We start from the raw sequence: 57671 nt of genomic DNA, 5'->3' as shown, positions 1-57671 counted from the left end.
AGCCGTACTAGCTGAATATGACCGTGCAGCAGTTGAAGAAGAGGTAATAGAAGAAGGCGCATAATCTAACTTAATGAGAGAGCCCTTGAGGCTCTCTTTTCTTTGGGGTAGGTTTGATGCTATATTTGGTGATGAACTGATCAATTAACCATATATTCGTGGGATCATTTAGAATAAGGGGGTTGGATGGTAGTTGAAGCTCATGGCGATTGTATTAGCGGCAGGACAAGGGAAACGCATGAAATCCAAGCTTTACAAGGTGCTTCATCCGGTCGTTGGCAAACCGATGGTAGGGCACGTTGTTGATACGCTGCAGCATATAGAAGTAACGAAGACGTTGGTTATTGTTGGATTTGGTGCGGAGGCTGTCAAAGGCTATCTGGGAGATCGCGCCGAATATGCGCTGCAGGAGCAGCAGTTAGGGACGGGGCATGCCGTTCTTCAAGCGAAGGAAGCACTCGGGCAAGAAGACGGGCTGACCATTGTGATATGCGGGGACACCCCTCTAATCTCAGAAGCGACGCTGCGGAGCACAATTGAGCTGCATCAGGCGTCGAGTGCGGCTGCGACCATTCTGACTGCGAAGCTCGATGAGCCGCAAGGCTATGGACGAATTATTCGCGGCGAAGACGGGCGAGTGGCGCGGATCGTGGAACAGAAGGATTGCAGCAGCGAAGAAGCGGCTGTTCAAGAGATCAACACGGGCACATATGTTTTTGATAATCAGAAGCTGTTTAAAGCGTTGGCCTCAGTAACGAACAATAATGTGCAAAATGAATATTACCTGACGGATGTTATTGGCATTTTGACGGGTGCAGGAGAAGTTGTTCAAGGCTATTGTATGGCAGAGGCGGCTGAATCTATCGGTGTGAATGACCGTGTTGCGCTTGCGGAAGCAGAGCGTTTGTTCAAAGCTCGCATTAACCGTGAGCATATGCTGAATGGGGTTACCATTATCGATCCCGCAAACACTTATATCGAAAAGGATGTTACCATCGGGGCGGATACGGTGCTGCTGCCAGGTACGATTTTGCGCGGAAGCACCGTTATCGGCGAGCAGTGTACGATTGGACCGCAAACGGAAATTATCGATTCCATCATTAAAGATGACGTGACCATTAAACAGTCTGTTCTTCAGGATGCTTTTGTAGATAACGAAGCGAGTGTAGGCCCGTTTGCTTATCTAAGACCTGGCGCGAACATCGGGAAACAAGTGAAAATCGGTGATTTCGTAGAAATTAAGAACGCGACGGTTGGCGACGGAAGCAAAGTGTCCCATTTAAGTTATGTGGGGGATGCTGTTGTCGGGACGAATGTGAACATCGGCTGTGGCGCTATTACGGTGAATTATGATGGATTCAATAAGAGTCTGACAGAGATCGGCGATGATGCTTTCGTGGGCAGCAATGTGAATCTGATTGCTCCTGTGAAGATTGGCAATGGCGCTTATGTCGTTGCCGGCTCTACAATTACGCATGCCGTACCTGACGGCGATCTGGCGATTGCCCGTGAGCGGCAAGTCAACAAGCCAGGCTACGCGGATAAAATTAAAGTGCGAATGAAAGCGAAGAAAGCTAATAAAGCAAGCAAAGAGTAAGCATGTAAGCATTATGAAGCGAATCGCTATAAATCGGTAAATCTCCCTTCATGAGGGGGAATTTGGATGGAACTTCTTAAGGTTGGGTACGCTATGCATTAGCTATGACCCACTCGGTGTTGCTTGTAACATGAGCATGCCGGGCAAAACGCTTAGGAGGTTCTTTTTCTTATGGTATTGTCGTTAAAAGCGGAAGCCCGCAAAGAAGCAACAAAATCTGATATTAAACAACTGCGTGCGAAAGGAAGAATTCCTGCTGTTGTTTACGGCAAGAAGGTAGCTGCTACGGTCATTACGGTTGATCAGAAGGAATTAATGGCACTGCTGCGTCACAACCCGCATGCGATTATTGATCTGGATCTGCCGGATGGCGGTGGCAAACAGCCTGTTATGATCAATGAAATACAGCGCAATCCGCTCAGCCGCGTTTTGCTGCATGTTGATTTTCACCAGATTAATATGGATGAGCCGGTGAAAACGGTTGTGGCCCTGGAATTCATCGGCGAGGCCGAGGGCACCAAAGAAGGCGGCATTGTGCAGATTCAAATGCACGAGTTGGAGATTCGCTGTCTGCCGAGTCAAATACCAGGTTCGATTCAAGTGGATATTTCGAATGTGGGACTTGGCGAGAACATCCTTGTGAACCAAATTACGGTACCTGCAGGAATTGAAGTGAAATCGGACTCCAACGATTTGATTCTAACCGTGCTTGCGCCGCAGAAAGAAACGGATGTGCCGCAGCCTGCGAACAACGAGGAGAGAGTTGGGGAAGCGGAATCATCGAACGAGGCTGCGACAGCCGAACAACCGGTGTAGCCTGCAAAGCAGCTATTCGATCGGATCATGAGCTGCAAGATAAGATGCCTTCTCCTAGGAGGAGGTCGCTGAAAAACGTTTATTTTTGATGGTGTGAGATGACTAAAGTAGATACAGGCGGATTTTCATTCAATTTGAATGGGAATTCGCCTGTGTTTTATGGTTATTCTTATGTTTTCTACTTTGAAAACGTCAATATTAGTGAATATGGTTGAGACGGCTTTTTAAGTTGTAAGCGTTTAATACCCGGGCCGCGAAAGAAAAACGTGAGTTTTTCGATTGTAAAATGTATGATTGATTTTAACGAATTGCGGGCTGTAAATTTCAATGAAGCCTATATCCTTGTGGAGATTTTGATAGTATACTTGGACGGGAATGCTGGCATCCAGATGATCTTGGTAATGCAGATTGCTTGTAAGCTGTTGACCGTTAAGATACATATTTGCTGATTCACCCGCAGCTTTGAATTTGATTTTTTTACATAGAGATCTAGGAGGACTTAGAAGAAAATGAAATGTTTTATCGGACTGGGTAACCCGGGTAAACAATATGAGATGAATCGGCATAATATCGGCTTCATGGCCATTGACCGTTTTGCAGCCAAATGGGGGATTACCTCTTTTCAAAATAAATGCAAGGGGCTTCTGGGCGAGGGCAATATCAATGGGACGAAGGTTTATTTGCTTAAACCGATGACCTACATGAACTTATCCGGCGAATCCATGAGAGCCTTCTTGGACTTCTATAAAGCGAAGCTGGAGGATGTCACGATCATTTATGACGATATGGATACATCTTTCGGTCAGATTCGGCTTCGTTATCAAGGGAGTCCAGGGGGCCATAATGGGATTAAATCCATCATTCAGCATGGCGGGACACAGAGCTTCAACCGTATCCGCATGGGAGTGAACAGACCGGCTCCAGGCTACAATATCGCAGATTATGTCTTATCCAACTTTTCCAAAGAAGAAATGAAGTCCATCGAAGATGTGCTTGATCTTACCTGTGAAGCGATGTTGTCCAGCTTGGGAGAGCCTTTCGAGAAGACGATGGGCAAATTTAATAAATAAGGCGGTCTCGCCCGGCTTCAGACTCATTGTATGCAAGTTCCTTATTCGAAAATGACAATGGCACATTCGGCTAATTTATCCGGAGAATGGTCATACTAGGATGTAATCGAATAAGTGAAGGAGGCATACATATGATTAAGTATATTTGCAGACATTGTCATACCTTTGTTGGGGAAATTAATCAGCAGGCGATTACGGAACAGCAGTTAGGTTTCCATTTCTTGACCCCTGATGAGCGTAGAGATATAATATCGTATAACACGAATGGAGATGTTACGGTTAGGGTTGTTTGCGACTACTGTCATGAAGCGTTAGAAGCGAACCCGGAGCTTTCCCTGCTGGCCAGTCCGTTGCAGTAAAAATTAGGAAGATAAAGAGTTAATAGCCGAGGCAAGTGTGCCAAGGCTTCTTTTTGTGAGAGGAGTGTACTTGTTTGCAAGCTTTAATTCAAGCTTTTTCTGCGGATACCGACTTTCAAACGATCGTGTCAGGCATTAGGTCCGAGATGAGAGAGCAGCTCGTTGCCGGGCTTACCGGCTCCTCGAAGCAGGTGATGATTGCAGCTCTTGCACGAGACTTGACGCGCCCGCTATTCATTGTGACTCACAATATGTTCGCTGCTCAGAAAATAGCGGAGGACTTACTAGAATGTTTATCCACGGATGAAGTGCTGCTCTATCCATCTCAAGAGCTTCTGACAGCCGAAGAAGCGGCTTCAAGTCCTGAGATGCTGGCGCAGCGTATTGACGTTCTGACGAAGCTGGCTGGCGGTTACCGAGGCGTTGTCATTGCGCCATTCGCAGGCGTGCGAAGACTGCTTCCTGTTAAGGAAGTCTTCGAAGCATCGCGCGTTACGGTGAAAATCGGAGATACGGTTCAGTTGGAAGAACTGCTGAGCACCTTATCGAATTTGGGATACGAGCGCGTGGAGCGGGTAGAAACCAAGGGTGAGATGAGTGTTCGTGGGGGCATTCTCGACTTGTATCCGTTAACGTCGGAGCATGCGATTCGAATTGAGCTGTTTGATGTCGACGTGGACTCTATTCGGACTTTCGATGTGAGTGACCAGCGGTCAATTGATAAGCTAGAGTCGATTACCATTCCTCCATGCCGCGAGATTCAAGCGGATAGAAAGCGATTACAATCAGCAGCGCAGCATGCTTATGAACTCCTTCAAGCGCAATTGGAGAAGATGACGGATCGCACGGCAAAAGACAAGCTGCTCGAAGGAATTGGACACGATATCGAGCTGCTCCGTGAAGGACAGACATTCCCCGGCATTTATAAATATATCTCACTTTTATATACGGAAAGACAGACCCTTATCGACTACATGCCGAAGGATGCTGTGCTGATTATCGACGAACCGGCGCGTTTGCTGGAAACGGCGAAGCAGCTGGAACGCGACGAGGCAGAGTGGATGATGCATGCGATAACTGAGGGGAAGAGCTTGCCGGCTTTTGTGCTGTCCAAATCCTATGAAACTCTGCTTCACCGGAGGCCTTTTCCGACCTTATATTTATCTCTTTTCCTTCGTCAGGTCGTTGGTATCCAGCCGCAAAATATCGTGAACTTCGTGAGTCGCGTTATGCAAAACTTCCACGGACAAATGAATCTCCTCAAAGCCGAGATGGAGCGTTGGAAGAAGAATGGCAGCCAGGTGATTCTGCTGGCCAACGGGGATGATCGGGCGGAACGCGTGAGGCGGGTACTGCAGGATTATCAGATTGACATACCTGAAATTGTCGATGGCAATTTGCAAACAGGATTTGAGCTGCCCTCGATCCATTTGGTGGTAATCACGGAAGGCGAGATCTTCACGCAGAAGCAGCGCAAAGCGCGCAAAGTCGAGAAGAAGCTCGAGAATGCGGAGCGTATCAAGAGCTATCAAGAGCTCAAGGTTGGCGACTATGTGGTTCACGTCAATCATGGCATCGGGAAGTATGTCGGTATCGGCACCTTGGAAGTGGGCGGTATCCATAAGGATTACCTGCACATCATGTATGCCGGCGGAGATAAGCTCTCTGTGCCCATCGACCAGATTGATTTAATCCAGAAATATGTAGGTTCCGAAGAGAAGGAGCCGAAAGTTTATAAACTCGGCGGCGCCGATTGGGCCAGAGTGAAGAGCAAAGCGCGGGCATCCGTTAAGGATATCGCTGATGAACTTATCAAGCTGTATGCGGAACGTCAGGCAACGACTGGTTATGGATTCAGCAAGGACAGTTCCTACCAGAACGAGTTCGAAGCTATGTTTCCTTACGATGAGACGCGGGATCAGCTTCGTGCGATTGAGGAAATCAAGGTCGATATGGAGAAATCGCGTCCGATGGATCGATTGCTCTGCGGCGACGTTGGTTACGGCAAAACCGAGGTGGCTGTGCGCGCGGCTTTCAAGGCGGCAATCGACGGCAAGCAAGTGGCTGTCCTGGTGCCAACGACGATTCTGGCGCAGCAGCACTACGAAACGTTCCGAGAGCGCTTCTCGGGGTATCCTTTCAACGTGAAAGTGTTAAGCCGTTTCCGCTCCAAGAAAGAGCAGACCGAAGTTATGAAAGGCGTCAAGAAAGGTACGGTTGACGTTGTTATCGGAACACACCGCCTCTTGTCGCAGGATGTGCAGTTCAAGGATCTTGGCCTGCTGATTGTCGATGAAGAGCAGCGCTTTGGCGTGTCCCATAAGGAGAAGCTCAAGCGGCTTAAGACCAATGTGGACGTGCTTACGCTGACGGCAACGCCGATTCCGCGAACCCTGCACATGTCCATGCTGGGCGTTCGGGATTTATCCGTGATCGAGACGCCGCCGGAGAATCGGTTCCCGGTTCAGACATACGTAGTTGAATATGGACCGACATTGGTCAGGGAAGCGATCGAGCGGGAGCTGGCACGTGAAGGTCAGGTGTATTATCTCTATAATCGCGTTCAAGGCATCACGCAGATGGCTGATCAAATCTCGATGATGATTCCGGATGCCCGTGTGACGGTGGCACATGGACAGATGGGTGAGCAGGAGCTGGAGAAGACGATCCTTGATTTCCTCGATGGGGAATACGACGTGCTTGTCAGCACCAGCATTATTGAGACCGGTGTTGATATTCCGAATGTGAACACATTGATCGTACATGATGCCGATAAAATGGGGTTGTCGCAGTTGTATCAGCTGCGTGGCCGTGTAGGACGATCGAATCGTGTAGCCTATGCTTATTTCACTTATCAGCGTGATAAAGTGCTTACAGAAGTGGCGGAGAAACGCCTCCAAGCGATTAAAGAGTTTACAGAACTTGGTTCAGGCTTTAAAATTGCCATGAGGGATTTGTCGATTCGCGGCGCCGGCAACTTGCTTGGTGCAGAACAGCATGGCTTCATTGCATCCGTGGGATTTGATTTATATTCCCAAATGCTAGCTGAAGAAATTGCAAAGCTGAAACTAGAAATAGATGGAGAAGCAGCAATTCCGGAACCGGAATGGCATACTTCGATCGATATACAATTGGATGCTTATTTGCCATCCGACTACATCTACGACAGCATGCAAAAAATCGAAATCTACAAAAAAGTGGCCGCCATTCGTACATTGGAAGAAGCCGCGGATCTGCATGATGAGCTCGTGGATCGCTTCGGAGATCTGCCGCAGTCCGTATTCAACCTGTTGTCAGTGGCTCGTTTGAAAGCTTATGGTTCGGATTATCGGATTGAAACGATCAGCCAAAAAGGGGATGATTACCTCATCAAGGTGCATATCGACCAAAATGGCAAGCTGGATGGTCAGAAGCTGATTGCTCTTTCCAAAGGCTTTGACGGTCGGATCAAGCTCAATGCAGATCCACAGCTTCAAATTGTTATTCGCGCGAAAGGCTTGAAGCCAGAAGCTTCCATCGAATTGGTGGAGAAATTTTTGGTACAATATAAAGATGTTTTGAAAACGAAAGGGGAATTAAAGGATGTTGCCAAATCATACTAGTAAACAACGACTTTTTTCTAAAAAATGGATCTTAAGTATGGCAGCTGTCGTAGTTGCATTCTCAGTGCTTAGCGCTTGCGGAACGAAAAAAGCAGGGGACACAACAGCATCACCTACACCTGCAGCTTCACCTGCTGCCTCTCCAGCAGTAGCGGGTAACCCGACTGATGTCCTGGCTACATACAAAGAAGGCGGTAAAATTACGCGTGGCGAGTTCAACTCCTTCATCAATGTGAACAAAATGTTTTCGCCGCAATTGGCTCAATACATGACAGATCCTGCTTTTCAACAAGATATGTTGAAGCAAATGGTGACTTTCCGTGTCTTGTCTGCCAAAGCGGATGATAAAGTGAAAGCTGATGCGGACAAGCAAGTAGCAGAGCAAATGAAAGCCATTACGGATTATTTCGGTAAACAAGAAGGCGGCATGGATAAACAGCTCAAAGACAATGGTATCGAATTGAAGGATATTGAGTCTTTGATGAAAATGAGCTTCTACACGATGGGCAGCATGGAAAGCACAATCACGGATAAAGCTGTTCAAGATGCTTATAATGAGCAAGCAGCTGCGCATGCATTTGACATTGCTACCGTTAGCCACATTCTGATTTCTCTGAAAGATGCAGCAACGCAGAAAGATATACGCACCAAAGATGAAGCTTTGGCAAGAGCCAAAGAAGTGAAAGGCAAGCTGGATAAAGGCGGCGACTTCGCAGCCCTTGCGAAAGAGTACTCCGATGATCCAGGTTCCAAAGATAATGGCGGTACGTACAAAGATGCCGATATTAACCAATGGGTACCTGAGTTCAAACAAGCAGCGAGCACGCTTCCTTTGAACACAATCAGTGATCCTGTTGAATCTTCCTTTGGATATCACGTTATGAAAGTGGAATCCAGAAGCACAAAGCCGCTGGATGATACGATGAAAACACAAATCAAATCGCAGTTGGCAGAGAAATCGCTGTCTGAGTTTGCAGAGAAAGAATATCCGAACCTGATTCAAACGAATAACCTGCCGAAACCGGAAGCGAGCCCAGCTCCTGCCGCTAGTCCGGCTGCAAGTCCAGCAGCTAGTCCTGCTGCAAAGTAAGAACTTACCAGGATGTCCGATTATGGGCATCCTGTTTTTATTTGTTATTTTTGGACATCATAATCGCAGCAGGGTGCAAAGCTACATAAAAAGATGATTCCCTTAGCAGAAGCGACTGCATAGAAGAATGGGAAGTGAAGAATACTATGGATAGAATTCAAGTTCCCACCCAATCCCGATCTAGCATACAAGATTTCATGCTCCTGTCGTATCTAATTCGTAAGCGGAAAGTGAGGCATCTAGAGGTATGAAAGCAACTGGAATTGTCCGTCGGATAGATGATTTAGGGAGAGTTGTGATTCCCAAGGAAATACGACGCACACTACGCATTCGCGAAGGTGACCCTTTGGAAATTTTCGTAGACCGCGATGGTGAAGTGATTCTCAAGAAGTATTCACCTATTGGTGAACTTGGCGATTTCGCCAAGGAGTATGCAGAATCCTTATTTGAGAGCACCAATCATGTAGCCTTGATCTCTGATCGAGACAATATTATTGCCATGGCTGGCGGATCCAAAAAGGATTATTTGGAGAAATCAGTGGGGTCAATTATTGAATCCTGCATGGAAAACCGCAAAGCGCTGCTGGAAAGCAGCAGTGGACAGTTCGAGATCATTAAGGATACCGTTGAAACGTTCTCCTCTTTTGTAGCGGCACCGATCGTTGCAGGAGGAGATCCGATCGGATCGGTCATTCTAGTCTCCAAGGATGACAATGTAAAAATGGGCAATATGGAAGTGAAAATGGTAGAAACCGCGGCTGGATTCCTAGCCAAACAGATGGAGCAATAGAAAAAAACAACTCGCAAAAGCTTCCTTACTCAGATGATGCCATCTGTAAGCGAAGCTTTTTTTGTCTGCTATGGCTGATTTCGTTATAATACGTCTATAGGAATTAATCAGATTGAGGGGACATGGTTATGAAGGAAGCCGGCAAGGAGCATGTCGTTGAGAAAGAAGAGCTCCAGGGGAATGTCGGTAAACAAGGCGGGAAGCTGCTAAAAGGGGCCGCTGTTCTCGGAGGCGCGGCTATTCTGTCTAAACTGTTAGGTACCTTGCAAAAGATTCCGCTGCAAAATGTAGCAGGCGATACGGCATTTGGGATCTATAATGCGGTATATCCGCTTTATATATTAATTTTATTTGCAGCTACGGCCGGTTTTCCGGTTGCTGTATCCAAGTTCGTGGCTGAACGCGTCATTCATGACGACCACCAGGGAGCCAAGCGTATTGTCCAGGTATCCGCAGCTGTGCTGTTAAGCACAGGGATCGTCTTGTTTCTGTTGTTGTATTTGGGCGCCGGCGAAATTGCTCGCTGGATTGGCATCAGCCAGACGGAAAACGCGATTCGAAGTGTATCGTTTGCCTTGCTGTTATCGCCGTTGCTTGCTGTGCTGCGCGGGTATTTCCAAGGATATCAGAATATGCTGCCTACGGCTGTGTCGCAAGTGATTGAACAACTGATAAGGGTCATCACGATGGTCGCTCTTCTTCTCTACATGGTGGCGCTTGCCTACGACGAAGAATGGATTGCAGCAGGAGCTACGTTTGGCTCTGTAACAGGGGCCGCGGCAGGACTGCTTGTGATGGGCATGTATTGGCGCAAGGCGATGAAGGAGGAGCGGGATCGGCAGCAGAGGGCTCAGGGAGCATCTGGTAGAAGTGCGCTCGCTTCCACGGAGCTGACGTCTTGGCAGTGGGCGAAACGGATTACGGCCTATGCCATTCCGGTTTGCCTGGGAGCCATTGTGGTCCCGCTGCTGACCTTGGTCGATACCTTTACCATGCCGCGGCTGCTTGAGGCCGCGCAAGGCAGCGAGGGAGAGGCTATGCGGCAGTTTGGGCTGTATAATCGCGGTCTTCCGCTGATTCAGCTCGTTGTGATGATTGCCTCCTCCATGTCCGCGGTGTTAGTCCCCGCGATGGCGGAAGCGAAGGCAAGGGGCCAGGTTGAGGTTATTCGCTTCAGAGCGGAGATGGCCGTAAGGCTCTCTTGGCTGATCGGCCTTGGGGCCTCGTTCGGGCTGGCTTTTGCGGCGGTGCCCATCAATGTCATGCTGTACAAAAGCGATGAGGCGAGCTGGACGATGGCCGTGCTGGCCTTCACGGCCCTGTTCAGTACGCTGAACGCTGTCTCCGCCAGCGTTCTCCAAGGGGCCGGCGCGATCAGCATGCCGGCGAAGGCTCTGCTGGTTGCCATCGTGCTGAAAGCACTCGGCAACGTGGTGTTCATGCCCCGCTGGGGCATCGACGGCGCCGCGCTGAGCGCGGTGATCGCCTATGCCGCTGCGGCGGGGCTTAATCTGGTGCAGCTTCGCCGCTGCACCGGGGCGCGCTTCGCGCTGCGGCCGTACGCCGTCAGTCCCGCGCTGGGCGTGGGACTGATGGGCGGCTGCCTCGCAGCGCTGCAGCTGCTGGCCATGCCCGCTGTGGCGGCATGGCACGTGCCTGAGCGATTGAGCGCGAGCGCAATCGCCTTGGTGTGCGTAGTCGGCGGCGCGGCCGTCTACGGGCTTGCGCTGCTGCGCAGCGGCAGCATCAGCCGCGAGGAGCTGCGGCTGATGCCGGAGCTGGACCGGAAGCTGGCGCCGGTCCTGGCGAAGCTGTGGCCGGCGAAGACAGCCGCCGGCCCCCGTGACCGCAGCTAATGAGAAGCTGCGCCGCATTTATCTGACTGACGGATCACCGGTGCCGACTTCAGGTATTCCGATTATATAGCGGAACAAGGATAATCATCGTTCATTTCGCAACGGCTGCGTGTGCAAAGGGAACTACAATCCGCTATCTGAGCGAAAATGGACCATTCCGCTTGCTTAGCGGAACTACAGGGTCTTATATCTTTCGAATCTAAGGTTTTTGCGGTGAAACTGCTGGAATAGCGGAACACAGTTCCCTCTGAAGCACAGAAGAGGCGGTTATGGCACAAATAAGGGAACGCAGTTCCCTTTGAGATGCTGGAGAGACTACGTAGGGACGCTGGAAGACAGCGAAGACTCCGGAGAGAGACGGCTATGCCACGAATAGCGGCAATGCTTGCGCATTGTTCGCGTTCCTTGCACTTATACAATACCAATTCAGGAGGTGTTCCTTATATGTCAAACAACAACGCACAGCTTACCGTCGTCGGGCTTGGAACAGGAGACGAAGATCAGCTAACCTTGGGAGTATGGAAGAAGCTGCAGCTGGCCTCCCAATCACAATCCGTGCTGTACCTGCGCACGAAGGACCATCCTATGGTGCATATGCTGGATACCAATCAGATTCCTTACGAAACGTTCGATGAGAATTACATGGCTCACCAAAGCTTTGAGCAGGTGTATGAATCCATAGCGGAGGCGTTGATGCAAACGGCCAAGCAGCAGGCTGGCGAGGTCATTTATGCGGTTCCAGGACATCCGATGGTGGCGGAATACACGGTTCAGCTTCTGAAGCAGCGCTGTCCTGAAGAGGGGATTTCTCTAACCATTCTGGGGGGAGAAAGTTTTCTGGATCAGGCCTTCCTGCGGTTTGGTTTTGACCCGATTGATGGCTTTCAACTGCTGGATGCGACCAGTCTGAGCCGTTACACGCTGAATCCGCACCTTCATACCGTTATTGGACAGGTGTATGATACGTATACCGCTTCAGACCTCAAAATCAGCCTCATGGATATGTATCCTGATGATTATCGCGTTGTTGTGGGCCATTCCTTAGGTGTGACTGGGCAAGAACAAATGTTCGATGTGCCGCTGCATGAGCTTGACCATGTCAAGGGCTATGGCAATCTGTCTCTGGTCTGGGTGCCAAAAAGTGAGAAGGATGAGGAAGACTACCGCACCTTCGGCCGCTTGCATGAAATCGTCCAAATTCTACGTAGTCCGGAAGGCTGCCCATGGGATCGTGAACAAACGCATGCCAGCCTCCGCAAAAATTTGATCGAAGAAGCCTACGAAGTCCTTGAAACGATTGATGAGGATGACCCGGACCATATGTGCGAGGAACTTGGAGATCTGCTTCTACAGGTTATGCTGCATGCCCAGATGGAGGAAGAGATCGGCACGTTCACAGTCTATGATGTGATCGCTACGCTTAATGAGAAGCTGATCCGGCGTCACCCGCATGTCTTCGGTGAGAACAAGGCCGAGGATGCGGATGAGGCGCTTGTGAATTGGAATGCCATGAAGGCAGAGGAAAAGCGCAAGAAGGGCATCGACGTTGCGAAGCAATCCGCTTTGGATGGCGTTCCGCGTGAGCTGCCAGGGCTTATGAAGGCGCTGAAGCTGCAGAAGAAGGCGGCGGCCGTTGGTTTTGACTGGACAGAGCTGGAGGATGTGCTCAAGAAGGTGGATGAAGAGCTGGCGGAGCTTCGGCAAGCCATCGCTGATCCTTCGGAGGATGGGGCCGCAGAGCAGCTGGACGAGCTCGGAGATGTGCTTTTTTCCATCGTGAATGTGGCTAGATTCCTTAAGCTTGATCCGGAAGATGCCATCGCACAGACGAATCGCAAATTCGTTGCGCGGTTTTCCTATATCGAGGATCAACTACGTTTAAGAGGCCTTTCTTTTGAACAAACTGAGTTATTAGAGATGGAAAAATATTGGCAGGAAGCAAAAAAAGTTGCAAAACTTAAACAAGGATAGAAGGATTTTAGCGAAAAAGGCAGAATACTAAGTTGGGTGTAAGGTTGAATATGGAAATGTAACCACTATTGGTACATAGAAGACTTTGATCTTCAAACATTTTTGGGAGGTAAAGAAAACACATGAACAAAACAGATTTGATCAACAACATTGCAGAAAAAAGCGGACTTACTAAGAAAGACGTAGAAGTCGTACTTAATGGATTCCTTGGTGAAGTCACAGACGCTCTTTCATCCGGAGATAAAGTTCAATTAATCGGTTTCGGTACGTTCGAAACTCGCAAACGTTCCGGTCGCACAGGCCGCAACCCACAAACGGGCAACCCGATTGTAATTGCAGAATCCAACGTTCCTGCTTTCAAAGCGGGCAACAAACTTAAAGACGCAGTTAAATAATGCGAATCGATAAGTTTCTGAAAGTATCTCGTCTGATCAAACGTCGTACCGTCGCGAAGGATGTGTCCGATCAGGGGCGTGTCTGGATTAACGGCCGTGATGCCAAAGCGAGTACACATGTGAAAGTCGGAGATGAGCTGTCCATTCAATTCGGCCAGAAAAAGGTGACGATTCGAGTGGAAGTTCTGTCGGAGTCAACTCGCAAGGAAGACGCTGCTCAGATGTACTCACTGCTCAAGGAAGAAGCTTTTCAATCCGAATAAAGCTGCAATTGTGAAATAGTCCGAGATTCCTGAATAGGGGTCTTGGGCTATTTTTTTGAAATCAAGCGTTTCTCATGGACACTTTCTTTCTAGGCTTGTTCAGGTTCCGTCTGGGCTCGCTGCGCATATCATACATCAAAGAATAATGAATTAGGTGGTGGAGGGATGCATTGGTTTACAATTGTGGCGATCGGCATTGCCGCAAATCTAGATAATTTGGGCATAGGCTTATCCTTTGGCTCGCGTTCAACGAAAGTGCCGCTGTTGTCCAACCTGCTTATTGCTTTGCTATCGATGGCTGCAACCTACGTGGCTATGTCAGCTGGCATCTATGTTTCGCATCTCCTGTCCCCATCCGTGGGCAATTTGATCGGTGGTAGTATTATTATCCTTTTGGGTGCATGGGGATTGCGAGCAAGCTTGAAGCGATTTAGAGATACGGCCAGGGAGGCCCAATTAGGCGAGCAGTTTGCAGGGATGGCCCAAAGATCAGATAAGGATGGGGATCACGTTATTTCGTGGGGAGAATCGTTATCTCTGGGCTTTGCGCTGTCCATCAACTGCCTGGCGAGCGGCTTGGGTGCCGGGGCTAGTGGCGTCTCTCCGATCCTTTCGGCGATCTCGGTGGGTGTCTTTTCTCTTCTAACTGTAGATATGGGCATTCGTATGGGCAGCAAAATTGCCAAGTCTTGGTTCGGACGATATGCGGAGCTGTTGGGATGTTTGTTGTTAATTGTCATAGGCTGTTATGAATTGATCGTGTAAACGTTCGTGTGAGCAAAGGGGAGAGTGTTTGTCGATTCATGGAACGGGCTCTCCTCCTATGAAAAAGCCGTATATTTTATTAATGATGACCGTGTTCAGTGGTTCTAAAAGAGGACATCCCCCCATATCGTAAGGATAGATGAAGGAGGGGTACAGGCCATGATCGAACCGGTGAAAAACAATAAACGGCAAGAAATCAAAATGCTTAATCGCAAGCTCTTGGAGATCTCCGGAGTTTTGAACGTAGAAAGCTTTGACAGTGAAGAGTTCCTCCTGGAAACGGAAATGGGCTACTTGATGATTAAAGGCCAGAATTTGCACATTAAGAATTTAAGCTTGGAGCAAGGGTTAGTCGCCATTGAAGGATTAATTCAGGAATTATCTTATGTGGACGGGAATACCCAGGAGAAATCCAAAGGGTTCCTTGGTAAATTATTCAAGTGACCCTTCACGTTCAGTTCCAAACGATCTTCATGATGTTCCTGAGCGGAGTCGCCATATGCGCGATTTTTGATGTGTTTCGTGTGCTCTCTGGCAAGCTGAAGCTGCCGCGTTGGACGATTCCGCTCGTTGATATTGTATATTGGATTGTGGCGACAATCCTTGTGTTCCGTCTGCTTCTTTACAGTAATGAAGGACAAGTTCGTGTGTTTATCTTTCTGGGGTTGGGCATCGGCGTCTGTTTTTATTTCGCTTTACTCAGTAATCTGGTTATTCATCTTACCCTGCTAATCATCCGAATCATCATTGCGATCTACCGCTTTCTTGCCAAAACTGTCGAAATCGTCCTGATTAAACCGATTATTGGCTTATATCGTCTAACGGTGATAATTTTAGGCTTTTTGCTTGCTGTAGCTATATTCCTTTACAGAATTGTGCTACAATTGCTTTATCCTTTTTGGAGATTGCTCCTGTGGATGACTCGGCCTGCCCATAAATATTTCGTGGTACCTGTTTGGTTGAAGAAACTAATGGGTAATATCATTACGATCTATCGCAGGTTATTCTCTAAGTAGGAGGAAGTCCTATATATGCAAGCTCGTGCAACCGTACCATCATCTAAGCGCAGCGCTAGCATAGGCTCAAAGCGAAGACTGCGTTTTCTTTTGATCTTTGTCCTATGTTTTATGAGTTGGGCTGCTGTTAACATTTGGGGGCAGTTCGCAAAGCTACACGAAAAGAGCAGTGTCGTCGCAAATATGGAGCAACAACTCGTTGAAGCGAATAAGCTCAAAGAGCAAACAAAGAGAGAAATTGCTAGACTTCACAATGACGAATATTTGGATCAAATCATTCGCCGGGATTTTCACTATAGCAAAACGGGAGAGACGCCACTGAGTGTCTCCAAGTCGCAATAAAAATTATAAGAAGAAGCGGCTCATGCCGTGTTGACCGGGGTTTCTGCATCGGTTATAATCGGCGTAGCCAGTGTTTTCAACATTTTAAGGGAGGAACATTTTACTTTATGGCAATTGAAGTTGGCACCAAGTTAGAGGGTAGAGTGACGGGGATTACTCACTTTGGAGCATTCGTCGAGCTTGCTGAAGGAGTTACCGGTCTTGTTCACATTTCGGAGATCGCGGACAATTATGTGAAAGACGTTAATGACCATTTAAAGCTGGAAGACAAAGTAACGGTCAAAGTGATTAACGTGGACAAGGATGGCAAGATCGGACTGTCGATCAAGCAAACGGTTGACAAGCCAGTTGAGGAAAGACCTGCTCGTCCTGAACGTACAGGTGGCAGCAGCTATCAAGGACGCCCAAGCGGAGATCGTCCAAGCGGCGGTTATCAAGGCGGACGCCCAAGCAGTGGCGGAGAACGCAGTGGCCCTCCAAGCGGTGGTCCAGGTGGTGGTGGCGGTCGTCCAGGTGGCGGCGGTGGCTTCAATCGCGGCGGCGGCGGTGGCGGCGGACGCGGCGGCTTTAACAAGCAGCAAGGCGGAGCTAGACCCTTCTCGTTCGAAGATAAAGTATCTCGTTTCCTTAAAGATAGTGAAGAGCGGATTTCGTCTTTGAAGAAGAACACCGAGTCCAAACGCGGTGGCCGAGGCGGAAGAAGAGATTAATAGATGCAAGTCACGAACCACATTCGCTTCGGCGGGTGTGGTTTTTTGTTCGTTTTCGGGAGCTTGGAGCGGGTTAGCGCGAACGGTATTCGTCATCGGGTTCCGTCACAAGGCCTTAGAAGGGAGAGAAGGGAGAGATCTGTCGACATGGTATTACGGGTATCTCCCTCATACGCAGGGCGAAAGTTCGAGGTAATCAGACTTCTGGAAACGTTCTCAAATGAATAAAGCGAGTCTAGGCAAGGGCTGAGGCATGGTGACAAAGCTGGCGTGGCTTGTCGGAAATTTCTTTGAAACTATCAACTCATTCTGACAAACTTTCTGCTAGATTGTCTCTATACTAGAGAAACAAATAAGGATGGAATGGATGGTGTTCGCAAACATGCAAAGAAGAAGCATAGGTACAGTGATTGGTGGCGGGTGGACAGGATTTTGGCAGAAAGCCAAGACAGGCGCTCAAAGCGCAGCCGTGGAAAACCGATTTGTGCAAGCATTTGTAGCTAAGAAATGGTCAATGCTGCTGGTCGTTATGGCCTTCCTGCTCGGACGTGCCATGATTTTGGAACAGCTGTCCCCGTTCGCGCTAGCTTTTATCGCGGTCATTTATTTTACGAGGAGAGATATTTTACACTGGGTCGGGGTTGCCGCTTTCGCCGGTAGTTTATTATCGCTCCATTCGAATACAGGTTATCTCGTTACCGAAATTATCGTTTTCTTACTCATCCAAAAAGCGCTGGATAAATTCGAGCGTTCGGATCTTTCGTTGGCTCCGCTTCTCGTATTCAGCTCCACGTTCCTGGTACAGCTTTTTGCAGAGCTCGTAGTCTCCAATTTAAGCTGGTACACCCTAATGATGATCACCGTAGAGGCACTGCTGAGTCTGGTGCTGACCTTGATTTTTATACAGGCCATACCTGTCTTCACACTTACCCGTAAAAACTATCATTTGAAACACGAAGAAATTATTTGTTTAATTATCCTTTTGGCGTCGGTCATGACAGGGACAGTAAGCTGGAGTATCGGCCCTGTCACAGTGGAGCATGTGTTATCCCGTTACTTGATTCTATTATTTGCCTTGGTCGGCGGTGCTCCTTTCGGGGCTTCGGTCGGCGTCATTACAGGCTTGATTCTAAGTCTTGCCAATAGCAATGCGATCTATCAAATGAGTTTATTGGCCTTCTCCGGCATGCTGGCCGGCCTTCTCAAGGAGGGGAACCGCTTGGCAGTTGCTTTCGGCATGCTGCTGGGATCAGCGATTCTCTCGTTCTATATGGGGACGGGGGTGGATGTGCTTAACTCCATGTGGGAGTCGCTGGCCGCTGTAGCACTCTTCCTTCTGACCCCGCGCAGTCTTGTTCTGACTCTTGCCAAATATGTGCCAGGCACGCAGGAAAATCTGAAATCGCAGCAGGATTATGCCAAAAGGGTGCGTGACGTGACAGCGGGCCGTGTGGAGCAATTCTCGGAGGTATTCCGTCAGTTGTCGCGCAGCTTCAAACAGTTAACAACGGATGATGCCGTAAGCCGCAAAGAGGAGGAAGTTGGGCATTTCATGAATGCTGTTGCACAGAAGGCCTGTGATTCCTGTTGGAAGAAAAGCCAATGCTGGGATCAGAAATTTTATCAAACTTACACCTATATGACCGATATGATGACTAATATTGAGACAAAGGAGAATATGACGAAGAAGCAAATACCGGCCGAATGGAAGAAGGTTTGTATACGGACGGAGCAGGTGCTGGATGTGATGAAGCAGCAGTACAGCTTGTACAAGAATGATTTGCATTGGAAAAAACAAATTATGGACAGCCGCCATCTCGTCGCAGACCAGCTTTCCGGCGTCTCTCAGGTTATGGAGGACCTGGCAAAAGAAATTAAGCGGGAAGGTCAGGAGCTCTTCCTGCAGGAAGAACAAATTCGCAATGCGCTGGAGGAGCTTGGCTTATCGATTCATACCATTGACATTATTTCCTTGGATGAAGGAAATATCGAAATCGAGATCATTCATCAATATACGAAAGGCTTCGATGAATGCCGGAAAATCATTGCGCCGCTGCTCAGCGAAATCATCGGCGAGAACGTCGCCGTGATGCGCGAAGAGATGCACGCGCGCGGCGAGGGCTACAGCACGGTCGTCTTCGGCTCCGCCAAGGAATACGAGGTCGAGACCGGTGTCGCCGGCGCAGCCAAAGGCGGCGACCTCTTCTCGGGCGACAGCTTCTCCACGGTGGAGCTGGGCAATGGCAAGTATGCCGTGGCGCTGAGCGACGGCATGGGCAACGGCGAGCGCGCTCGCGCAGAGAGCCAGACCGCCCTTAGTATCCTGCAGCAGCTGCTGCAGTCAGGTATGGACGAGAAGCTCGCGATCAAATCGCTGAACTCGGTGTTGATGCTGCGTTCCTCGGACGAGATGTATGCGACGGTAGATATGGCTTTGATCGATATGTACAACGCGAATACCACGTTCATGAAGATTGGTTCCATCCCCAGCTTCATCAAGCGCGGGAATGAGGTCATTTCCATTTCGGCAAATAATTTGCCGGTGGGCATCCTGAGCGAAATCGAGGTTGACCTCGTTTCGATTCCGCTTCAATCGGGCGATATCCTCGTCATGATGACCGATGGCATCTACGATGCACCAGGGCATGCGGTGAATAAGGAGATGTGGATGAAGCGGATGATTCAGGAAATTGATACGACCCTGCCGCAGGATTTTGCAGACTGCTTGCTGGAGCGGATTTTCCGCCACCATCACGGCGAGATTCAAGACGATATGACGGTTGTTGTGGCCCGCATCGAGAAAAGGCAGCCGGAATGGGCTACGTTCCGCTGGCCGGGCATCACACGCATGGAGCGTCCCAAGACGGTCAGTTAGCTGATGAAATAAAAGCTGCTTTCTCATAAGCCATGATTAGTTATTGAAGCTGGTGGGCTCACAGAGTCGGAAACCTGCGAAAGTGCAGGCTTTTTTCAACAAAATAGGAGGGAGAGCGGAAAGCCTGCGATTATGCAGGCTTTTCAAGCTTTTCCATCCTGAAATCAGAAATAGGCCGTAAAAACATGCATAATTGCAGGAATTCATTGATTTTCAGCTAAATCAGGCTCAAAAAGATGTATTATCGCAGGTTTATGTATGGACAGCTTTTTTCTACTTGTAGATGAGCTCCTGGCGGGGCTGAAATAGAAATCCCCCCCTGTGGAAGCAGGAGGATAGGAGCTTCGACGGAACTTTTCAATGCGATAACTAGTCGCCGGTTACCTGCCGAGTCGTTATTGCGCAATCCTGATGTTTTCGATAGAGTATCAATGCTGCGACAATAATTCCGGCCAAGAATACGGCAGTAGCAGCTAGACTTCCTTCAAGGCCAAAAGCGCCTCCCGTCAGCCAATCAGGCCCAGTCAGAGAGATAGGGAACAGACGCCCTCCCTCTTGCGCACTTCCCCCGGCATCAGCACCGAAGAGGTTAGCTAATGCCCAGTTCCATACCGTATGCCAAGCGCATACTCCCCAGAGCGAGCCATCGGCGATGCGATAAAGCGCAAGAAACAATCCAAATAGAAATAGATTGCACAGGACAAGAGGAGAGAAGCCATTGTTCAGAGAATGAGCACATGCAAAACACAGCGAAGAAAGCAGCACCCCGATCCATGGCTTCGTGCGAACGCTTAAGTTCTGAAGCAGAAAGCCGCGATATAAGGTCTCCTCCGCAGAAGCCTGAACCGCCCATCCCAAATAAACGAGCAAGATCCCTCCTAATGCGCGAAAACCTTCCATAGGACCGTTTACTGGCACAAAATGTACAACGTCTAAGATGGCAGCAAGTCCGACCATTGCGCCCATCATAAGGAGTCCGCTGCCTAAACCGTATAGGTAACCAGTGAGACTTATCTGACGCCAGAAACCGACTGTCCAGAAGGCACGACGTTCAAACCCTGCCAGCCAACCCCACAGTAAAAAGTAGACGGGTACGAACGAGAGCCATAAGCTCAGTACTTTCGCAAGAGCGGATAAAATAACAGGCTGATGCGACAGCAGTTGTTCAAGCGACAAAAGAACAGGCTTTAGAGGCAGCAGCTCAGCGAGTACGATACTGATTAAGAGGATAAAGAAGGAGAGCAGCACGCTTAATGCCGGATGTGTCAATCGCTTACCTTGTTTAGCCCATATAAATATGGATGCTTGAGCCTTCAAAAAAGTTTTCATAAAATGGCTCTTGTTCCTCCCTTCCCGTACGCTCGAATTGCGATTTTCTACTTTGCTGGTATTTACCGGTTCCGTCTCGGCATCCACAAAAACATCATAGCTGCACAAACTAAACTTGTTATTAACAGATGTAAACCATCCCTAAAACAATTCTAAACTTTTTATAATGGGGGTCCCACTAGGGGGTGTTTTAAAATCTTAGCTTGATGAGCATGAGGACAGTTCCCTTTTCTTAATGGCATTTTTAACCCAAATAGGTTGCGTTTAGAATTACTATCGTGCTTAACTAGGAAGTAGACGTATTCCGCAAAGAGGTGTCGAAGATGAAAGTTCTTTTGGTTGATGATGAATCATTAGCTTTGAGGAGCATGGAGAAGCTGCTGAGCAAACACGGGGATATCGAAATTGCAGCTTCTTTGATGGACCCGCGGCAGGCTTTGGTCTTTGCTGTGGAGCAGAAATTGGATGCGATATTTCTAGACCTGGAAATGCCGGAAATTGGCGGCATGGAGCTGGCCGCAAGGTTGTCTACTGTACAGCCTGATGTAAATATCATATTCGTTACGGCTTTTGACCAATATGCGGTGGATGCCTTTGAATTAAATGCTTTGGATTATATATTGAAGCCGATATCGGAAAGTCGATTAGGCAAAACCTTGAATCGGGTACGCAAAGCCCTTGCAGAGGCATCTCCTGATGTTGACGCGCAAGAGACGGGCACTATGCTCTGCTGCTTTCAGTCCCTTCACTGGATACATGGAGCTGCAGGGGTGCAGTCTTTTTCCTGGAGAACCAATAAAACACAAGAACTGCTCTCTATTTTGCTTCATCATCGCAATGGTCCTGCCCTTCATAAGGAAGTGCTGCTGGACATGTTGTGGCATGAGCAGGATCCAGCCCGGGCAGGTGTGCAGCTGCATACGACCATATATCAAATACGGAAAATGCTGAAGGAGCAGGAGTTGGCTGTTCAGGTCGTTTATGAGCACGAAGGCTATCGTTTGCAGCTAGATCAGATGCGTGTGGATGTGGAGGTCTGGGAAGCGGGATTGCTGAAGTCTCCTGAGCTGTCTGTGGCTGAGCTAGGTGCTCATAAAAGACTGCTGGATATGTACAAAGGCGATTATTTTGGAGAATCTCAGTATGTATGGGCAGAAAGTGAAAGGGAGCGTTTGCGGCTCCTTAGATGGACGTATCTGCAGCGTTTTGCTGATTTTTGCTTGGAGCAAGAGCTTTTGCAGGAAGCGGGAGAAGCTTATCAGCAGATGAAAGAGCAATTTCCTTTGGCGGAAGATGGCTACTTTGGTTTGATGCAGGTTTACCACAAACGCGGTAACTTTGCCGAAATGAAACAGCAGTATGCCATGCTCCGAAATCGGCTGCAGGAGGATCTTGATATTCCCCCAAGTAAAGCGATTATCAATTGGTATAATGAGTCTTTTGGACAGAGGGCATAAAGCAAAATCACTGCCGTATCTACGCATATAATTACATTGAACTCCTAACTGGCGTATGTTATGATATTTTCATATTCTAGTAACTTTTGAAAAAGGCAAACCTGTCGAAAGGCAGGGACGCAAAGCCACGAGTCTAAGGCATTATGCTATGATCGTCGGGCCGCCAAGAGGCAGCGGAGCAATCCACCTCTTTTGGCTTCATACAAGGGAGGTTTTTTGTCATGTTTACTAAATTTAAAATGCTAGTCGTATCGTCCGCAATCTGTTTGTTTGTCCTCACTACGAGTGTGCATGCTGAAGCTGGCAGTGCGCAAGCGGAGGTTAATACACGGCCTAAGCTGGAGCAAACGATTAAAGAAGAATTGGCTAAGAAATCAGCGACGATTACGATTACATATACATCCAAGGATATGAAAGATTCCGCGAGTTATCTACAAGGAATTCGTGATTCTATTGATCATGCCCGTGAGACGGTAAGAGAAGATTTGTTTTGGGATTTAAAAGGTTTGTCTTATAAAATGAAGGGAAGCGTCGGCAATCTGACGATTACCTTAACGCCGGAATACTTGACAACCGCTGAGCAGGATGCGTACGTTGACAAGGAAGTCGATCGAATTCTGGGGGACATTGTGAAGCCGGACATGAGTGATTTCCAAAAGGAATCGGCGATTCATGACTATGTGGTTTCAACGACCTCGTATGAGGATTTAGATGAGATTGGGCATACGGCCTACTCAGCACTGTATAATCATAAAGCAGTATGTCAGGGGTACGCTATCCTCACGTATAAGCTTCTTGCAAAAGCAGGGATTGAAAGTCATTTGGTGGTCGGCTATCTGAACGGCGATCCGGCACAAACCCACATGTGGAACGAAGTTCATATTGAGAATAACTGGTACATGCTGGATACAGTCTTCGACGATCCAACTCCGGATCATCCAGGCGTGCAATCTAGAGAGTACTTTAATGTAACCAACGCAGCATTGAAAGATTTGGGTCATACATGGGTGGAAAGCGATTATCCGATCGCTGATACGCTTTATAAATAAAAAAGGAGCCCTAGGGCTCCTTTTTTTTCACAGCATGAAGGACTAAACGCGTATCGTCGGTTTCGTTGCTGCAAGTTACAAGGGTGAGAATTTCGTCCTCTTTTTGCGGGATGACAGGGGCTTGGAAAAAGGACTTCTTGCGATATTGATCGATAGCTTGAGTGAAGGTCTGAGTGTTGTCATAGGAAATATCCACGGTATCTTTACTCGCATCAATGGTATAAACGGAGAAGATCTCCCAGCTCGTTTTCTGATCGATTGTTTCCAGAAGAATATCGCGATTCGCCAAGAAAAAGTCTTTATTTTTATAATTCTGAAGGCTGCCAAACATGGAACCATCTATCATATTGTGCCCATAAATAATGATGTTCCTTTGTTGTTGGCTAAGATCAACCCGATAGTCCATAAATATGCTGCCGTAAATGGATTCGTGGCCTGCTGCATCCTTATGTAAATAGTACTCATTATCTTTATGCTGGACGACTGGATAATCGACGCTAGTGCCGTCAATATGCAGCCAGCCGACGATTTCTTTGTTAATGGCAAGCAAGCTGTTCCAATTGATACTTGGAGGCGTTGAGGCAGGGCTTGTTTCACCTGTGATTGCTCCTTGCCCGGGATTGGAATCCACAATAGGTAGAGCCTGGTATGTTGTCTGGGTGGTGTGGATGCTTGCAAATTGTTGCTTTAACTGCTCGGCTTGCTTGCTTTGGGCCTGCTGCGTGTAGAGGTCTATGGCCAAAAGGGAAGCTCCCCCTACGATTAATAACGAGGCTGCCCCATACAGCAGTCGATATCTTACAGGCTTGGTAGATGAAGACCTAGGAATCATTTCTTCCCCTTTCTATAGCTATAGTACAACAGCGGTTTGGTGGAAAAGAAGCAGGGGCGGCTTAAAGCCACCCCTGTCTGCCTTTATTTGTTTCTGCGCTGCTGCCAGCGTACGGCTCCAAGAGCGCTCAATCCGGCAAGAACCATAGCTAGTCCTGTCAGATAGTAGGTACTATGGGCCGCTTGGCCAGTTTTTGGAACGAGTGAGGTTTTCGTAGTGCCTTTCTTGCTGCCCTTCGGAAGCACATTCACATTAATCTTCTGATAATCAATATCACCATTATCATTGGTGACTCCGACTGTAAAGGAATCATCGCCATTAAATCCTTCTTTGGGCGTATAGATCCAATTGCCGTCATCCGTTAATTCCACGGTTCCGTTCTTAGGTTGTTCTTCCACGGTTACCGGTCTAGGATTGTTTTCACCTGCGTTTGGTATTTTACCAGTTACAGGTGTATTTTCGTCTGTAACAGCTGGCTGCACAGGAACCGTTGTTGGTCCTGGCGTTGGAGCAGGCGTAGGCGCAGGCGGTGCTGGCGTCGGTGAAGGTGTTGGCACACCTGGCGACGGTGTCGGCGTAGGCGTAGGCGCTGCTGGAGTTGGTGTGGGTCCAGGTGTTGCTGTTGGACCAGGCGTAGGACTTGGCGTAGGACTTGGCGTAGGAGCTGTACCGCCACCACCACCGCCACTGCCGCCACCACCATCACTGCTGTAAGGATAGATGCCAGCGTCTATCGTTCTATTGTCTTCTCCCGACACCAATACAATGTTGTATACACGGCCTGAGATGTTAGGATCGGAGTCAACCGCTCTATCTGGACCTATGTTATTGGAAGTAAAAGCAAAACCGGAGATAGGCGTGAAGGCGACTTCATAAGAACCGGGTTCCAGATCTTCGAACAAGTAGTTGCCATTCACATCAGTCTTCGTAGTTGCCACCACCACAGTAGGTGCATTTGAATGATAAAGGGTGACTATCGCGTTAGGCACGGCTTCTTCACCAGCATCCTGAATGCCGTTTCGGTTGGCATCCATAAATACTTTATCGCCCAGTTTAGCAAGCTTGTAGAATCCAGCATCAATAGTAAGGTCATTTACGGTTGCAAGGATCGAGATCTCATGGCTGAATTCGGTGACAGGATCTCTGTCTGAATCCTTCGTATCGTCGCTTCCTGCATTGGCTGGACTATCCTTAAAGCCACTAGGTTTAAGGAATTTCACTTTGTAGCTTGCGTTCAGAGGGAGATTGGTGAATAAATAGTGTCCTCCTCCATCAGTCGTCGTGGAGCTTAGCTTAGTATTCGTGCTTGCGTCGTACAGTTCAACGACAACTCCGGGAATGCCAAGTTCTCCGGCATCTTGAATGCCATTGGCATTCAGATCATGCCAAACGATGTCCCCGATAGAGCCGTTTGTTAGAAGGAACAATCCGGCATCCACCGACAAGTTATTATCGCCTGATAATAAGGTGACGGGCACTGTTCTTCCTGTAGTCGGATCTGCATCAGAGTCTACAAGGTCATTTCCGCCTTGAGCTTTGAGGGTGAAGTCATAGCCTAGAGGCTTTTTAAATTCAACAATATAGCTGCCTGGGTCTAGGTTGGTGAATTTATACAAGCCCGCGACATCGGTAGTTGTTGTCTTAATCACCGTTGTTGGATCAGACGCTAGATAGAGATTGACGACAACGCCTCCGAATGGGGAATCTCCTGCATCTTGAATGCCATTTTTGTTGGCATCCAAGAAAACATAATCGCCAAGACTAGCTGGCTTGTAAACACCTGCATCGTAGCTGTAATCGCGTCCGCCTTCATTTAATGTAATCACACTCGTGCTGGCATCTGCATCGGTGCGAGCCCCATAGATCGCATCGCTGTCTTTCTCATCATCCAAGCCGATGTTGGCTGGTGAAAAGAAGTCGTAGCCGGCAGGGCGACTAAATTTAACCACATAGCTGCCTGGAAGAAGGTTGGAAAAGTTATAAATACCGTTTCCATTCGTCGTAGTTGTATAAAGCGCAGCAGCTAGGTTGGACGCGTTGTAGAGTTTCACGGTCGCTCCGGATATGCCAGGTTCTCCTGCATCCTGAATCCCGTTTCCATTACGATCATGCCAAACTAGGTTGCCAAGCTCGGCAAGATAAAAGCCAGCATCAATCGTGTTATCCGTCTGTCCGGAGGTTAAGTTAATGACATGGCTTTTCCCTGTCACTTCGTCAGCATCCGAATCTTTGGTATCATCGCCGGGCTTGTTTTGAAGGGTTGCTTTATAGCCGGTTGGTCGGATGAATTCCACGATATAGGTATACGGATCTAGATCAGGGAAACTGTATCGGCCGTTGACGTCAGTCGTAGTTGTTTTCTTAAACGTTGTTTCAGGAACGTTATTTTTGTACAAGTTGACGACAACTCCGCCAATTCCTGGCTCTCCGGCATCTTGTACGCCATTCATATTGATATCGTTCCATACAAAATCGCCAATAGCACCTCTAGTGAAGATACCTGCATCAATGGTCATATTATGTTCATTAGCAGAAAGATGGGTACTGGCCCGATAAGTTCTATTGGTGCTGTCGTAGAGAGTAAAATCGCTATCTAATTCATCCGCATTGGGTCCACTCCCTTGATCATTAGGCGAGAGGTAGTAGTTGGCTGGCATGATGAATTCTACGGTATAGTCACCTGAAGCTAGATTTGGAAATTCATAGTAACCGGGTTTGCCAGTTCCGTGTTCATCACCGGTTCTGGTATAGGAGATCCGGTTGGTTAAATCGGAATTGCTGTAAAGATTAACGAGGATCCCATTAATACCTGTTTCTCCTGAATCTTGAATGCCGTCTGCATTGATATCTTTCCAAATGAAGTCTCCCAGACTGGCCGTGTTAGCAGGATAAGATTCAACTTCAAATCCTACCTTGTTGGGCTCGGAAGGCAAGAAGGCTTCTGGACCATTCACATCAGGGTAAGTAGCGCCGTAACCAAAGGAATTCCATGCAACCTTGTTGGTTGGAGCACTTACTGGCGCCCGCATATCCCATTCCAATACGATGGATTCTCCTGGAGACAGGATAACGCTACTGCCCAAGACAAACTTGAGTGCGGTAACCGTTGTAATGTCATCTGGAGGCGTTAAACTCCAACCAGTATCGTTATGTGGAGGAAGCGGTTGTGAAATATCTGACATATTTGGAGTGAGACTAGTTGAATAGAAGATCTGAACACCTGTTACAGAACGAGATTCGTTATTATCCGATTTCACGATCTTAAAATCGCCGCCGTTTGCACCGGTGACATTATTCACCAAATACGGTCTCCACTTGGTATCACGACCGTTGCTATCAACTACGCCTGTATCGCCAATACGAGGCAGCTTATCGATAATAACGACATTGGAGATAGGGCCGTTAGAATCTTTGTTGCTAACCCGGAGTTGATACATGGCTTTCCCGCCCGGCAAGGTCTTACCGTAAGCAGGCTCTTTGCTGAAGGCTGAGTCCAATTCGCCCTTAACCCATTTAATGGATTCCAGAGAGCCTTTGAATTTGACATACACGTCGATGGAAGCGGTAGCCAGCTTGGACGTAGCTGGGTTATTGTCCCAGTTATTCGTATCGTTGACTGTTGAGCTTCTATCATCGAGCGCACCTGAAGCTGCAGCGTACATCGTATTTTTAAAATAGCCGTTTGTTGTATTTGCTTTGACTTTTCCACTTACATTAACATCAATGTATTCTCCGGGTTGTAGTGTAATACCTGGGAAATCCCATTGATACACATTATAGTTGACGGAGTCTACTGTTGCTGTACGTTGGTTAAAAGTAATCGCAGCACCTGGAATCGACGTCGTTATGCCAGAGAGAGTCTTATATGCTGTGTAGGAAAAGTTCTCTAATTCCTTAGGAAACAGATCCACTACAGCCGGCATAGTCAGATCTCCGGTAGCATAGTCATGATTCTTAATCCGCAGCTTATAGGTAACGGTGTCGTCAATTTTGACAGAACCATTATTGACGGATTTGCTCGCAACAAGCCAAGGGAGAGATGCTGCTACCTTGATATCTACGGAATCCGTTTTAATGGGTAATGCCACAGAGGCATATTCGGATTTAAGCGTAGCGCTATTGGTAATAGTGTTACCTTCAGCAGCTGTATTAAGCAGTGTTCCTTTAACGTGAATATCGGAAGCAATGCGGAACCCGCTAGGTACGGTGCTGAAGTTCCAAGCAACCTTAGAAACGAAGGAGCCGCCGATGGCCAAGTCAGAAACATTTAATACATGACTGCTGCTCGTATCGAGATCCGCACCGTTTGTCCATGGAATCCAAGTAGGGTTATTGTCTTTTTGATAATACACATTAGCAACAACACCTGAATTGTTCGCGTAAGAACCCGTGGATACTTGGGTCAAGCGAATATCGCTTGGTATGGCATCTTCGACAATAAATTTATCCAAGGGCACGTTGCCGGTATTTCCGAAGCTGTTAATTTTATAATCAACAGTTTGGCCGATGGCGTACTTATCATTGGCTTGTCGGGAATCCTTATTGATGCCGCTTGTTCCTGGCAATGGGCTAGCAAGTAAATGGGTCGCAACTGCCGTATTTGTCGTTAAATTCGCACCGCCCAGACTCTTGCCTTTGGCATACACGGAATTCGTAACGGTTTGCCCTACACTAAAGGTAGGAGATGGGAAGTTCAGGACCACATTATAAACACGTTCCTGTCCCGTAGCTAAAGTAGGGAGGTTCCAGTAAACGGAGCCGGGAACCGATGTGTAATCACCGCCGTCAGCGGAAACAACTGTTGCACCGGGAGGCAAAGTATCAAAGATGCTTACGTTCTGGATGTTGGAACCGCCTGAGCTGTTCCCTTTTAGCTTAATCTGATAAGTAACATTACTGTTCAAAACAGGATCTACCGTTGGGACGATTTTTGTTTTGGAAATCGACCAATCGGTGGCATTCACGACGGCTGTTACAACAGGCGCGGAAGCAAGCGGAGAAGTGGCGCCGTCTGCCGTAGCGATTGCCGTATTTTTGGCGATGTCACCTGGTTGCGTTGTGCCTGGCTTGAACTTGGCTCTTAATTTCAAGATGCCAGTTTGACCATTGGCCAGAGGCGTTTTCATGACATACTTGACAACACCTGGCGTGCTTGAGTCCACATGATCGACATCTGCTGTCGTATCGGCATCGATGAAATCGAGTGTGTTCGGCAAATTATCCGTAATAACCATGTTGTCGGTATTGCCAATTGTGCCTGGATTCGCATACTTGATCGTATACGTAATCGTTTCTCCTGGCGCTGCGGTTGTTTTATCTACGGATTTCTCCAGAGTCAAAGAAACAGCGGCAGACGCAACAAAGTTGTAATACGGCAATATAGCCAGCGATAAGGCCATAAGCAGGAAAAGCACTCTTTTAGGAAATAGGAAGAGAGTCCTGCTTCTTTTCAAACCCAATAAATGTTCCATACATTGCTCCCCCAAAATCAGATGACATGAGCTGGCAATGTATTTTGTTGTAAAATATTCCAACTGCATGTCTCTCGAACGACTCTAAACCTTCATTCTTCTTGGCATAACATAAAGTACAGTTGTATTTGCGTTAATCTATGTCTGAAGATGAACAATCTTATCCATCAAGTAAGCGGTGCCTATGTAGTCGTGGAGATTGCCCGATTCATCGTCACCTCCTTCGGAATAAAGCTTCTGGACCTTCCATTCAACAAATTATGCCAAAAAAAGAATTCTTTTTATTACATCAAAGAAGACTGAACAAATTCTGAACAATTTTTACCTATTTCGACAAGATTCTCTTTGCTCTGACTGCGTCGACCGGGACAGCTTTCACAGGCCTTGGGGCAGGGATTCCTTCAACGATATAGAATAGAAATAAGGCACATTAATAGTGGGATTTTTTGGGAATGTATACTTACGTATGAGATCCATGAGAAAGGCAGGTACCTCTGGTGATTAGAAAAAAGCTGTCACTGTTATGTATCGTTCTTGGGATTATCATTTTTCTCTATCCGATGGCTAACGATCGGTATGAGAGCTTTCAGCAGCAGAAGATTTTGAAGCAATGGGAGGATAATCTGCAGATGATGGATCAGGCTGTTGTTGAGCCCGAGGAATCACTGCCGGAGGATGCGCCGGTCGTGGCTTCCCCTGAACCAGCGGTTGAGGTTGCGCCGACAAGCAGCCAGCAGGCTCCTGTGGCCGTCGCGGCAACGCCGAAGCCTGCAGCTTTGCCCAAGAACATGGAAGGTGTTCTCATTATCGATAAAATAGACCTCAAGCTGCCTATTCTAACGGATGCTACAGTGAATAATTTAAAAGTCTCCGTTGCCAGTATCGCCAATACCGGAAAAGCAGGGGCCATTGGCAATTATGCGATTGCGGGCCATCGAAATCTGACCTACGGGAAAAACTTCAATCGATTAGATGAAGTCACCGAAGGTGATTTAGTCGAAGTAGATACCGGGAATAAAAAGTATGTCTATAAAGTGGTTGATAAGCAGTACGTCCTCCCGGAAGACGTCTGGGTGCTCAAAGGCAACGGCAAAGATCGGGAGATTACGCTAATTACTTGCCATCCTATGGAAAATCCGACTCACCGTATTGCGATTAAGGGAATCTTAGTGCAGCCAGAGAAATAAAATATGTAATATTTTGTCTATTCAGAGATACAAGCCTATGTTAAGATTGCTGTATAGGGATTCGGTGCTTTTCTCCGATAAAGGCAAATCTAGCGAAAACTAGAGACGCAAAGCTAAAGGGCCTTCCTTAGTAGAACTAAGTTGGCAGCCAGTTACCGAAGGGAGATTTCTTGTGTTTACGAAACCAGTCAGACTAGCGATTCTTGCAGCGATACTAGGCAGTCTTGCCCCTCAAGGGATATTGGCAGCTTCCGCCTCGCCCATTATTGACAAAGTTGCTCTGAATAAGGGGATTATCTCGGTTAACTATGAAAGAGCGAAGAATACCAAAGTTCTCGTCCGAATCATGAGTGGGAATGTCAAATATGATTACACCTTCGCAGAGGGAGATCAGTACCCTTTGCAGCTGGGCAATGGCGCATATAGCGTGGTGATTGGCGAGTCTATAGGGACGAATAAATATAAAGTAGTTGCGCAAGAACAAATAGATTTGAAGATGGAAGACGAGAATGCTGTCTTTCTGCAGGCCATTCCACTGATTGATTGGACTATGGAGTCCAAGGCCGTCGTTAAGGCTAAGGAATTAGCAGACAGTAAAGAAACGGATATGGATAAAATAAAGGCCATTCACGGCTATATCACGACCCATTTTAAGTACGATTATGAGAAGGCCCAAACCGTTGCGGATAGTTATATACCTGATTTGGATATGGTTTACGAGGCGTCCGAAGGAATTTGCTACGACTATGCTTCTACTTTTGCAGCAATGGCAAGAAGTGAAGGAATTCCAACCCGTCTTGTTATGGGATATGAGATACATGCTCCTGAAACCTATCATGCGTGGAATCAAGTTTTCTTGAAGGAACGTAATGAATGGGTGACAGTGGATACCACGTATGATGCTGTGCATGTACAAGCTGGCGAAGCCGTAGAGTTAGAAAAAAACAGTGCTAATTATAAAGCAGCCAGAATATATTAAGATAGGGAAGTAACCTGTACTCATAATTGAGTGCAGGTTTTTTTGTTTGCCACTCTAGATGAAGAAATGTGAATTCCAATGATTTACAATACAAGTTGTATCATATACTATTATTAATGATACAACTTGTATCAATTGCATGAGATATAAACAGATAATCTCTACAAGAATTAATTCGTGAATGGAGGTTTGAATAATGATGTTGAAGAAAAAAATGAGTACGCTGCTGATCACATTATTAATTCTTATGCAGAGTATTTACGGGATTGGCTTTGTGACGACGGCCAGTGCGAACACAATTTCAAACAACATTCTAGACAGTGTGACCATGGCTGTATACGACAGTGCAGGACAGGTCGTGACGGGCGGTGTTTACGAGCCAAACTCCACGGTGCAGCTGGACTATACGTGGTCTCTGCCGAATGGTCACGGGTATCATGGCGGCGATACGTTTACCTTTACGCTGCCGCAGCAATTTTTGCTTTTTAATGATATCAACGGTGGCTTGGTGATGGGACAGGATCAGTTAGGAACGTTCCATGTTGACCGGACTAGTCATCAAGTGCTGATCACCTTTAACAACTACATAGAAAGCCATGATAATGTACATGGTACGCTCACCTTCAAAACGCAAATAGATAAAAGCCAAATAACCGAAAGCACGATTGTCAAAATTACCATACCGATTAATACGGGAGAGCAGGTTTTTACTCTTCATTTTCGACCGACGGTCACCTCGACAATTGATAAAAAAGGAGTATCTGCGGGGTTCAATTCCAAGGATATTAATTGGACTGTTGATGTGAATAAGGCGCTGGATTCTGTTCAGAATGCAGTGGTAACGGATCCTATCCCGGCAGGTCTAGCTGTTCCTGTTACGGTAGCAGTTTATGAACTAGGGGTTCATCTAGATGGAACTGTGGTGCAGGGAGCATTGGTGGATGCCAGCCAATATACAGTCAATATAACGGGAGCAAATCTGGCTATTCGGTTCGCGGATAGTCCCCTTACTAAGGCTTATCGCATTCAATATACGACGCCAATAACGGATTCCACCAAAGTGTCTTTCGTGAATACGGCAACGTTCGGAGGAAGCAATAAAGGCGCTGTTTCCGCTTCTGCGACGGTTCAGGTGCAGCAAGGCAATGATTTGGAAAAAGCGGAAGTAGGCTATAGTCCTATTACGCAAATTATTAGCTGGTCCATTAAATATAATTATAAAGAGAAGACCATTGCCCAACCCATTGCCTTCCTAAAGGACCTATTCAATGATACGCAAGATTTAATCGCGGGCTCTCTTCATGTCTATCCGGTTACACTGAGTTCGAATGGAACCGAAACACTGGGCAGTGAACTGCCAGCTTCTGAGTACACGGTAACGTCGGAGGCAGCTACTGGCCGGAAAGGATTTAAACTGCAATTTAATAACCAAATCTCCTCAGCCTATAAAATTACGTACCAAACTAAAGCAAACAATCGTGTTCTGGATAACGCGATCATTAAGAATACCGTTGAGTCAGGTAGTGGATCCAGTGGTTCAGCTTCACGCGCTGTTGAGCAGGGGATTATTCTCAAGTACCCTGGACCGGCGGATTACAAGGCTAGAACGGAAGCTTGGAGTTTGGTCATTAACCGGGATAGTCAGTTGATGAACAGCGTGGTTGTCAGAGATACATTTCCGAATAAAGGCATGCGTTTCATACCAAGCTCGCTCGTCATCAAAAAAGGGACAGTGACCTTAACGTCGGCCGATTATGTTCTGGATAGTTCGATCGATCCGAGTGACGGATTCCTCGTCAAACTCACCAACCCGCTCACAGAGCCTTTATCGATTAATTACAAAACAGATTTTAATATAGATTGGATTAATCCTCAGGGAACTACAAACTTCATAAATTCAGCTAAAATTGATTGGCTAGACAAAACGGAGGTTTCGCAGACCAAAACGACAACAGCAACATTTATCCCTAGAGATGAAGTGAAGAATAACGGGTTTAAATATGGCGCCTACAATGCGGCTTCCAAAGAGATCACTTGGACAGTAGGGGTCAATTACAACAGCAAGGCTACTGAAAAGGCTACCGTTCAGGATACGTTGGAGTCTAATCAGAAGCTGGTCGATGGTTCGCTTGCCGTCTATAACATGATCATCCCTGTTGACGGCAACGCATCCCAAGGGGAGCTAGTCGACAAGTCGAAATACACATACACGGTTGATAGTCAAAACAAATTAGTAGTTAAATTCGATCCCTCCCTCCCAGGAGCTTATTACCTTGTCTTCAAGACGAGTCTGAAAGGCCAGCTTATTAACAGCACGGTTGCCAACACGGCTAGAGTGTTTGACGGAGAAAATCCTATTACTAATAATTTAACTGCCACCCTTAACATCCCAATGGGCGGAGAATACGTCAGTAAAAGCGGTGAACAAAGCGGGGATAAAATAAACTGGACCATTCCTATTAATCGCGGCCAATCCACGTTGACCGATGCCAAAATCGTCGATACGCCTACAAGCAATCAGCAATTGCTGCCAAATTCCTTCCATTTATTTGCTGCGATTGTAGCTATCAATGGCAATGTGACCAAAGGATCGGAATTAACGAAGGGCACGGATTACAATTTGGTCATTAAAACGAGCAATGATGGCAAGCAAACCTTTGAACTGAGCTTCGTTAATCAGATATCGAGTCCGTATATTTTGGAGTATCAGTCCTTAATTACGGCTAATGATCACGAAACGGTTTCCAATAAAGTTAGTCTCAGCGGCAGCAATGTAACCTCAGTAGTTAAGGAAACAACGAAGGATATTGTAGTAGGTGTTTCTGGAGGGTCTGGTACGGGGGGCGGGGTCCGAGGATCATTGACCGTTAAGAAAATGGATTCAGCCAATAACACCTTATTGCTCAGTGGAGCAACCTTTGAACTGTATCGGAAGTCAGGTACGACAAGGACGCTGATTAACACATTAACGACGGATGAAACAGGATCTGTTATCTTTAAGGAACTGCTTGCAGGCGATTATGTTGTAGTTGAGAAAACAGCGCCTTCTGGTTATGTATTAAACAGAGAAGAGAACCCGATAACGCTCCATTCAGGGGATGTTTTGAATTTAAATGTCATAAATACTAAGGTGCCTGATCCGGGAACGCCTACCCCGACCCCAACACCAACACCAACACCAACACCAACACCAACGCCAGAGGGACCATCATCAAGCCCGACGCCAACACCAACACCAACACCAGATGGGCCAACATCAACGCCAACACCAGAAGGACCAACGTCAAGTTCGACACCAAGCCCAAGCCCAACGCCAAGCCCAGTACCGGGCAATACGCCATCACCGTCGATAACGCCAGCGCCTACTGTAACGCCAATGCCATCACCGCCAACGGTTCCTACTCCTTCTACGGATCCCAAATCGACGGAGCCGGACATTCCTATCGATAGTGATAATAACGTTCCGTTAGGGGGAATCCCGCCTATAACGAAGCCAGAAACCTTGCCGGTAACCGGAGAGTCTAGCCACTTGTATGTAGAAATCGCAGGTATCACCTTGGTCCTGTTGGGTCTTATCCTAAGAAGAAGATTCACACGGTAGTCTCCGACTCAAAATCTCAATCTCAAGACAGTCTGCCTGGACCATCGGCTGGCTGTCTTTTCATTTCCTTTGCTCGGGCCATGATTAGACTCTCTCAAAAATGGAAAAACTAGGAGAAAAACTACTAGAGCGATAATCCTATCAGCCAGGGAGGCAAATATCATGATGAAGCAGATTCTTTTAATTACAGACGGATGTTCCAATGTAGGGGTGAGTCCGGTCATAGCAGCTGCACAAGCACAAGCAGAAGGCGTTACGGTGAATGTTATTGGGTTAATCGATCATGGGGAGTTAGGTTTGCTGGGTTCTGAAGAAATTCGTGAGATTTCCGCTGCTGGCGGCGGGATGAGTCGAATCGTAGATTCGGGCCAGCTTTCACAAACGGTGCAGATGATGACGCGCAAAACGGTCACAACAACGATTCAGCATGCCGTAGGCAAAGAATTGCAAAGCATACTTGGCTCGAATCAATTGGAGCAGCTGCCGCCTGACAAGCGGTCCCAGGTCGTTCAGGTCATTGATACGATGAGTGAAACCTCGTCTCTTCGCGTAGCTCTTCTAATCGATGCCAGTGCCAGCATGAAACCTAAACTTGCGGCAGTTCGCGAAGCCATTCGTGATCTTTTGCTGAGTCTTAGAGCCCGTACAGGGAAGAGTGAACTGGCTGTTTTTCATTTTCCATCTACCAAAACTAGTGATCAGGAGCTGGAAATGGACCTCGGCTGGACGAATCAACTTGCAAATTTGGACAAGATGTTCTATAAAATAAACATGAAGGGTACGACTCCAACAGGTCCCGCGCTGCTGCAAACGCTGCAGTATGTGACGGAAAAGCCTTTCTCACCAAAGACCGAGGATGGGATGCTGAGTGACTACGTGGTATGAAGACGCCTTCCGTCCAGGATCAGAAATCCAAGGGAAATGGAACGGCCGGGTGTATGTGGTCGAACGTTTATTAGGTGCTGGTTCTAATGGGATTGTGGCTCTCGTACGAAGAGGAACAGCCAGATTTGCGTTGAAAGCAGGTCATGAGACGGTTGATCATCAATCGGAGATTAACTCATTGCTTGCCATCTCGCTGACAGAGACCTCGTTCAAGAATTTTTTGATAGATGCGGATGATATGACAGTAGGCGGAAAAGAGATTTCCTTCTACGTCATGAGATATATTGAAGGAATGACGATTTCTGATTTTATACATAAGCGCGGGCAGGATTGGATCTATGTCATAGGTTCGAATTTGCTCCGGAAGCTGACGGAAGTTCATCAGAGTGGTTACGTCTTCGGGGATCTGAAGATTGAGAATATGATTGTTTCTAAATATGGAGATGTGGACCTTATCGATTTTGGCGGTGTGACATCCAAGGGCAGAGCGATCAAGCAGTTGACCGAGGTATATGATCGCGGCTTCTGGAATCGCGGCGAACGCGTCGCAGAGGAAAGCTACGATTTATTCTCATTTGCTATATTGCTATTAAAATCGCTGGATCAGCGGAAACGCTTCACAGGCTTAACGAAAACCTTGCCTCAAAACCGAGATCTGGAAGAACTAACAGCCGTTATTCGTGAGAATGCGGTGGCTGCTCATATTGGGCCTTTTCTTCATAAAGCCTTGAATGGGGAATTTCGTACCTCACGAGAAGCTTATCAATACTGGAGAACACTCGTATCCACGAAAAAAATTGCACAATCGACGCTCAAAATGCCATGGCTGAAAATATGCTTCGCTGCTTCTATTTTTATTTTTGGAGCAACCGTTTATATTTATTGGTAGTGTGTATCAGGAAGCAAGTGCATGAAGAGAAGGGATACTTATGGAAACGGAATTAGCTGTTCAGGTGGAACAACGCATTACAGAACACAAACTTATAGCTTCAGGAGATGTGGTTGTTGTTGCAGTTTCAGGCGGGCCTGACTCTGTAGCTCTGCTTCATGTCCTTTTTGTGTTAAGCGAGCGGCATGGCTGGAAGCTGATTGCCGCGCATGTCAATCATCAATTCCGAGGCGAGGAATCCGATGCAGAAGCTTTGTTTGTAGAGGAGCTGGCTGCTTCGATGGGGGTTCCGTGTGAAATCGGCGTTATTAACGTTCCGGCATATATAGAAGAAACATCGCTGAACGGGCAAGCCGCGGCACGTGAGAAGAGGTATGAATATCTCCATCAGGTGGCGGCCAAATATGGTGCGAAGCGCATCGCCTTGGCCCATCATGCGGATGATCAAGCCGAAACGATGATGATGCGAATACTCCGCGGCACGGGTCCTTCGGGGCTGATCGGCATGCCGGAACGCAGGCTCGAAAAAAAAGTGGAACTGATTCGTCCTTTTCTACGTATATACAAAACAGATATTGTGAATTATTGTGCTCAGCATGAAATGCTTTATTGTATGGATAGCAGCAATCTGCTGCGGAAGTATTTTCGCAATCAAATTCGGCTGGATGTCATGCCGATGCTGAAGACGTATAATGAACAATTTTCGGAATCACTGAATCGACTAGCGGACTTGATGCAGGCTGAGGATGATTATTTAGGCAGAGAAGCCGAGTTGGTTTTTCGCCGAATAACGACTTTAAGGCCAGGCTGTTGCCGCCTAGAGCGAAGTGATTTCACCGAACTGCACCTTGCTTTACAAAGGCGTTTGATTAAATTAATATTAAACTGTCTTTGTTTGGGAATGGATCGTCTGGATTATGGTCGAATTGAACGTATTCGCGAGTTGATTGTGCAGCATCAGGTTTCAAATCAAATCCTACAGGTGGATGAAGAGCTTTATATAGTGAGAGAATATGAAGCCATTCAATTTCAGACCGCTGCTCCCGTTCCGAAATCTTATTCGTATGAGATCGGACCCGCGACAAGCGAGCTGTACCTGCCGGAAGCTGAAGCCAAGCTCCACTTCTCATGGATGCAGGTAGGTTCCCCAGAGACCGCTATTCATTTCTCATCAGCAACGGATGTAAGTTTGGATCTGGATCAACTCCGCTTGCCGCTCGTGTTAAGGAGCCGCAGATCAGGAGATCGATTGGAACCACATGGTTTAAACGGGTCCAAAAAGGTAAAAGATATGTTCATTGATGCCAAGATGCCGTTAAGTCGGCGCGATGTCATTCCGTTACTGGTCGATGCTTCCGGGCAAATCCTCTGGATTGCTGGCTTTCGTAGGTCCAAGCATGCTTTGGTTGGACCGGATACAGAACGTGTGCTTCATATGAAGCTCGTGCTGCAGTAACACGTGTAAATTTCGTTCTTCTAGAATGTAAATTTATAAGGATTCATAATATAATCTAGGGGGTTCATCCTTGTACAGCGACATTCAAGAAGTTCTTTACAGCGAAGAACAAATTCAGAACAAGATCAAAGAACTAGGGGATCAACTTTCAAGCGATTACGAAGGCAAAAACCCATTGGTCATTTGCGTGCTTAAGGGAGCTTTCATTTTTATGGCTGACCTGGTTAAGCAAATTAGAGTACCGTTGGAAATTGATTTCATGGCGGTATCAAGCTATGGTCAATCCACGAAATCCTCCGGTGTGGTCAAGATTATTAAAGATCTCGACGTACCTGTAGAAGGACGTCATATCCTGATCGTGGAGGACATTATCGATAGTGGTTTAACGTTGACTTATCTGATTGATGTGCTAGAACGCCGCAATGCCAAGACGGTCTCGGTCGTTGCGCTGTTTAATAAACCGGCACGCAGAACCGTGGAACTCGAGCCTGACTATGCAGGATATGAGCTTCCAGACGAGTTTGTTGTCGGATATGGTCTGGATTATGCAGAGAAATATCGCAACCTTCCATTTATCGGCATATTGAAACCAGAGATCTACACTAGCTAAAGTCATCTCCCGCAGGCCCGTCAACGCTGTCATGTTGTAGTGCTTTACTGGGATGTGGTAAAATAATAAAAGTGTGCCGTTCGAGAGGAGGCTAGGGATGAATCGAATTATCCGGAATACCGGTTTTTATTTACTTATATTTTTGGTAACAGTTGGTATCGTCCATTTCATCAGTACCCAAAACGAACAAAAGGAGTTAATTACTTACGATAAATTCCGCCAAGCGGTTGTTAACAAAAATGTGGAATCCGTGACATTGAAGTTCGATGGATACACATATTTGATTAAAGGTAAGTACATTAACCCGCCAAGTGGTGCTGACAAGAAGAGCTTTGAAACCCATGCCCCGTATGAGCCTTTGGTCGTTCAGTTGATCGAAGCCAATGGCGTCCCGCAAGAATCGTACGAGACTATGGAGAGGGATAGTGTTTGGATTAGTTTTCTAACTTCCATTATTCCATTCGTCATTATCTTCATCTTGTTTTTCTTCCTGTTGAATCAGGCTCAAGGTGGCGGCGGGAAAGTAATGAACTTCGGCAAAAGCCGTGCCCGCTTATATAATGAAGAGAAGAAGCGTGTCACATTTGAGGATGTGGCAGGTGCAGATGAAGAGAAGCAAGAATTAATCGAGGTTGTTGAATTCCTGAAAGATCCGCGGAAATTCGCAGCTGTCGGTGCCAGAATTCCAAAAGGGGTTCTGCTCAATGGTCCTCCGGGAACTGGTAAAACGTTGCTCGCCAGAGCTGTTGCAGGTGAAGCGGGAGTACCGTTCTTCAGTATCTCCGGTTCTGACTTCGTAGAGATGTTCGTCGGTGTCGGCGCATCCCGTGTTCGTGACTTGTTCGAGAACGCGAAGAAGAACTCGCCTTGTATCATCTTTATTGATGAGATTGATGCGGTTGGTCGTCAACGTGGCGCAGGCCTCGGCGGCGGGCACGATGAGCGCGAACAAACGCTCAATCAATTGCTTGTAGAGATGGATGGATTTGGTGCAAACGAAGGTATCATCATCGTTGCAGCAACGAACCGTCCGGACATTTTGGATCCGGCATTGCTCCGTCCAGGTCGTTTTGACCGTCAAATTACGGTCGATCGTCCGGATATCAAAGGCCGCGAAGCCGTTCTGAAAGTACATGCTCGCAACAAACCACTTGCCAAAGATGTGAAGCTGGATTCCTTATCACGCTACACAACTGGATTCACAGGTGCTGACCTAGAGAACTTATTGAACGAAGCAGCTCTAATCGCTGCCCGTCGCAATCGCAAAGATATTTCCATGGCTGAAGTCGAGGAAGCTTTTGACCGTATCATTGTAGGTACACAGAAGAAGAGTCGGATTATCAGCGAAACAGAGAAACGTATCGTGGCTTATCATGAAGCCGGACACGCAATCATCGGGTACCATGCCGAGAATGCGGATATGGTGCACAAAGTCACAATCGTACCGCGCGGACGCGCTGGCGGTTATGTGATGATGCTGCCCAAAGAAGGCGAAGATCGCATGATGCAGACGAAGAACGAATTGCTGGATAAAGTGACTGGACTCCTGGGCGGCCGTGTTTCCGAAGAATTATTTATCGGTGAAATCGGCACTGGGGCTTATAGTGACTTCCAGAAAGCAACCGGTATCGTTCGTCGCATGATTATGGAATACGGAATGAGCGACAAGCTTGGACCGATGCAGTTCGGCAGCTCTCAAGGCCAAGTGTTCTTAGGACGCGATATCGGCCACGAGCAGAACTATAGTGATGCGATTGCTTATGAGATCGACCAAGAGATGCAAAGCTTTATTCGCACTTGTTATGATCGTGCTCGTGCGATGCTCACAGAGCATGCGGATCAAATTCATCTCGTAGCCAAGACGTTGCTTGAGAAAGAAACATTGGACAAAGATGAAATCATTGCGCTTTTGGAGAAAGGCAGATTGGATGACAGCACGGATGACGAGGAAGTCAAAGTGAACATTCAAGGCCAAAGCCAATCCAGTGACAGCAATAAGCTTGAGTTCGAGAAAGATAAAGAGAAAGATCCGAATCCGGATCAATCCGAAGAGTAACAAGCTATACCAACTCGTAAATCCGGTGTACACGTCAGGTGTACCCGGATTTTCTGGTTATTTAGGCGTTTTTGCGCATTGACAGGGGATGCCGGAATGTGTAAATTAGTTGTAAATCTCTAATTTCATACCGATTAGATCATACTACTTTTAGATAGGTTTGTAAGGCAAACTTACGTCCCAGATAGGGGAGGAAGCATCCATGGAAGCTTTAGCTTTAGAACGCAAGGCGGAGCAGAATCGCGAACTCAAAGAACGGTTGCTGCAGCTGAAGAAAGAACGCAATGCTATTATTCTTGCTCATTATTATCAACGTGACGAAGTACAAGAAGTTGCCGATTTCCGGGGGGATTCCTTTCTGTTAGCACAGAAGGCGGCGCAGACAGATGCAGATGTTATTGTTTTCTGTGGTGTACACTTTATGGGAGAAAGCGCTAAGATATTAGCTCCCAATAAGACGGTTATTATTCCGGATGAACGTGCAGGCTGCCCAATGGCCGACATGGTGAATGTGGAAGGATTGCGTGCTCTCAAACGTCAGCATCCCAAAGCCAAAGTAGTTGCTTACATTAATACATCTGCCGATGTTAAATCCGAAACTGATATTTGCTGCACATCAGCTAATGCTATCAATGTTATCAATTCCGTCGATTCGGATGAAATCATCTGGGTACCGGATAAAAATTTGGGCGACTATGTATCAAAATTCACAAGCAAAAAAGTGATCATCTGGGAAGGCTATTGCAACACCCATGATATGCTGACTGTCAAAGATGTTGAGGAAATGAGAGCGCAATATCCGAACGCTCAATTCGTCGTTCACCCGGAGTGTCGCCCTGAGGTTGTGAAATTGGGCGATTTTGTAGGCAGTACGACAGCGATTATCAAATATTGCAAAGAATCGGATTGCAAGGAGTTCATCGTAGGGACGGAAGACGGAACAGGTTATCAGCTGCGTCTGGATAGCCCCGATAAACAATTCCATTTTGCAACCAAATACTTGGTTTGCCCGAATATGAAAGTCAACAATTTGAAGAAAATTGTAAAGTGCCTTGAAACGATGCAACCAGAGATTTATGTGCCGGAAGATGTGGCTGATAAAGCAAGATTGTCCCTTGAGCGTATGCTGCAGGTGAAGTAATATTCAATCAAGATCTGAATGACCACATAGAAAAGACCGCCTTTGACCAAGGACACGGTCTTTTTCTGATAAGCCCCCCGTTAAGAAATGAGCTTGATCGTTATGTTTCTTAACGGGGCACTATACGGCGAAGAACAGGTGAGACGGGCCAATGATTCCAAGATACCTCGTAGATGTAGATTTAGATTCCATTCCTCATGTACATACAGATGTTATTGTGATTGGCGCAGGTATTGCAGGGTTATTTACTGCGCTTCGCGCTAGTGAAAATAAGAAAGTGCTGATGATCACGAAGAAATCGCTCCTCGACAGCAACACTCGTTATGCACAGGGTGGGATAGCTGCCGTGATATCGGACGAGGATTCACCGGAATATCATATGCAGGATACGCTGATCGCGGGCGCAGGCTTATGTTCGCCAGAAGCGGTTGATGTTCTAGTCCATGAAGGACCTAACGGCGTACAGGACTTGATCCAAATGGGGACTCAGTTCGATTTGGAGAACGGTGAGTTCGCGTTAACCAAGGAAGGCGCGCACAGCCAGCGCCGCATCTTGCACGCGCATGGCGACGCTACAGGCGCTGAGATTGTACGAGCCTTGTCGGAACGCACTAAGCAAGATCCGAACATCGAGATTTGGGACGATCACTTCGTGATCGACCTCATCACGCAAGACGGCGAGTGCTACGGAGCGCTCGTTCAGAAGCCGGGCGGCCAGCGGGTATTTGTCCGCGGCAACGCCACGATCCTTTGCTCCGGTGGCGCGGGACAGCTGTTCCGCTACACGACGAACCCGGACATCGCCACAGGCGATGGCATTGCGATCGCTCACCGCGCCGGTGCGCAAATTCAGGATGTGGAATTCGTTCAATTCCACCCGACTGCGCTTTGTTACCCTGGCGCGCCGCGCTTCCTCATCTCGGAGGCTGTGCGCGGCGAGGGAGCTTACTTGCGCAACATCAAGGGAGAGCGCTTCATGGAGCGCTACCACCCGCAGCTAGAGCTAGCGCCAAGGGATGTTGTTGCCCGTGCCATCGTCGATGAAATGGAAAATTGCAGATCGACCTTTGTTTACATTGATATTACACACGAATCGGAAGAGCTGATCAAGCATCGGTTCCCGACGATATATGAGTATTGTCTGAATTACGGACTGGATATGAGCACAGACTGGATACCGGTTGCACCCGCAGCCCACTATATGATGGGCGGTGTGAAAACCGATCTGCATGGGGAAACGCTGGTAAAACGCCTCTTCGCTTGCGGAGAAGTCTCCTCTACTGGTGTACACGGTGCTAATCGACTGGCAAGCAATTCCTTGTCGGAGGCCATTGTGTTTGGCCGAAGGATCATTGAACGGATTCAGGAGCTTCCTCCATTGGAAGGCAACATCCAGATCCGCGCGGAATCCGAAGCGCCAAGAACAGAAATTTCGAGTCAAGCGGTTGTTGAGAAAAAGCTGAAGCTTCAGAAGGTCATGCTGCGCTACGCGGGGTTGAAGCGTTCAGCCAAAGGCTTGCAGAAAGGCCATGACGAATTGGCTCGACAGCTTTCGTTTTTCGACTCCTTGATGTCGAAACGTGAAGATTACGAATTTGCGAATTTATTGAATTGCGCATTGCTTACGACAACAGCAGCTCTTGCACGGGAAGAAAGCCGTGGCGGTCACTACCGTGAGGATTTCCCGGAACGGGACGATCAGGCATGGAAGAAGCATATAGTTTTTAAGCGCGGGGAAGCTAGGATTGAGGAGTGGATTTAAGATGTTAGAAATCAACATGGAACTGATTCGCAAGCAGATCCGGCTTTGGCTGGAAGAAGATATCGGTACCGGCGATGTCACGACGTTGACAACAATCCCTTTGGAACATGTGTCCAAAGGGATTATCCACGTCAAAGAAGACGGAATTGTATGCGGCCTTCGCATCGCCCAAGAGGTATTTGCCATTGTAGATGCTTCTCTCCGTTTTGAAACAAAAGTGGTAGAAGGATCGTCTGTATTAAAAGGGACCATACTAGCTGAGGTAGAGGGAAATACGCGCAGTATTTTGCTCGGCGAACGCTTAAGTTTGAACCTGATGCAAAGAATGTCGGGCATTGCAACCAAGACACGCGAATTCGTTAATGCGTTAGAAGGACTGTCGACTAGACTTGTGGACACGCGCAAAACTACGCCAGGACATAGACTACTTGAGAAATATGCCGTACGTGTGGGCGGCGGTCATAATCACCGTTTTGGTTTGTATGATGCTGTGATGATCAAAGATAATCATATCAAAGGTTCAGGTGGCATTGCGCAAGCGGTTCGTTCAGCGCGGCAGCAGATTCCTCACACCATGAAGATTGAGGTAGAGGTGGAGGATTTTGTTCAGCTTGAGGAAGCGTTGGCAAGTGGTGCAGATATTATCATGCTGGACAATATGGTTCCTTCGAAGATGAAAGAAGCAGTTTCCATAATTAAAAGCAGAGCTCCGCATATTGTAGTAGAAGGTTCAGGTTCGGTATCGGTTCAGACGATCAGAGCCATGGCGGAGTCTGGGGTAGATGTGATCTCGGTTGGACGATTAACTTACTCGGTTGCAGCGTTGGATATTTCTTTAGATTTGAATGAACGGAAGGGGACGGCACAATGATTCTTGTTATCGATGTAGGGAATACCAACATTGTGCTGGGCTTGTATCAGGATCGCACTCTTCTGCACCACTGGCGGGTAAGTACGAACCGTTCGGCAACAGTCGACGAATATGGGATTTTGCTGCATAGCTTGTTTCAACACTCGGGTATCCAGTTCGCAGATGTAGAGGGCGTCATTGTTTCTTCCGTGGTTCCTCCACTTATGAACGTCATGGAAAACCTGAGTTTACATTATTTAAAAAGAACACCATTTATCGTGGGTCCAGGCATCAAAACAGGACTTAATGTGCGTGTAGACAACCCCAAAGAAGTGGGCGCAGATCGTATTGTGAACGCTGTCGCTGCGCTTGAGCTGTATGGGGCGCCTTGTATTATTGTAGATTTCGGAACTGCAACGACTTACGACTATATCGATCCTTCACAGCAGCTTGTAGGTTGTGCTATTGCACCGGGGATCGGAATTTCCACGGAAGCCCTTTATCAGAAGGCGGCGAAGCTGCCGCGCATAGAGCTCGTCAAACCGAAAAGCGTAGTAGGCCGCAATACGGTAGCGGCGATGCAAGCTGGTATTGTTTTCGGCTATGTTGGTCAAGTGGACGGTATTGTTGAACGAGTGAAGCAAGAATTTAATGTCAATCCGACAGTGATCGCAACAGGCGGTCTGGCGGAGTTGATTTCCAGTGAGTCTCGAACGATTCAGATCGTAAATCCGCTGCTCACCTTGCAAGGTTTGCAAATGATTTATGAGAAAAATGCATAAGCTGTTTGAAGGAAAGGATATCCTATGGGCGATTACTTAATTCGAGGAACGGCACTTCAGGGAAAAGTTCGTGCTTTTGCCGTGCAAACGACGGAACTTACTGAAGAACTTAGCCGAAGACACCAAACAACACCTACGGCTGCGGCTGCACTTGGACGAACAGCTGCAGCGGGTCTTCTCATCGGGGCCATGCTCAAAGGCGAGGAGCATCTCATCATCCAGGTCAAAGGTGAAGGGCCTATCGGCCAAATCGTTGTGGATGCGAACGCCAAAGGCGAAGTACGCGGTTATGTGGACAATCCGCTCGTGGATCCACCACTCAAAGAGAATGGCAAGCTGGATGTCGCAGCGGCCGTAGGAACAGAAGGATTTCTTTACATAACGAAGGATTTAGGGCTCAAGGAGCCTTACAAAGGCAGTGTACCCCTCATTTCAGGAGAATTAGCCGAAGATTTCACGTACTATTTTGCAAAGTCTGAACAAACGCCTTCTGCTGTGGCACTTGGGGTGCTGGTCAATACGGACCATTCCATTTTGGCCGCAGGGGGATTCGTGATACAACTGCTTCCGGGATTAACCGACGATGAAATCAAGGGTATCGAGGAAATGCTTGCTCGCATCCCATCTTTCACCAATATGCTCGGCGGCGGCCTTAGCTTAGAAGAGATTCTCCAAACTGTGCTGCCATCCTTCCAATCGCTGGATCAGATGGATGTCATGTTCCGTTGTAAATGCAGCCGCGAAAAAGTGGAGTCTACATTGATTTCCTTAGGAAAGTCTGAGCTGCAAGAAATTCTTGAAGACGAAGGGTTTGCTGAAGTGGTTTGCCATTTCTGCAATGAAGCTTACCGCTATGAGAAAGATGATTTACAGCGTATGATTGATCTATAGCCTAGATCATATTCGCAAGATGGAAGTAAAGAGGGAGTCAGGATGCAGAACGTAAAACGATTGTGGGGAGTCATCATTTTGATGGCTGTATGTAATCTCGTGCTCACATCCTTGCTGATCACCCATACCATGAACCAAACAGAACCAAGTCAGCCAACAGAACCTGAACAGCAAGGTGAGCAGAAGAACGAGCGGGTAGTCGCCAAAATCGGGAATCGTGAAATAACCATGCAGGAGCTTCAAACAGCGTTGGAACGCCATTATGGGGTTGAATTGCTGGGTCAATTGTTGGATCGTGAAGTGATAAGTCTGGAAGGAACCGAGACAGGAACCGCCATTGGAAACGCGGAGATTGACCGTGAGTTGAAACGGATGCAGCAAGGATACGAGAGCGAGAAACAATTTTATGCCTCCATGCAGAGTCAATTGGGATTATCGGAACGACAGATTCGGGAAGATGTAACCAACAAGTTGTTATTGGAGAAGCTGGCAACGAGTCATATTCAGATTACGGATGCCCAGGTAGATGAATATATCAGGACGCATGCGGATGAATTCAAACAAGAAACGGAATACAACATCCTTCAGATTATCGTATCTACCAAGGACCAAGCGAACAAAGTGCTTGCGGAGCTGGCCAAAGGAGTGAGCTTTGCAACCCTTGCCAGAGATCGTTCGCTTGATGATGCAACCAATAACACCGGCGGTGACTTAGGTTGGATTGAGGGGGATGATCCCTTCATAGCAGCTCCCGTTCTGGACGCAGCCAAGTTGCTGAAGGTTGGAGAAGTGAGCAAGCCGGTCAGCATGGCACAGGGTTTTGCTATTGTGAAGCTGAAGAACAAACGGGATAAAGCAAATCCGGATCAAAGCTTCATTCGGGAAAATGTGCGCAGGGAGCTGGCTCTTCAACAGGCGCCTCCTCTCAAGGATTATGTTCTGCAACTGCGTACCAAATGGAAAGTGTCCATTGTAGACCCGCAACTGCGTTAGTGGTTTGTGAAAATATGGTTGACAACCTGTGAGCGCATTGTTAAGATTAATGTATTAATACCGACTAATTAACTCGGAAATCATTCGATAACTCAATCTGGAGGGGAAATTAAGATGGCAAGATTAGTTCAAAGCGTTACTGATTTGATTGGAGATACACCTCTTGTTCGTTTGAATCGCGTTGTTCCTGAAGGAAGCGCTGAGATTTATGTGAAGCTGGAATACCAAAATCCAGGTGCGAGCGTGAAAGACCGTATTGCCATTTCCATGATTGAAGTAGCTGAGCAAGAAGGCAAGCTTAAGCCAGGCGATACGATTGTTGAGCCAACTAGCGGTAACACAGGAATCGGGATTGCTTTAGTAGCAGCGGCAAAAGGATACAAAGCGATTCTGGTTATGCCGGAAACGATGTCCCTAGAAAGACGCAACTTGCTTCGCGCATATGGCGCTCAGCTTGTTCTGACGCCAGGAGCGGAAGGAATGAAAGGCGCAATTAAGCGTGCGGAAGAGCTGCAAGCAGAAAATCCTTCCTACTTCATCCCGCAGCAGTTCAAAAACCAAGCGAACGTGAAAGTTCACCGTGAAACAACAGGTCCAGAAATTGTTGAAGCGATTAATGCCCATGATGGCAAATTAGACGCTTTCATTTCCGGGATCGGTACAGGCGGAACGATTTCAGGCGCAGGTGGCGTGCTCAAAGAAAACTTCCCGTCCATTAAAATTTATGCTGTTGAGCCTGCAGCATCCCCTGTTCTTTCTGGCGGTAAACCAGGCCCACACAAAATTCAAGGAATTGGTGCAGGTTTTGTACCGGACATCTTGAACACGAACATTTATGACGAAATTATCGCTGTAGAAAACGAAGATGCCTTCGAAACATCCCGTCGTGTAGCCAAAGAAGAAGGTATTCTTGGCGGAATTTCTTCCGGCGCAGCAATCTTCGCAGCACTCAAAGTGGCCAAAGAGCTTGGAGCTGGCAAACGTGTTGTTGCGATCATCCCAAGTAACGGCGAGCGTTACCTTTCTACGCCGCTTTACCAATTCGAAGAGCAATAAGATTTCGGACGGCCATAGAAGCCTCCAGCAGCTGCTGGGGGCTTTTTTTCTGCGTTGGGTTGGAGTATACTAATGGACAACTAATCATCGGATATGACGGAAAGGAGGGCAAGCATGATTGTAACATCCTTAGAGCAGTGGCGCGAATGGTCCTCCGCGTATAGCATGCTGCCTTATATTGTTAAAATTGACGTCGCTGAAGACCGAGTGCCATCTTGGGAAGCTGCCTGGAAGGACGCGGCTCCAGATTCCTTTGTACTCGAGAGCGGCAAAGGGGGAAGATACACCTGCTTTGGACTGCAGCCCTTCTCAACATTGCAGGGGACTGGTTTGGAGGCCGAAATCACCTCACACTCTCCAGATAGCAAACACAAGTCCGAGGTTTCTTATCAGCAGGGGAAACCCCTTGATGTTGTGAAGAGGTGGATGGCTCCCTTTCACAGTCCTAAAGTGGAGGGAGCACCTAAGTTTCTCGGCGGCTGTGTAGGCTACTGGAGCTATGATGTGATCAGGACCATCGAGAAGCTCCCCGAGCAAGCGGCCAATGATTTGCCGATTCCGGACTATAGCTTCGCCATGTATGATCAAGTATGGACCTTGGATCATATCGAGAAGACCTTGTACGTTGTGGTTCATAAGCCGTTAGATCAAAGCCGGACAACCGACGCCGCTTACGTTCAGCAGCTATATAGGGAAGCCCATGCCCAGGCGGAAGCGATGCTCCTGCGCTGGCGTGCGATCCAGACAGCTAACGGGTCTGGCGGAGCGCCGCTAAGCAGCGGAGATCAGCCCGCAATCGCGCGTGAGCAGCTGCACATTGATGTCGAGAGCATCGCGGGCATCCAGCCTGCTTTCGGCAAAGCGGACTACATCGCGGCGGTGCAGCGCATCCAAGCCTACATCTCCCAAGGCGACGTGTTCCAGGTCAACTTGTCGGTCAGACAGAGCCGGCAGCTGAGCACTACGCCGGAGGAGATCTACGAGGCGCTGCGCATCGTCAATCCCTCGCCGTACATGGGCTTGCTGCGCTTCGCTGGCTTCGCGCTCGTATCGGGCTCGCCGGAGCTGCTCGTGCAGCTCGAGGACGGGGTCCTGCGGACCCGTCCTATCGCTGGCACGCGCCCGCGCGGCAAGGACGAGCAGGATGATCTGCGCCTAGCCGGAGAGCTCATCGACAATGACAAAGAGCGCGCCGAGCACGTCATGCTGGTTGATCTCGAGCGCAACGACCTAGGCCGGATCTCCAAGTATGGCTCCGTCCGCGTGAAAGACTTCATGGTCATCGAATACTATTCGCATGTCATGCACATCGTCTCGGAGGTTGTTGGCGAGCTGGCAGAGGGCAAGGATGCCTATGATGTCATCGCGGCCACCTTCCCGGGAGGGACGATCACCGGCGCACCGAAGATTCGCACAATGGAAATCATTGAAGAATTAGAGCCTGTCCGCCGAGGACCCTACACGGGTTCCATGGGATGGATTGACTATAATGGAAATATGGAATTTAATATTATTATACGAACGCTGGTAGCTGTTCAAGGGGTGGGCCATATTCAAGCAGGGGCGGGCATCGTCATTGATTCTATTCCTGAGCGTGAATATGTGGAATCTCTGAACAAAGCCAAAGCGATGTGGAAAGCGATAGAATATAGCGAGCGGAGCATGAGCCGAGCTTAAGCCTGAGAAGGCTGACGAAAGGGGAGCTTAGAATGATTTTAGTGATTGATAATTATGATTCGTTTACGTACAACCTCGTCCAATACTTGGGGGAGATCGGTGAAGAAGTTATCGTTCGTCGCAATGACGAAATTGATTTAGCAGGTGTTGAGGCCTTAGCGCCGGATCACATCTTAATATCTCCGGGACCTTGCACGCCGAATGAAGCCGGTATTAGCTTATCACTCATTGACCATTTCAAGGGTAAAATTCCCATTTTCGGCGTTTGCTTAGGCCATCAGTCTATCGGGCAAGCCTTTGGCGGCGATGTCATTCGCGCAGAGCGTTTGATGCATGGCAAAACCTCAGAAATTTTCCATGACGGCAAAACCTTATTTGAAGGGCTGCCTTCACCTTTTATAGCAACACGTTACCATTCTTTGATTGTCAAAGCAGAAACGTTGCCTGATTGCTTGGAAGTAAGCGCACATACCGCTGAAGGTGAGATCATGGCATTGCGTCATAAGGAATATCCGATCGAAGGCGTTCAATTCCATCCGGAATCCATTATTACGCAGCACGGTCATCAGATCCTGCGGAACTTTCTTCGTCGCACGGCCGCAACAGGAGTTTAAACGATGATGATTAGTATCAATGGAAGCTTGATAAATGAGCAGCAAGCCGTGGTCTCCGTTTATGATCACGGTTTTCTTTACGGCGTGGGTCTTTTCGAGACTTTCCGTACCTACGGAGGGAAAGCTTTCTTGCTTTCCGAGCATGTGGACCGTTTAACCGAGAGTTGCCGAGAGCTGGGCATCGTGTACGAACCTAACCTAGAGCGAATCGAGCGTTTGGTCGCGGAACTGCTGCAAGCGAACCAACTCGAAGATGCCTATTTCCGCTTATCTGTATCTGCGGGTGAAGAGGCTTTGGGGCTGCCAACAGGCGACTACAAGCAGCCTACGGAGATTATGTATATTAAACCGCTTCCGGTTCGAGACGAGAAGACGTACGAGCAGGGCAAAGTCTTGCAGCTGCTCAAGCTGCCTCGCAACACCCCGGAAGGCTTGTATCGATTCAAATCTTTTCATTACATGAACAACATTCTTGCCAAACGGGAACTGCAGCAATACAGCTGGGCAGTTGGTGCTGAAGGCTTGATGATGACGGAAGAAGGGTACTTAGCCGAAGGCATTGTCAGCAACATCTTCTTCATCAAAGCCGGGACCTGCTATACCCCTTCGCTGGATACAGGGATTTTGCCTGGCATCACCAGAGCGCATGTCTTGAAGCTTGCGCAGCAGCAGTTAATTGCTGCTCAAGACGGCTTGTACCGCTGGGAAGATCTCGTCGAAGCCGATGAGGTGTTTCTTGTGAATTCCATTCAAGACATAGTTCCCGTTACAACCTTGTATACGCCTAGTGGACAAGCCTGTTCTGTTGGAACCGGCCAAGTAGGCCCAATAACCCGTCAACTTAGTCAGCTGTATAACGAACATCTTGAACCCAACAGGAAGTGAAGAGAAGATGAATGTGTTATCTTGCAATGGATATGAGCTGCCCATTGGTGATCGAACGATCATTATGGGCATATTGAACGTAACGCCGGATTCCTTTTCAGACGGCGGGGAATACGTTCGCATCGAGGATGCTTTGCGCAGAGCCCGACAAATGGTGGCTGAGGGCGCAGACATCATCGACATTGGCGGAGAGTCTACCCGCCCTGGCTCCGCTGTGGTGACCGGGGAAGAGGAGATCCGACGCGTTATTCCTGTCATTGAAGCGCTCAGCAGGGAAGTTCCTGTTCCTATTTCTATAGATACCTATAAAGCGGATGTCGCTGAGCAAGCCTTAGCGGCTGGAGCTCATATCATCAATGATGTATGGGGCGGACAGGCAGACGTTCGCATGGCAGCAGTAGCTGCCCGTTATGACTGCCCGTTCATTATTACGCATAATCGGTTGAATCCGGTTTACTCAGATTTTCTTCCCGATGTTCTGAGTGATCTGCAGCTGTATGCGAATCAAGCCAAGGAAGCTGGCGTTCGCAAGGAACGCATTATCTTAGATCCTGGCATTGGTTTTGCCAAAACCTACGAGCAGAATCTGCAGCTTATGAATCAATTGCGAGCTGTCGCAGATCTCGGATACCCAGTGCTTTTGGGTACTTCCCGGAAAAGCGTCATTGGCCTGACTCTTCAACTTCCGCCGGAGGAACGTATGGAAGGTACGGCGTCGACGGTTGCCTTAGGGATTGCACAGGGATGCGGCATGATCCGCGTGCATGATGTACAAGCAATGAAACGAGTAGCGGTCATGACAGATGCCATTATCCGCTCATCATGAAATCAATGGAGGTTGTGACATTGGATAAAATTACTTTGTCCCGCATGCAGTTTTTTGGCAATCATGGTGTATTTCCAGAAGAGAATAAGTTGGGTCAGCGCTTCTACGTAGATGTGGAGCTTATGCTCCCGCTAAGCAAACCGGGCAAGTCGGATCATCTGGATGATACCGTGAATTATGGTGAAGTCTTTTTTAAAGTCAAAGAGATTGTCGAAGGACGTACGTTCAAACTCATCGAAGCTTTAGCCGAAAACATTGCATCCGAGCTGCTGCATACTTATACTAGTATCAATGAAGTGACGGTGCGCGTAATTAAACCGCATCCTCCTTTTGCCGTTATTTTCGACGGCGTGACTGTAGAGATTAACCGAAAGCGGGCAGCGCAATGACAGCCGATGAGCGAGAACAAGGCATTACGGCCTATGTGGCATTAGGATCTAATATCAATGATCGAGAACATTATCTGCAGAATGCGATTGCTGCGCTTGATCAGGAAGCGGGCATTACGGTGACTGGCTTGTCCAGCATCTACGAAACCGAACCGGTGGGCTATGTGGATCAGTCTGCTTTTCTAAATATGGTCATTCAACTTCGTACGAACTTGTCTGCGGAAGCTTTGTTATTCACTTTGCTTGGCATTGAGAATCGCTTAGGGCGTACACGTGATTTACGCTGGGGTCCGAGAACGATCGACTTGGATCTTCTTCTTTACGGCGACGAGCAGCTTACCACTCCCGACTTGATCATTCCGCATCCGCGGATGCATGAGCGGGCTTTTGTATTAGTTCCTCTCACAGAGGTTCTCTACACACGGCAGGATGCTGCATTTGAATTCATCTCCGCGCATTTGGAGAAACTGGAAGGAAAGGAAGGCGTCGTTCTATGGAAAAAAGCTCAGTAGCTCAGCGCATTCGTGCTTTTCGCAAACTTAAGGGATATACACAGAACGAACTGGCTGATTTGCTTGGGGTCTCGATTGCCATTCTAGGCGCTATTGAAAGAGGCACGCGCAAGCCGGATGCGAAAATTATTAATAAGATCTCGCAAGTCCTTAATATAGAGCCCGATGAGTTAGTCGCGGCGGTTGCGAGATGAGAGGAGGGGAATCTTCGGTGCTGAAAATAGGAAATGTCGAAGCTCCCAATAGAGTCGTACTTGCCCCGATGGCGGGTGTATGTAATCCTGCGTTCCGACTGATTGCCAAAGAATTCGGCACAGGTCTGGTATGCGCAGAAATGGTAAGTGATAAAGCTATCGTTCACGGGAATACCCGCTCGATGGAAATGCTCTACGTAGACGATCGGGAGAAGCCTTTAAGCTTGCAGATCTTCGGTGGCGATACCGAGACGTTGGTCCAAGCAGCCAAAATCGTCGATCAACATACGAACGCTGATATTATTGACATCAACATGGGCTGCCCCGTGCCGAAAATCACGAAGTGTGATGCGGGCGCACGCTGGCTGCTTCAGCCTGACAAGATCGAGCAAATGATTGCAACGGTTGTCGCTGCTGTCAATAAGCCGGTTACCGTGAAAATGCGAATCGGATGGGATTCCGAGCACATCTACGCGATTGAAAATGCGAAAGCTGTCGAAAGAGGCGGCGGAAGCGCTGTGAGTGTTCATGGCCGCACCCGGGAGCAGCTGTATACAGGCAAAGCGGATTGGGACATTATTCGCGACGTCAAGCAGGCATTGTCGATTCCCGTCATTGGGAATGGAGATGTGGTGACACCTGAGGATGCCAAACGCATGCTCGACCATACGGGTGTTGATGGCGTAATGATTGGACGCGGCGCATTAGGAAATCCCTGGATGCTCTACCGTACGGTCCAGTACTTGGCTAATGGGGAGCTCCCGCCGGAGCCTACGCCAGAAGAAAAGATCCGCATTGCCATCCTGCATATGGACCGCTTAATTGCGCTCAAAGGTGAGAATGTTGCCGTTAAAGAGATGCGCAAACACATGGCTTGGTACCTCAAAGGCTTAACAGGAGCAGCCCGTGTGAAGGACGCCATCATGGAAATGTTGAAGCGTGATGAGATGGTGCGAGTTTTGAATGAATATGTCGAGCATTTGTCCGTACAAACGTTGTCCCCAGCAGAGGAAGAACCAGCTGTAATCCAATAAGAAATCAGCAATGGTTGAGATTGACATTTTGAAACCGTTGCAATATAATCAGTCAATATTAATGTGTTCCTGCATATATTGAAAGACAAACTCGCAACTAAGCGATTTATGAAACGTGAATTCATACTACTTGAATCAGCTCTATAAAGACCTAACTCCTAGCAGGAAGCATCGATTCAACGATATGAAAATCTTTCACATGACGGGAGATCAGTTGGAAATGGCTGAAAAAGAGGTCATTCTTACACCACAAGGTTTAAGAAAGCTTGAAGATGAGCTCGAGCATCTGAAATCAGTGAAGCGTCGCGAGGTGGCTGAGAGAATCAAGGTAGCCATTGGATATGGCGACATCAGCGAGAACTCAGAGTACGAAGACGCTAAGAACGAACAAGCTTTTATTGAAGGCAGAATTATTACTTTAGAAAAATTGCTGCGCAATGCGCGTATTATTAATAACGATGATGTCGATACCAATACGGTAAGTGTAGGCTCAATCGTCACGCTGAAGGACTTGGAGTTTGGCGATCTGGTTGAGTATAACATCGTAGGTACGGCGGAATCCGATCCGCTACAGAATAAGATTTCCAACGAAAGCCCTGTAGGTAGAGCTATTCTAGGTAAACAAAGGGGCGCGAACGTGGACGTAGTCGTTCCTGCTGGCGTCATTCAGTATCAAATTATTGATATTAAAAAGTAGCGTGCAGCCGCAATTCTTTGGAAAGCTTCCTTTCGGAAGCTTTTTTCCGTTGAGTAATGTAAGATGGTTCTATACGATTACTAATAAGTAGGAGATGAAAGCATGAGCCAGGAAGTGGAATTGAACGAATTGCTCACCATTCGCCGTAACAAATTGGACGAGCTTCGTGGTCTAGGGGTCGATCCGTTTGGCAGTAAATTCGTAAGGACGCATACTAGCAAGGATATCCTTACGGCGTATCAAGATAAAACCAAAGATGAGCTGGATGCTGAGGCTGTTGAAGTCAGTATTGCCGGACGCATCATGCAAAAAAGAAGCATGGGCAAAGCCAGCTTTGCGCATTTGCAAGACATTACAGGGAAAATTCAGATTTATGTGCGTGAGGATGCTTTGGAAGCAGCCATTTATCAAGCTTTTGATCTTCTGGATCTAGGTGATATTGTTGGCGTAAAAGGGATTGTTTTCAAAACAAAAACCGGTGAAACTTCTATTAAGGTGCAATCCCTTGAAGTTTTGACCAAATCCTTGCTGCCATTGCCGGATAAATTCCATGGTCTTAGTGATGTGGAACTACGCTATCGTCAACGTTATGTTGACTTAATTATGAATCAAGATGTACAGCAGACTTTTATTTTGCGTTCCCGCATTATTCAGGCTATGCGTCGTTATCTGGATTCTCTCGGATATTTGGAAGTGGAGACACCAACGCTTCATTCTATCGCAGGCGGGGCTTCGGCACGTCCTTTTAATACGCATCATAATGCTTTGGACATGCAGCTGCATATGCGAATTGCGATTGAGCTTCATTTGAAGCGTCTAATTGTAGGTGGACTGGAGAAAGTATACGAAATTGGGCGTGTCTACCGGAATGAAGGTATTTCTACGCGTCATAATCCTGAGTTTACGATGATTGAGCTGTACGAGGCTTATGCGGACTACAAAGACATCATGAAGCTTACAGAAGAGCTTATCGCTCATATCGCTCAGGAGGTTCTTGGCAGCACGACAGTTCCTTATGGCGATCACGAGGTTAATCTAGCTGTTGGCTGGAGACGTGTCTCCATGGTCGATGCGATCAAGGAAGTCAAAGGTGTAGACTTTAGCGCGCATATGTCTAATGAGGAAGCCCATCGTTTAGCGAAGGAGCACAATGTATCTGTGGAGCCGCATATGACATTCGGCCATATTGTGAATCAGTTCTTTGAGACGTTTGTTGAAGAGACTTTGATACAACCGACCTTTGTATATGGACATCCATTGGAAATCTCACCTCTTGCCAAAAAGAATCCGGAAGATCCGCGCTTTACGGATCGTTTCGAACTCTTTATCGTGGCGCGTGAGCATGCCAATGCTTTTACAGAGCTGAATGATCCGATTGATCAAAGAGAGCGGTTTGAAGCTCAGCTTCGCGAGAAAGAGCAAGGCAATGATGAAGCGCATGAAATGGATGAGGATTTCATTCGAGCTTTAGAATATGGCATGCCGCCTACAGGTGGATTAGGGATAGGTGTCGATCGACTGGTTATGCTATTAACGAATGCACCTTCCATTCGCGATGTTCTCTTATTCCCGCATATGCGTCATCGTCAAGGCGAGTAAATGGTTTCGTTTCGGGGCACCGCTGGGTGTCTCGAAACTTTTTGAAATAAGTACTTGCATTGTGCATATCGTCTGTGGTATCTTATAAAAGTTGCCGCTGAGCACCGAGGAATCGGTGGTGCGAACGACTTGAAATTATAAGTTGCAATGCAAAACTCAGTATGGTATATTGGTCTTCCGGCTTTCCAAAGAGAGCAGGTTGAACAAGAGGAATTGATCTTTGAAAACTGAACAACGAGTGAGTAAGCACGAACGAGCAATCGTTCAAAAAGAGATTGTAAAATCTCGCTAGCAAGTCAATTGAGCATTTCAGCTTTCAGATATACGGACGAGCAATCGTCCGCTACTATGGAGAGTTTGATCCTGGCTCAGGACGAACGCTGGCGGCGTGCCTAATACATGCAAGTCGAGCGGAGTATTTCCTTCGGGGAATGCTTAGCGGCGGACGGGT

The 57671-nt window shown here is 47.7% G+C and carries 48 protein-coding genes, 1 rRNA gene and 2 riboswitches (1 of these 51 running past the window's edge); of the genes, 46 read left to right on the top strand and 3 right to left on the bottom strand.

Features of this window, described 5'->3' with window-relative positions; all coding sequences use genetic code 11:
* The 18 genes from spoVG to spoIIE form a co-directional block, all read left to right on the top strand.
* Window positions 1-64: the end of a septation regulator SpoVG gene (gene spoVG, locus HQN90_RS30550; protein WP_028557369.1), read on the top strand. It extends 221 nt beyond the left edge of the window; 64 of the gene's 285 nt are visible here — the last part of the coding sequence; its start codon lies beyond the left edge, outside the window; it ends in the stop codon at window positions 62-64.
* A 129-nt stretch (window positions 65-193) separates the two neighbouring features.
* Window positions 194-1597, top strand: coding sequence for a bifunctional UDP-N-acetylglucosamine diphosphorylase/glucosamine-1-phosphate N-acetyltransferase GlmU (glmU, locus tag HQN90_RS30545; protein ID WP_275942635.1), 1404 nt, complete (start codon window positions 194-196; stop codon window positions 1595-1597).
* 171 nt (window positions 1598-1768) lie between these two features.
* A complete protein-coding gene (locus tag HQN90_RS30540; protein ID WP_173226220.1) occupies window positions 1769-2413 on the top strand; it encodes a 50S ribosomal protein L25 in 645 nt (214 codons plus the stop codon).
* Window positions 2414-2922: 509 nt separating this feature from the next.
* Window positions 2923-3483: an aminoacyl-tRNA hydrolase gene (gene pth, locus HQN90_RS30535; RefSeq protein WP_079417129.1), complete on the top strand. Its 561-nt coding sequence runs from the start codon at window positions 2923-2925 to the stop codon at window positions 3481-3483.
* A gap of 131 nt (window positions 3484-3614) precedes the next feature.
* Window positions 3615-3842: an anti-sigma-F factor Fin gene (locus tag HQN90_RS30530; protein ID WP_036743980.1), complete on the top strand. Its 228-nt coding sequence runs from the start codon at window positions 3615-3617 to the stop codon at window positions 3840-3842.
* Window positions 3843-3916: 74 nt separating this feature from the next.
* The gene (gene mfd / locus HQN90_RS30525) at window positions 3917-7444 is read left to right on the top strand and encodes a transcription-repair coupling factor (protein ID WP_079417128.1); all 3528 of its coding nucleotides are present in this window, start codon (window positions 3917-3919) and stop codon (window positions 7442-7444) included.
* Complete coding sequence (locus HQN90_RS30520) at window positions 7425-8534, top strand: peptidylprolyl isomerase (protein ID WP_173226218.1); 1110 nt, start codon at window positions 7425-7427, stop codon at window positions 8532-8534. Before mfd ends, HQN90_RS30520 begins: the two co-directional genes overlap by 20 nt.
* 247 nt (window positions 8535-8781) lie before the next feature.
* Window positions 8782-9324 (top strand): stage V sporulation protein T, encoded by a 543-nt coding sequence (spoVT, locus tag HQN90_RS30515; protein ID WP_173226216.1) that lies wholly within the window; start codon window positions 8782-8784, stop codon window positions 9322-9324.
* Window positions 9325-9452: 128 nt separating this feature from the next.
* Complete coding sequence (locus tag HQN90_RS30510; RefSeq protein WP_173226214.1) at window positions 9453-11180, top strand: putative polysaccharide biosynthesis protein; 1728 nt, start codon at window positions 9453-9455, stop codon at window positions 11178-11180.
* A 444-nt stretch (window positions 11181-11624) separates the two neighbouring features.
* Window positions 11625-13151 carry a bifunctional methyltransferase/pyrophosphohydrolase YabN gene (gene yabN / locus HQN90_RS30505; protein WP_173226212.1) on the top strand — a complete coding sequence of 509 codons (1527 nt, stop codon included), beginning with the start codon at window positions 11625-11627 and terminating at the stop codon, window positions 13149-13151.
* 122 nt (window positions 13152-13273) lie between these two features.
* Window positions 13274-13546 (top strand): HU family DNA-binding protein, encoded by a 273-nt coding sequence (locus tag HQN90_RS30500; RefSeq protein WP_029197991.1) that lies wholly within the window; start codon window positions 13274-13276, stop codon window positions 13544-13546.
* The gene (locus HQN90_RS30495) at window positions 13546-13809 is read left to right on the top strand and encodes an RNA-binding S4 domain-containing protein (RefSeq protein WP_079417123.1); all 264 of its coding nucleotides are present in this window, start codon (window positions 13546-13548) and stop codon (window positions 13807-13809) included. Before HQN90_RS30500 ends, HQN90_RS30495 begins: the two co-directional genes overlap by 1 nt.
* A 165-nt stretch (window positions 13810-13974) precedes the next feature.
* Window positions 13975-14574 carry a manganese efflux pump gene (locus HQN90_RS30490; RefSeq protein ID WP_173226210.1) on the top strand — a complete coding sequence of 200 codons (600 nt, stop codon included), beginning with the start codon at window positions 13975-13977 and terminating at the stop codon, window positions 14572-14574.
* 159 nt (window positions 14575-14733) lie between these two features.
* Window positions 14734-15018 carry a sporulation protein YabP gene (yabP, locus tag HQN90_RS30485; protein ID WP_173226208.1) on the top strand — a complete coding sequence of 95 codons (285 nt, stop codon included), beginning with the start codon at window positions 14734-14736 and terminating at the stop codon, window positions 15016-15018.
* Complete coding sequence (gene yabQ / locus HQN90_RS30480; protein WP_173226206.1) at window positions 15015-15590, top strand: spore cortex biosynthesis protein YabQ; 576 nt, start codon at window positions 15015-15017, stop codon at window positions 15588-15590. The genes yabP and yabQ overlap by 4 nt, the downstream gene beginning before the upstream one ends.
* A gap of 15 nt (window positions 15591-15605) precedes the next feature.
* Window positions 15606-15932, top strand: coding sequence for an FtsB family cell division protein (locus HQN90_RS30475; RefSeq protein ID WP_173226204.1), 327 nt, complete (start codon window positions 15606-15608; stop codon window positions 15930-15932).
* A 107-nt stretch (window positions 15933-16039) separates the two neighbouring features.
* The gene (locus HQN90_RS30470) at window positions 16040-16642 is read left to right on the top strand and encodes a S1 domain-containing RNA-binding protein (RefSeq protein WP_173226201.1); all 603 of its coding nucleotides are present in this window, start codon (window positions 16040-16042) and stop codon (window positions 16640-16642) included.
* A 382-nt stretch (window positions 16643-17024) separates the two neighbouring features.
* Window positions 17025-19517 carry a stage II sporulation protein E gene (gene spoIIE / locus HQN90_RS30465; protein WP_173226199.1) on the top strand — a complete coding sequence of 831 codons (2493 nt, stop codon included), beginning with the start codon at window positions 17025-17027 and terminating at the stop codon, window positions 19515-19517.
* Window positions 19518-19886: 369 nt separating this feature from the next.
* Here spoIIE and HQN90_RS30460 read toward each other — a convergent pair whose 3' ends face one another.
* Complete coding sequence (locus tag HQN90_RS30460) at window positions 19887-20846, bottom strand: CPBP family intramembrane glutamic endopeptidase (protein WP_173226197.1); 960 nt, start codon at window positions 20844-20846, stop codon at window positions 19887-19889.
* 323 nt (window positions 20847-21169) lie between these two features.
* Between HQN90_RS30460 and HQN90_RS30455 the strand changes: the two genes are divergently transcribed.
* Together HQN90_RS30455 and HQN90_RS30450 are read left to right on the top strand one after the other, a co-directional pair.
* The gene (locus HQN90_RS30455) at window positions 21170-22303 is read left to right on the top strand and encodes a response regulator (protein WP_173226195.1); all 1134 of its coding nucleotides are present in this window, start codon (window positions 21170-21172) and stop codon (window positions 22301-22303) included.
* 84 nt (window positions 22304-22387) lie between these two features.
* Window positions 22388-22471: riboswitch (cyclic di-GMP riboswitch) on the top strand.
* Window positions 22472-22524: 53 nt separating this feature from the next.
* Complete coding sequence (locus HQN90_RS30450; protein ID WP_173226193.1) at window positions 22525-23352, top strand: transglutaminase domain-containing protein; 828 nt, start codon at window positions 22525-22527, stop codon at window positions 23350-23352.
* A gap of 10 nt (window positions 23353-23362) precedes the next feature.
* Here the strand turns inward: HQN90_RS30450 and srtB are convergent, their stop codons facing one another.
* Window positions 23363-24184 (bottom strand): class B sortase, encoded by an 822-nt coding sequence (gene srtB / locus HQN90_RS30445; protein WP_173226191.1) that lies wholly within the window; start codon window positions 24182-24184, stop codon window positions 23363-23365.
* 83 nt (window positions 24185-24267) lie between these two features.
* Window positions 24268-29655: an SdrD B-like domain-containing protein gene (locus tag HQN90_RS30440; RefSeq protein WP_173226189.1), complete on the bottom strand. Its 5388-nt coding sequence runs from the start codon at window positions 29653-29655 to the stop codon at window positions 24268-24270.
* A gap of 497 nt (window positions 29656-30152) precedes the next feature.
* Between HQN90_RS30440 and HQN90_RS30435 the strand changes: the two genes are divergently transcribed.
* The 26 genes from HQN90_RS30435 to HQN90_RS30310 form a co-directional block, all read left to right on the top strand.
* Window positions 30153-30842 carry a class D sortase gene (locus HQN90_RS30435; RefSeq protein WP_338042409.1) on the top strand — a complete coding sequence of 230 codons (690 nt, stop codon included), beginning with the start codon at window positions 30153-30155 and terminating at the stop codon, window positions 30840-30842.
* A gap of 72 nt (window positions 30843-30914) precedes the next feature.
* Window positions 30915-31002: riboswitch (cyclic di-GMP riboswitch) on the top strand.
* Between the two features lie 12 nt (window positions 31003-31014).
* A complete protein-coding gene (locus tag HQN90_RS39750) occupies window positions 31015-31821 on the top strand; it encodes a transglutaminase domain-containing protein (protein WP_173226187.1) in 807 nt (268 codons plus the stop codon).
* A 196-nt stretch (window positions 31822-32017) separates the two neighbouring features.
* Entirely contained in the window at window positions 32018-35422 is a 3405-nt protein-coding gene (locus tag HQN90_RS30425) for a collagen binding domain-containing protein (protein WP_275942634.1), read from the top strand.
* A gap of 165 nt (window positions 35423-35587) precedes the next feature.
* Window positions 35588-36307 carry a vWA domain-containing protein gene (locus tag HQN90_RS30420; RefSeq protein WP_173226245.1) on the top strand — a complete coding sequence of 240 codons (720 nt, stop codon included), beginning with the start codon at window positions 35588-35590 and terminating at the stop codon, window positions 36305-36307.
* Window positions 36291-37196 carry a protein kinase domain-containing protein gene (locus HQN90_RS30415; protein ID WP_079417099.1) on the top strand — a complete coding sequence of 302 codons (906 nt, stop codon included), beginning with the start codon at window positions 36291-36293 and terminating at the stop codon, window positions 37194-37196. Before HQN90_RS30420 ends, HQN90_RS30415 begins: the two co-directional genes overlap by 17 nt.
* Window positions 37197-37236: 40 nt before the next feature.
* The gene (gene tilS, locus HQN90_RS30410; protein ID WP_173226185.1) at window positions 37237-38652 is read left to right on the top strand and encodes a tRNA lysidine(34) synthetase TilS; all 1416 of its coding nucleotides are present in this window, start codon (window positions 37237-37239) and stop codon (window positions 38650-38652) included.
* 70 nt (window positions 38653-38722) lie between these two features.
* The gene (gene hpt / locus HQN90_RS30405) at window positions 38723-39262 is read left to right on the top strand and encodes a hypoxanthine phosphoribosyltransferase (RefSeq protein WP_173226183.1); all 540 of its coding nucleotides are present in this window, start codon (window positions 38723-38725) and stop codon (window positions 39260-39262) included.
* 97 nt (window positions 39263-39359) lie between these two features.
* Window positions 39360-41318: an ATP-dependent zinc metalloprotease FtsH gene (gene ftsH, locus HQN90_RS30400; RefSeq protein ID WP_173226181.1), complete on the top strand. Its 1959-nt coding sequence runs from the start codon at window positions 39360-39362 to the stop codon at window positions 41316-41318.
* A gap of 202 nt (window positions 41319-41520) precedes the next feature.
* Window positions 41521-42459 carry a quinolinate synthase NadA gene (nadA, locus tag HQN90_RS30395; RefSeq protein WP_173226179.1) on the top strand — a complete coding sequence of 313 codons (939 nt, stop codon included), beginning with the start codon at window positions 41521-41523 and terminating at the stop codon, window positions 42457-42459.
* Between the two features lie 151 nt (window positions 42460-42610).
* Complete coding sequence (nadB, locus tag HQN90_RS30390) at window positions 42611-44221, top strand: L-aspartate oxidase (protein ID WP_173226177.1); 1611 nt, start codon at window positions 42611-42613, stop codon at window positions 44219-44221.
* A 1-nt stretch (window position 44222) separates the two neighbouring features.
* Window positions 44223-45092, top strand: a complete 870-nt coding sequence (gene nadC, locus HQN90_RS30385) for a carboxylating nicotinate-nucleotide diphosphorylase (RefSeq protein ID WP_173226175.1) — start codon at window positions 44223-44225, stop codon at window positions 45090-45092.
* A complete protein-coding gene (locus HQN90_RS30380; protein WP_079417087.1) occupies window positions 45089-45853 on the top strand; it encodes a type III pantothenate kinase in 765 nt (254 codons plus the stop codon). Before nadC ends, HQN90_RS30380 begins: the two co-directional genes overlap by 4 nt.
* 24 nt (window positions 45854-45877) lie before the next feature.
* Window positions 45878-46744 (top strand): Hsp33 family molecular chaperone HslO, encoded by an 867-nt coding sequence (gene hslO, locus HQN90_RS30375; RefSeq protein WP_173226172.1) that lies wholly within the window; start codon window positions 45878-45880, stop codon window positions 46742-46744.
* A 42-nt stretch (window positions 46745-46786) separates the two neighbouring features.
* Window positions 46787-47737, top strand: coding sequence for a peptidylprolyl isomerase (locus tag HQN90_RS30370; RefSeq protein WP_173226170.1), 951 nt, complete (start codon window positions 46787-46789; stop codon window positions 47735-47737).
* Window positions 47738-47851: 114 nt separating this feature from the next.
* The gene (gene cysK, locus HQN90_RS30365) at window positions 47852-48793 is read left to right on the top strand and encodes a cysteine synthase A (RefSeq protein WP_079417081.1); all 942 of its coding nucleotides are present in this window, start codon (window positions 47852-47854) and stop codon (window positions 48791-48793) included.
* A 114-nt stretch (window positions 48794-48907) separates the two neighbouring features.
* Window positions 48908-50470, top strand: a complete 1563-nt coding sequence (locus HQN90_RS30360; protein ID WP_173226168.1) for an anthranilate synthase component I family protein — start codon at window positions 48908-48910, stop codon at window positions 50468-50470.
* Window positions 50471-50502: 32 nt separating this feature from the next.
* Entirely contained in the window at window positions 50503-51084 is a 582-nt protein-coding gene (pabA, locus tag HQN90_RS30355) for an aminodeoxychorismate/anthranilate synthase component II (protein ID WP_173226166.1), read from the top strand.
* A 3-nt stretch (window positions 51085-51087) separates the two neighbouring features.
* On the top strand, window positions 51088-51969 hold the full coding sequence (gene pabC, locus HQN90_RS30350; protein ID WP_173226164.1) for an aminodeoxychorismate lyase: 882 nt from the start codon (window positions 51088-51090) through the stop codon (window positions 51967-51969).
* Between the two features lie 7 nt (window positions 51970-51976).
* A complete protein-coding gene (gene folP, locus HQN90_RS30345; RefSeq protein ID WP_173226162.1) occupies window positions 51977-52795 on the top strand; it encodes a dihydropteroate synthase in 819 nt (272 codons plus the stop codon).
* A gap of 20 nt (window positions 52796-52815) precedes the next feature.
* A complete protein-coding gene (folB, locus tag HQN90_RS30340; RefSeq protein ID WP_079417071.1) occupies window positions 52816-53184 on the top strand; it encodes a dihydroneopterin aldolase in 369 nt (122 codons plus the stop codon).
* Window positions 53181-53696 carry a 2-amino-4-hydroxy-6-hydroxymethyldihydropteridine diphosphokinase gene (folK, locus tag HQN90_RS30335; RefSeq protein WP_173226161.1) on the top strand — a complete coding sequence of 172 codons (516 nt, stop codon included), beginning with the start codon at window positions 53181-53183 and terminating at the stop codon, window positions 53694-53696. Before folB ends, folK begins: the two co-directional genes overlap by 4 nt.
* A complete protein-coding gene (locus tag HQN90_RS30330) occupies window positions 53678-53890 on the top strand; it encodes a helix-turn-helix domain-containing protein (protein WP_079417067.1) in 213 nt (70 codons plus the stop codon). Before folK ends, HQN90_RS30330 begins: the two co-directional genes overlap by 19 nt.
* 17 nt (window positions 53891-53907) lie before the next feature.
* Window positions 53908-54924, top strand: coding sequence for a tRNA dihydrouridine synthase DusB (gene dusB / locus HQN90_RS30325; protein ID WP_173226158.1), 1017 nt, complete (start codon window positions 53908-53910; stop codon window positions 54922-54924).
* A 220-nt stretch (window positions 54925-55144) separates the two neighbouring features.
* Window positions 55145-55621, top strand: coding sequence for a transcription elongation factor GreA (gene greA, locus HQN90_RS30320; RefSeq protein ID WP_079417179.1), 477 nt, complete (start codon window positions 55145-55147; stop codon window positions 55619-55621).
* A gap of 102 nt (window positions 55622-55723) precedes the next feature.
* The gene (gene lysS / locus HQN90_RS30315) at window positions 55724-57220 is read left to right on the top strand and encodes a lysine--tRNA ligase (RefSeq protein ID WP_173226156.1); all 1497 of its coding nucleotides are present in this window, start codon (window positions 55724-55726) and stop codon (window positions 57218-57220) included.
* Between the two features lie 345 nt (window positions 57221-57565).
* Window positions 57566-57671 (top strand): 16S ribosomal RNA (locus HQN90_RS30310); the annotation flags it as partial.

The sequence above is a fragment of the Paenibacillus alba genome (assembly GCF_013204855.1).
GTDB classification, from domain to species: Bacteria; Bacillota; Bacilli; order Paenibacillales; family NBRC-103111; genus Paenibacillus_E; species Paenibacillus_E alba.
Note: the sequence above shows the minus strand (reverse complement) of the source record. Positions and strands in the feature narration are given on the sequence as shown.

Bases quoted from the DNA above. Each gene is read 5' to 3' on its own strand.
- HQN90_RS30540 (WP_173226220.1), top strand. From the start codon at position 1,769: ATGGTATTGTCGTTAAAAGCGGAAGCCCGCAAAGAAGCAACAAAATCT.
- pth (WP_079417129.1), top strand. From the start codon at position 2,923: ATGAAATGTTTTATCGGACTGGGTAACCCGGGTAAACAATATGAGATG.
- HQN90_RS30530 (WP_036743980.1), top strand. From the start codon at position 3,615: ATGATTAAGTATATTTGCAGACATTGTCATACCTTTGTTGGGGAAATT.
- HQN90_RS30520 (WP_173226218.1), top strand. From the start codon at position 7,425: ATGTTGCCAAATCATACTAGTAAACAACGACTTTTTTCTAAAAAATGG.
- spoVT (WP_173226216.1), top strand. From the start codon at position 8,782: ATGAAAGCAACTGGAATTGTCCGTCGGATAGATGATTTAGGGAGAGTT.
- HQN90_RS30510 (WP_173226214.1), top strand. From the start codon at position 9,453: ATGAAGGAAGCCGGCAAGGAGCATGTCGTTGAGAAAGAAGAGCTCCAG.
- yabN (WP_173226212.1), top strand. From the start codon at position 11,625: ATGTCAAACAACAACGCACAGCTTACCGTCGTCGGGCTTGGAACAGGA.
- HQN90_RS30500 (WP_029197991.1), top strand. From the start codon at position 13,274: ATGAACAAAACAGATTTGATCAACAACATTGCAGAAAAAAGCGGACTT.
- HQN90_RS30495 (WP_079417123.1), top strand. From the start codon at position 13,546: ATGCGAATCGATAAGTTTCTGAAAGTATCTCGTCTGATCAAACGTCGT.
- HQN90_RS30490 (WP_173226210.1), top strand. From the start codon at position 13,975: ATGCATTGGTTTACAATTGTGGCGATCGGCATTGCCGCAAATCTAGAT.
- yabP (WP_173226208.1), top strand. From the start codon at position 14,734: ATGATCGAACCGGTGAAAAACAATAAACGGCAAGAAATCAAAATGCTT.
- HQN90_RS30475 (WP_173226204.1), top strand. From the start codon at position 15,606: ATGCAAGCTCGTGCAACCGTACCATCATCTAAGCGCAGCGCTAGCATA.
- HQN90_RS30470 (WP_173226201.1), top strand. From the start codon at position 16,040: ATGGCAATTGAAGTTGGCACCAAGTTAGAGGGTAGAGTGACGGGGATT.
- spoIIE (WP_173226199.1), top strand. From the start codon at position 17,025: ATGCAAAGAAGAAGCATAGGTACAGTGATTGGTGGCGGGTGGACAGGA.
- HQN90_RS30460 (WP_173226197.1), bottom strand. From the start codon at position 20,846: ATGAAAACTTTTTTGAAGGCTCAAGCATCCATATTTATATGGGCTAAA.
- HQN90_RS30455 (WP_173226195.1), top strand. From the start codon at position 21,170: ATGAAAGTTCTTTTGGTTGATGATGAATCATTAGCTTTGAGGAGCATG.
- HQN90_RS30450 (WP_173226193.1), top strand. From the start codon at position 22,525: ATGTTTACTAAATTTAAAATGCTAGTCGTATCGTCCGCAATCTGTTTG.
- srtB (WP_173226191.1), bottom strand. From the start codon at position 24,184: ATGATTCCTAGGTCTTCATCTACCAAGCCTGTAAGATATCGACTGCTG.
- HQN90_RS30440 (WP_173226189.1), bottom strand. From the start codon at position 29,655: ATGGAACATTTATTGGGTTTGAAAAGAAGCAGGACTCTCTTCCTATTT.
- HQN90_RS30425 (WP_275942634.1), top strand. From the start codon at position 32,018: ATGATGTTGAAGAAAAAAATGAGTACGCTGCTGATCACATTATTAATT.
- HQN90_RS30420 (WP_173226245.1), top strand. From the start codon at position 35,588: ATGAAGCAGATTCTTTTAATTACAGACGGATGTTCCAATGTAGGGGTG.
- tilS (WP_173226185.1), top strand. From the start codon at position 37,237: ATGGAAACGGAATTAGCTGTTCAGGTGGAACAACGCATTACAGAACAC.
- ftsH (WP_173226181.1), top strand. From the start codon at position 39,360: ATGAATCGAATTATCCGGAATACCGGTTTTTATTTACTTATATTTTTG.
- nadA (WP_173226179.1), top strand. From the start codon at position 41,521: ATGGAAGCTTTAGCTTTAGAACGCAAGGCGGAGCAGAATCGCGAACTC.
- nadB (WP_173226177.1), top strand. From the start codon at position 42,611: ATGATTCCAAGATACCTCGTAGATGTAGATTTAGATTCCATTCCTCAT.
- nadC (WP_173226175.1), top strand. From the start codon at position 44,223: ATGTTAGAAATCAACATGGAACTGATTCGCAAGCAGATCCGGCTTTGG.
- HQN90_RS30380 (WP_079417087.1), top strand. From the start codon at position 45,089: ATGATTCTTGTTATCGATGTAGGGAATACCAACATTGTGCTGGGCTTG.
- hslO (WP_173226172.1), top strand. From the start codon at position 45,878: ATGGGCGATTACTTAATTCGAGGAACGGCACTTCAGGGAAAAGTTCGT.
- HQN90_RS30370 (WP_173226170.1), top strand. From the start codon at position 46,787: ATGCAGAACGTAAAACGATTGTGGGGAGTCATCATTTTGATGGCTGTA.
- cysK (WP_079417081.1), top strand. From the start codon at position 47,852: ATGGCAAGATTAGTTCAAAGCGTTACTGATTTGATTGGAGATACACCT.
- HQN90_RS30360 (WP_173226168.1), top strand. From the start codon at position 48,908: ATGATTGTAACATCCTTAGAGCAGTGGCGCGAATGGTCCTCCGCGTAT.
- pabA (WP_173226166.1), top strand. From the start codon at position 50,503: ATGATTTTAGTGATTGATAATTATGATTCGTTTACGTACAACCTCGTC.
- pabC (WP_173226164.1), top strand. From the start codon at position 51,088: ATGATGATTAGTATCAATGGAAGCTTGATAAATGAGCAGCAAGCCGTG.
- folP (WP_173226162.1), top strand. From the start codon at position 51,977: ATGAATGTGTTATCTTGCAATGGATATGAGCTGCCCATTGGTGATCGA.
- folK (WP_173226161.1), top strand. From the start codon at position 53,181: ATGACAGCCGATGAGCGAGAACAAGGCATTACGGCCTATGTGGCATTA.
- HQN90_RS30330 (WP_079417067.1), top strand. From the start codon at position 53,678: ATGGAAAAAAGCTCAGTAGCTCAGCGCATTCGTGCTTTTCGCAAACTT.
- greA (WP_079417179.1), top strand. From the start codon at position 55,145: ATGGCTGAAAAAGAGGTCATTCTTACACCACAAGGTTTAAGAAAGCTT.
- lysS (WP_173226156.1), top strand. From the start codon at position 55,724: ATGAGCCAGGAAGTGGAATTGAACGAATTGCTCACCATTCGCCGTAAC.